Below are 50161 nucleotides of genomic sequence, written 5' to 3'. Positions count from 1 at the left end.
GGTTTCGCAACTCAAAATTAGAATTATACAGGCCTTTTTTGTATATTATTTGTTCGGACAGTTATGACTTGACGTGGAGTTAAGGTGGACTTATAGAAAATATACTGTTGATTTTTTAGGAGAGATTAGCTAGCTTTAAGCTTTACCAAATTTAAGAAAAATATGGCAGAACAAGAAGGGGTTTTACCCTATTCCGGAAAATTAGGAGATACCGTTGGCTACCGTAGAGGAAAGAAACATTTTAAAAGAGCCAAGCCGGCATCTTACCAACCAGGCGAAGAGAGCCAGAAAAGTAGTGCCGAATTTAGGACAGGCAGTAAAGCTTGTGCCATATTAAAGCAAGCCATCAAACCTCTAATACTTAAACATTTCAGATTAGAACTTCATAACCGGCTGTCGGCTAAGCTTCGTGAAATCATCAGGACTGGACCAATAGACAAAAAAGGTAAACGTGGGGTTCTTGATGGCGATTTGAAACTGCTCAAGGTTTTGAGCTCAATGCCAAAACAAGCTTTTATAAGCTCTTCACAGCGACTTTTAATATCCAAATTACCCCAACAGAAATACTCATCAGTCTTCCCGCTTTTGACTGGGCAAATAAGTTCAAAGCACCAGATCATGCAAAAAGGGCAAAACTTAATCTCTGCTTTGTTTTTGCGGATTTTAATGCTGCTACCGTCCAAAGCCTGAGTGCCAACCCAATTGTTATTGAAAGAAACCAAATTTTTACAGGTGGTTCTTTACAGATCAATATCCCCAAAAAGGAGGAAATCGCTGTATTTCTAGTGATGAATGTCTTTTTTGAAAGCGACAATAACACGCAGACTTATATCATAGAAAACCAAAACTATCAAGCCGGTATCATCTTGGATGTGGCACACATTAAAAATGGCGAATTGGTAGATTTTATTCCTGAAAAACCTTCTAAAAAACCAGAACAACCAACGATTCAGCCTGATGTTTTTTGGAAATTAAAAGAAAACAAATAATCATCAGTAAATTGATGAATTATAAAACCCACTAGCATAAATTTCCTTTTAGCTATCTTTGTGCTTATGTTAAGTCAAAAACAGCTTTTTTTATTAAATACAGCACAAACATCAAACTTTCCAAGGCTTTTAGAAATAGAAAAAGCTGAAGGTTGTTACTTACATAGTCCTGATGGAAAAAAATATTTAGATTTAGTATCGGGTTTTGCAGTTAGTAACATTGGGCATAGGCATCCAAACGTAATAAATGCCATACATCAACAATTAGAAAAATATTTACATGTTACCGTTTACGGCGAGTTTGTGCAAGCACCTCAAGTAAATTTTGCGAAAAAACTAGCTGAGGTTTTGCCCTCAAATTTATCATCAGTTTACTTTACAAATTCTGGCACTGAAGCCACAGAAGGCGCTTTAAAACTTGCTAAAAGACACACCAACCGTTCAGAAATATTATCTTTTAATGGCGCTTACCATGGCAGTACGCATGGTGCTTTAAGTGTAATGGGTAACGAATATTACAAACAAGCATATCGGCCATTATTACCTGATGTTAATTTCATCAACCTCAATAATTTTGATGATTTAAACTTGATCACCACAAAAACTGCCGCAGTAATTTTAGAAGCCATACAAGGTGAAGCAGGAGTTAGAGTTCCTAATTTAGATTATATAAAAGCACTAAGATTAAAATGTTTAGAAACTGGAACATTATTAATTTTTGATGAAATACAAACCGGTTTTGGCCGAACCGGAAAACTTTTTGCTTTTGAGCATTTTGATATTGTGCCTGATATTTTACTTTTAGCAAAAGGAATGGGAGGTGGAATGCCAATTGGGGCGTTTATATCATCAAAAGATATAATGGATAGCCTAAAAGGCAATCCAATTTTAGGGCATATTACTACTTTCGGAGGGCATCCTGTCAGTTGTGCAGCTGGTTTGGCCACTCTTAATACAATTTTAGATGAAGATTTAATAAAAGGTGTACCTAAAAAAGAGGTTTTATTCAAAAATTTATTAAATCATCCAAAAATTAAAGAGATTAGAGGTTTAGGCTTGATGCTTGCTATACAACTGTCTAATTTTAATGAAGTAGAATTAGTAAGTAAAAAATGTGTAGAACAAGGTGTAATTATAGACTGGTTTTTACATTGCGATTCGGCTCTTAGGATAGCGCCACCTTTAACCATTACCACCGAAGAAATTGAATTTGCTTGTAATGTTATTTTAAATGTAATCTCAGAACTTTAACCTCACTAAATTACTTACTAATTATACATAAACTTTACAAAAAAAAGATATGGAGTATTTAGAACAAGCAAAATTATTTTTAGTTACAAAAGGAGCAGATGTTGGTTTGGCTTTAATTAAAGCAACTTTAATAGCTTTAATAGGTTGGCAAATTGTTAAATTTTTATCAAAAACGTTTGGTAAAATAATGGAGAAAAGAGATTTTGATCCATCTTTAAGGGTTTTCCTAAAAAGCTTGGTTCATAATTTATTATTAATACTCTTAATATTAAGCACATTATCAACTTTAGGCATTGAGATAACTTCTTTTATTGCAATTTTAGGTGCAGCTGGTTTGGCAATTGGCTTAGCTTTACAAGGTAGTTTAGCAAATTTTGCAGGTGGCATTTTAATTCTACTTATTAAACCTTTTAAAGTTGGCGATGTTATTGAGGCACAAGGCGTAACGGCATCGGTCTCAGAAATACAAATTTTCCATACCGTTTTAAAAAGCTTCGATAACAAAACAATAATTGTCCCTAATGGCATTTTGTACAACGATATCATCATTAATTACAGTTCGGAGCCGGCAAGAAAAGTACAATGGATATTTGGCATAGGTTATAATGACGATATAGACCAAGCAAAAGAAATTATTAAAGAAGTTATTTTTTCTGATGAAAGAATAATTGATAGAGACCAACCCTACATTTATGTTGATAGTTTAGGAGATAGTTCTGTAAATATTAGGGTTAGGGCGCTGGTAGGTAATGATGACTATTGGGACGTTTACCTAACAAAATTAGAATTTGTAAAAAAAGCTTTTGATAAAGCAGGTGTGTCTATTCCTTTCCCACAAAGAGATGTACATGTTTACAAACATGTACAATAAAAAAATTAAAAACCCTGATAATAAATTGTCGGGGTTTAGTTTTTTACATCATTTTATTCCTTTTTAACAACCAAGCTTTTAAAATCGGATAAAAACCTTCCTCTAAATCAGCATTAATTAAATCAATTTTATATTGAGCGCATTTTAAAGCCAAGGTGCTTTTAAATTGAGTTACCTTGTTTAAATAGGTTTCTTTAAACTGGATTGGATTTATTTTAATAGCATCATTACTTTCTAAATCTATAAAATGATATGGCCTGTTCTCAAAATTAAAATCAAGTTCATGCTTACGTTCATTAATATTGAAAATTATCACCTCGTTTTTAGCGAATTTTAAATGTTGTAATGCAGCAAAAACATCATCCAAATAATTTTCAGAACTAACAGTATCAAACATATCTGTAAATAATACTACTAAAGAACGTTTATGAATTTGCTCGGCAATAAGATGCAAGCTTTCTATTAAATTTGTTTTAGTGTTTTTCTGTTGATTTTTTAAAAATTGCGTTAACTCATTTAATATAAATTTTTGATGACTGGTGGTTGATTTTGCAGGAGTATGCAATTCAATTTTTTCACCAAAAACGCTTAAACCAAAAGCATCTCTTTGTTTCTTTAATAAATTTATAAGCGCAGCCGCCGCTAAAGCACTAAACTCAAATTTATTTATGCCCGTTAATGGATAAAACATAGAAGAAGAGTTATCAATTAAAATATGACACCTCAAATTTGTTTCTTCCTCAAATCGCTTTACAAAAAGTTTTTCTGTGCGAGCAAATAACTTCCAATCAATATTTTTAATAGAGTTACCCGTATTATACAAACGATGTTCTGCAAACTCAACAGAAAAGCCATGAAACGGACTTTTATGAAGTCCAGTAATAAAACCTTCTACCACTTGTTGTGCTAAAAGTTCTAAATTACCAAAATCAATCTTCTCGTCTAAACCAAGGGATGCGCTAGCCATTTTTAAAATTAACTAAAATAAAGAATCAACAACAAAAAAGGGATGAAAATTTCATCCCTTTTTATAAATCATTATTATTTTAATTATTGCTTGGTAAATACTCCGCTATTATTTATCCAAGATAAACCATAAAATTTATCGTCAGAAGTGATGTCTAAATCACCATCGTTATCAACATCATGCACTCTTATCATATTAATCCATCTGTTGGCATTCTCATCAACATAGTTTGCTAAAACAGTTTTAGTAACATCCTCAAAAGTTTTTCCATTGTTTTTCAATAATTGTAAATAGTAACCTTTGTAATAACCTTGTTCTAATTTTCCGTCACCTGTTCTTGTAATCAAAACATCTGTTTTGCCGTCCTTATTGTAATCTATAAAATCAATATCAACCACAACTCCAAAACCACTCACAGCAGGAACTGTAAACATTAATGAAGTCATAAAATTACCACTAGCATTACCAAAAAGAACAATTGTACTTGCTCCGTTATGCTCATGACCCCCAGTTACCAAATCCAAATATCCATCATTATTTATATCATATAACTCAGAAGTGAAATACGCTTTTCCGTATAATGTACTTGGATAAATTGACAGTTCTGGTTTAAAATTACCCGCACCATCGTTTATCATAAATTTACTTATTGCTTTATTGTCGGTAACAAACAAATCAATATCTCCATCATTATCAATATCGCCAGCAGTTACAGACGCAAAGTAACCTAAACCAATACCTAAATCTTTTGTTGTGAACTTTCCGTTAACATTCATTAATACTTTTATTGTCTCGCCAGAAAACGGTGTTCTATCAAAACCAGAACCTGTAATTACTACATCTAACCAACCATTTTTATCTAAATCCGCCACTATCACTTTTCTAGCATTTAGCATTTTTGGCGTTCCGTTACTAAAAACTGTTTGGTCTTTTACAAACTGAAAAACATTATTTTTATAGTATTCTACATCAACAGCGTTGCTCCCAAAAGCATTACTGGCTACAGCTATCATATCTAAATCTCCATCCTTATCAAAATCTGCGTAAGCTCTTGCGTTATAGGCATCTTCAAAATAGTTTACATTAAAAGCTGTTTTGGTTATTGCTGTAGAAAAATCTATGTAAAGTTTATTATTTATATAAGTATTGTAAGATGTTTTACTGTTTGCTTGTAAATCTTGAGTTACACCTACCAACAAAACAGTAGGAAAATATTTGTTATTAGATTTATTTTGAGCCAATACGTTTATTACAGATGTTCCACTAACATCTATAGGTGTTTTTTCGTTTTCTACACCAACATTATTTATTAGTAAAGTAGCATTTTCAGAAACTTTAAATGTGGGTACTAAAGATTTTAAACTCACTCCTTTTGGTATTGCAATAGTTATTGCTTGTCCGTCAATAGTTGCTTTATAATCTTTATCCAATTCGGGATTGTTAACTTTAAGAAAACTTAATTCTATTAAATCTTTTTCTGACGAGAACGGCGAAACACCAGACATTTGCTCTTTATTACAAGCAGTAATAAAAAATGCTATTGTTAAAGTAAATAAGTAAAAGTTCTTTTTCATATCTTTTTGTTTTGGAATGCTAATTCTAAATCCCCACATTATGCACACATGTGTAATTTTATACGCAAGTTATTTTTTTGAGTTACATATTATGTTAAGCTGAACCTTAATTATTTAATTAAATAAAAAAAACAAGAACGCTTATATTCATGTACGCAAAATTTACTCCACAAATCACATAGCCACAGAATAGCCAAATAGGCGCTTAGATGAGATCAAATAAATTATTTCATCTCAAAAATACCCTTATTAGGCAAAAAATTACCCAAATAATTTTTAATTTCTATTAAAAAGAAAAATTAGTTATAAAGTTAAACTCTAAATAAAAGCACCTATCTATAATTCTCCAAATATTTAATATGATAGAGAAATGTTTGATTGTAATAATTTATCCACACAGTTTCGGATTACCATGCATAAAATGTATTTTTACGGGTATTGATTATAAATAAATAATGAGCGAAGAAAAGGAAGACAAATCAAATTATTCGGCCGATAATATTCAGGTTTTAGAAGGTTTAGAAGCGGTTCGTAAACGTCCGGCGATGTACATTGGTGATACAGGCTTTAAAGGTTTGCATCATTTGGTTTATGAAGTGGTAGATAACTCTATTGATGAGGCTTTAGCAGGTTACTGTACAGATATTTTTGTAACTATACTTAAGGATAATTCTATAAAAGTAAGTGATAATGGCCGGGGTATTCCTACCGCCATGCACACCAAAGAAAAAAGATCTGCATTAGAAGTTGTAATGACAGTATTACATGCTGGTGGTAAATTTGATAAAGATACCTATAAAGTTTCTGGAGGTTTACACGGTGTTGGGGTAAGTTGTGTTAATGCTTTATCTATCCATTTAAAAGCAGAGGTTCACCGAGAAGGAAAAATTTTCATGCAAGAATATTCTTGCGGGAAGCCTTTATATCCAGTAAAAGAAACTGGTGTATCATCAAGTAACGGTACTATTGTAACTTTCACTCCAGATGATACTATTTTTACTCAAACAACAGAGTATAAATTTGACACTTTAGCTGGAAGATTAAGAGAACTAGCTTATCTAAATAAAGGAATTCGTTTAACTTTAACAGACGAACGTGAAACCAACGACGATGGCACTTTTATATCAGAACACTTTTATAGTGAAGGTGGCTTAAGAGAATTTGTTAGGTATTTAGACGATACAAGAACACCATTAATTCCTGAACCTATTTATATAGAGGGCGAAAAAAATGGTATCCCAGTTGAATTGGCTTTTACCTACAACAACTCCTACAGTGAAAATGTGCATTCTTATGTAAATAATATTAACACCATTGAGGGAGGAACGCATATTGCTGGATTTAGACGTGGCTTAACTCGTACACTAAAATCTTACGCAGATAAATCTGGTTTATTAAAAAACTTAAAAATTGAAATTACTGGTGACGATTTTAGAGAAGGTTTAACCGCTGTAATTTCTGTAAAAGTTCAAGAACCACAGTTTGAAGGACAAACCAAAACTAAATTAGGTAATAATGAAGTAACTGGAGCTGTTGATATTGCTGTTGGTGAAGCTTTAGGTAATTTTTTAGAAGAAAACCCAAAAGAAGCCAGGTTAATAGTTAACAAAGTTATTATTGCTGCAACCGCCAGAGCTGCTGCCCGCAAGGCAAGAGAAATGGTACAGCGTAAAAACGTAATGGGTGGTTCTGGTTTACCTGGAAAACTTGCCGATTGTGCCAATAAAGATCCAATGGTTTGTGAGTTGTATTTAGTCGAGGGAGATTCGGCAGGTGGAACTGCAAAACAAGGTCGTAACCGTGATTTTCAAGCTATTTTGCCTTTGAAAGGTAAGATTTTGAACGTGGAGAAAGCCATGGAGCACAAGATTTACGAAAATGACGAGATAAAAAACATTTTTACGGCATTAGGCGTAAGTATTGGTACCCAAGAAGATGATAAAAAACTAAATATCGAGAAATTAAGATATCATAAAATCATCATCATGACGGATGCGGATATTGACGGTTCTCACATTACCACGCTTATATTAACTTTCTTTTTCCGTTATATGAAAGATTTAATTGAATTTGGTAATATCTACATTGCAGCTCCACCATTATACCAAGTTAAAAAAGGTAAAGATTTTGAATATTGCTGGAATGATGCACAACGTGATGTTGCAGTACAACGTTTAAAAGGTGCGGGTAAAGAAGAAAGCGTACACATACAACGCTATAAAGGTTTAGGAGAGATGAATGCAGAACAATTATGGGAAACCACTTTAAATCCTGCAACAAGAACTTTAAAACTGGTTACAATAGATAATGCTGTAGCAGCCGATCACATTTTTTCTATGCTAATGGGCGATGAAGTTGCCCCACGTAGAGAATTTATTGAGAAAAATGCTAAATATGCTAAAATTGATGCTTAATTAGCATTCAGCATTGCTAAAAAATAAAGGCTAAGATTTTAATAATCTTAGCCTTTATTTTTAAATAAAAATTTAAACTGATTAATTATTTCAGACAAAAAAAAAATTGGCTCAGTGTCTTTAGCAAATACCGGTTTCAAAATTTGTGCTTAATGGCATTAATTGGAAAACCCGTATTATACCGCACTGCATTAAATAATTAACGAAGAACCTAAGTTTAAACCACCATCAGCCATTTTTGTATTTGCTGTTATGTGTTGATGTGTTTTTTCAATTTTTTTTTAGGGTGTTTTAGGTTTATTCCAGTCGGCTAAATATTTATTAGTTTTCATAGTTGCCTGAATTATGTAATTGCAAAGTTTTTTTAGTTTTTCGGAATAAATTTAAAAGTCCATAGGCGATTAACCATATAATAATAAAAGCAATTGTCTCAAATATTAAAATATACAGAATTGGATTGGGTTCGGTAAACAAAATCATGATTGGAATAAATGCTACTGGAGCAAAAAAGTAAAACAAAACTTTACTCTCGCTCGGTAAGGCGATATTCACATTTGTCCAATATAAACAACTGTAAATCGCACCTAGTCCAACATAAATGCATGTAATTATTAATGCTAGCTTTTTGTTCGAGAAGTTCTTCATATAGCTCATTAAATAATTCAATTTTTCTTATCTTATTGGTTGAGAAATTTCGCTCGGGTAACATTCAAACATAATTAATTAATAAACGTAATAAAAGCATTCGGCTTTTATTGGCAAATTAGACCACATAAATATTTTCCGCAAACTTTTCACTTACAAAAGAAACTTCTCCATTTACCTCAATCTCCATTAAAGCATCATATTCTTGCCTTCCAACTACTTTCACAATACTGCTTAAACCTAAACCTACTTTTACCACATATTGTAAAAATGAAACGGAATTATCTTTAACAGCTGCAAGTTTACAAGTCTCGCCAACAGCTACTTCTGCTAAGGTTTTCCTGTATTTTACTTTTATTTCTCCTAACTCATTTGGTATTGGGTCTCCGTGAGGGTCAAACTGAGGAAAATCTAAAAAAGCGTCTAATTTATTAACCAACTTAGCACTTTTGATATGCTCCAATTGTTCTGCAATTTCATGCACTTCATCCCAATTAAAATCTAATTTTTCAAACAAAAAAGTTTCCCACAAGCGGTGTTTACGTAGAATCTCTAAGGCATATTTTCTGCCTTCTTCATTCAAACCTATTTTACCGTACTTCTCATACTTAATTAGTTGTTTTTCTTTCAACTTTTTAAGCATATCGGTTACAGTAGCTGGTTTAACATCCAATTGTTGCGCTAACTCATTGGTCCCCACTTCTTCCACCTCATTATCAATCGTGATTTTAAGCAATGCTTTCAGGTAATTTTCTTCTGTAAATGATAACATGTTATTCAAAGATATAAAAAGAAACAAAATAAATTTGTTAGATTAATCTAACTTTTATAGTTTTGTATTTGTAATCTATTAAATTAGGCTTTTAAAATGAACTCCGTTAGAACAACTATTATCTTTGCTTTACTCCTAAATTTCAATTTAGTTTTCGGGCAAAGCAGTGTCATCAGCGGAACAATTTCATCTAATGATAAACCTATAAATTACGCCACAATTTTATTAAATGGAAAACCAACTAATACAAACATTGATAGTTTGGGAAACTTCACATTAAACAACTTAAATGCTGGAAGTTATAGATTAGAGTTTTATTGTACAGGTTTTGATAAAACACAGCGCAACATCACATTAGCAGAAAACGACACTACATTATTAACAGTAGTTCTAAAGCAAATAAAAAACAGTTTGAATGAAGTTGTTATCTCTGGGACAATGAAAGAGGTTTCGAAATCTGATAGTCCCGTTCCTGTTGAAGTTTACACTTCCCAATTTTTTAGAGCAAACCCCACTCCTTCCCTTTTTGAATCTTTGCAAAATGTAAATGGTGTACGCCCTCAACTTAATTGTAATGTTTGCAATACTGGCGATATCCATATAAATGGTTTAGAAGGGCCATATACTATGATTTTAATAGACGGAATGCCAATAGTGAGTGGTTTATCAACGGTTTATGGGTTAACAGGTATTCCACAGTCATTAATAGAAAGGGTAGAAATAGTGAAGGGGCCAGCATCAACATTATATGGTTCTGAAGCGGTTGGTGGCTTGGTAAATATCATCACCAAAAAACCTAGCCAGGCACCTTTATTCTCGGCTGATATTTTCAGTTCTAACTGGGGAGATGTAAATACAGATTTAGGTTTAAAATTTAATGCTGGAAAAAATGTCCAATCTTTATTAGGAGTTAATTACTTCAATTATCAAAACAAAATAGATAATAATAACGATGGTTTTACAGATGTTACTTTGCAGAATAGAATTTCTGTATTTAACAAATGGGTAATTAAGCGGAAGGAAAACAGGTTGTTTTCAATAGCTGGTCGTTTTGTAAACGAAGACAGGTGGGGTGGCGATATGAGGTGGAATAAAAGTTTTAGAGGAGGCAGAGAAATTTACGGAGAAAGCATCTACACTAAAAGATGGGAAACCTTTGGCATATATCAATTACCTACCAAAGAGGATTTACAATTCCAGTTTAGTGCCAATGGGCATTACCAAAATTCTTTTTATGGCGATGTATCCTATAATGCAGAACAGCTCATAAGCTTTGGTCAACTAACTTGGAATAAAGCGATTGGCAATTCACATGATATACTTTTAGGTGCAAGTTATAGGCGAACCTACTACGACGATAACACCCCAGCGACAAATAATACTGTAAATAATATTGAAGTAAATACTCCCTCCATCATTAATTTACCGGGTTTATTTATACAAGACGAAATTAAGTTAACAGACCGCAAAAAGCTACTATTAGGGTTAAGGTATGATTATAACAGCATCCACGGTAATGTTTTTACTCCAAGGGCAAACTACAAATGGACTTCTCCCAATTTAAAAAATATCCTTCGCTTTAGTGTTGGCAATGGTTACCGAGTGGCAAATGTTTTTACTGAAGACCATGCTGCCTTAACAGGAGCAAGAACTGTAGAATTTACAGAATCTTTGAAACCAGAAACATCTTGGAATGGGAATATTAATTACGTGAAAAAGATATATACCAAAAGTAACGCAAGTATAAATTTAGATGCAAGTGCTTTTTATACTTATTTCAATAATAGAATTATACCCGATTATTTAACAGATCCTAATAAAATTATTTACAGTAATTTGGTAGGTTTTGCTACTTCAAAAGGTGTGAGTTTAAATGTAGATTTGGCTTTTCAAAATGGCCTAACCATTTTAGCAGGCACCACAATTATGGATGTCAATTTTACAGATGAAGGAATAAACAACCGACAATTATTAACGGAAAGGTTTACTGCTGTTTGGGGCGTAGGTTACAAAATTAACCCACTAAATTTAAAAATAGACTATACAGGCAATGTTTACGGGCCTATGCTTTTACCGTTATTAGGCAAATTAGACAATAGAGCCGCAAAATCTCCATTATGGAGTTTACAAAATATACAGCTCACCAAAACCTTAAACAATAAATTTGAACTTTACGGAGGTGTAAAAAATTTACTAAACTTTACTCCGCCTGCTAATAGCATTGCTCGTTCTTTTGATCCTTTTGATAAAGAAGTTAGTTTTGACCCAAACGGACAGGTGGTGACTACACCAAACAACCCAAATGCTTTATCTTTTGATCCAAGTTATGTTTTTGCCCCTAACCAAGGGATTAGAGGCTTCTTAGGTTTTAGATATACTTTAAATTAATTAAGCAAAATGAAACAGTTAGCACTTTTTCTTTTTTTCAGCATCTTGATTTTATCTGCAAAAGCACAGCTAAAAGTTTATGATATTAATCAGTTAGACAGTCTTCAAAATATTGAGCAAAAACAAGTAATGATATTTATTTATACAGATTGGTGTAGGTATTGCGAAAGCATGAAGCACACTTCTTTTAAAAATCAGAAACTAATTGATTTTCTTAATGACAATTACTACACTGTAATTCTTAATGGAGAAGCTAACCAAACAATAAATTACGGGGGCAAAACTTTTAAATTTTTACTTACTGGAAAAAACATTGGAGAGCATGAATTTGTAAAGGCTTTGACGTTAGGGAAACCAATTTCCTATCCTAATATTTATATATTCAATACCTCAAATGAAGTTTTATTTAATTATTCGGGCTATATAAGTGGAAATGAATTATTAAAAAAATTAGAATTTATTACTTTATGAAAAAAGTAAAATGTGTAAATCGTTTATTTAGAAACATCAATTTTTAAAAAAATATTAAGTCTTACATTCCTAATTAGTTGTTTTTTTTACACTACTAAATGATAAAAATAATTTAATTAATACATAAAACATATAAATAAAAATAAATATATTATTAAGTACATCTTTATTAAATAATGTTTTTTATTATCAATAAAAATTAAATATAAATTAATTAGTAAATGATAAACGTAATTATTTATTTGAAAAAACAACATAACGCAAAAGACTTGGTAAAACATCTTCTAATGCAAAAATTAGTTGCATCGGCTTCTATTGATGAAAACAATGTTTCCTATAAATATGTAGATGGTAAATTGGTTGAAGAGATTTTCAATGTGATAACTGCGCAATCTAAAGCGCTTTTATTTAATGTTGTTGTGGAAACCATTGAAAAAATGCTTGGTGAAGGAGTTGCAATAAATTCTACCCCTATAGTTGGGACAAGCATTATTTTTAATGATAGTGTAACTACAAAAACAATTCCGATATAAAATTATAAAATACCTATTCTATGTAACTCAAACGTATGGTCAATAATTTGAAATATAATTCTTTAAACATAAAAATCTATTGAAAGAGAATCATTGATTAAAGTATTTTAAAAATTATAAAACCATGAGCTCATGATTTTATAACAAAACTTACCATAAAAAAAGCCTTTTGCAAATTGCAAAAGGCTTATACTTTTAAAGTTGAAGTATTTTTATCCTTCTTGGTGCAACCAAGCTTTCTTTGCTAATAACTCTTCCTCTGTTTCTCTAACGTCTTCATCATCAATACAGCAATCAACTGGGCATACTGCTGCACATTGAGGTTCATCATGAAAACCTTTGCATTCTGTACACTTATCAGAAACTATATAGTAAACCTCATCAGAAATAGCTGCTTGTGCTGCATCAGCATCTAAAGTTTCGCCACCGCCAAAATCAATTATTCCTTTTAAGTTAGTTCCTTCAGAAAATTTCCAGGCTTGTCCTGCGTCATATATTGCGTTATTTGGACATTCTGGCTCACATGCTCCGCAGTTAATGCACTCGTCTGTAATTATAATTGCCATATCTTATTTTTTCTTACGTCTTTAAACGTATTTTTGTCGTTCTCTTAATTATTTGCAAATATAACATATTTTAAGGATTTGAATTTCAACAATGTCGAATTTTAGTAAAGAAAAAAAGATAATAGCGATAAATGAATTGGGTAATTTCTTGTCAAACCCAAATGATGCTTTACAAGCATTAATTGAAAGTGCCAGAAATAAGAATGCTTGGTTTACCACAGATGAAGTAAGTAAAGCAATAAAAGCTAACGCTCAAATGCTTAACGCTGATGATGTAAATAGATGGTTATCAAAGTATCAAATAAATGAAACCAACCCTAAAAAAATTGGATTAATATTAGCCGGAAACCTACCCATGGTTGGCTTTCACGATATTATTGCAGTATTATTAAGCGGAAATATTGCATTAATAAAGCTATCCTCTCAAGATGATAATTTGATTCCTTTTATACTAAACAAATTAATAGAAATTGAACCTTTATTTAAAAAACAAGTTGAATATGTAGAGCGATTAGAGAATTTTGATGCTGTTATAGCAACAGGAAGCAATAATTCTTCTCGGTATTTCGATTACTATTTTTCTAAAGTCCCTAACATTATCAGAAAAAACAGGAATAGCATTGCACTACTTACAGGTAAAGAAACCAGAGAAGAATTAGCACTTTTAGGAAAAGATATTTTTGATTATTATGGCTTAGGATGCAGAAATGTTTCAAAATTTTTAGTTCCAAAAGATTATAATTTCGTTCCTTTTTTTGAGTCTATTGAGCCTTTTAATCCAATTTTAAATCATCATAAATACCTAAATAATTACGATTATAATAAGTCTATTTACCTTATTAATAAAAACAAACATTTTGATAATGGCTTTTTATTGGTAACAGAAAGCGACCAATTAACATCTCCCCTTTCTGCGGTTTTTTATCAAGAATATGAAACAATTAATGAGGCTTTAGACTATATAAACACGCAAAAAGAAAATATACAGGTAGTAGTTACCAATGCAAACATTGATTTACCTACTGCAAAAGTTAGATTTGGAGATAGCCAAAACCCAAAACTTTGGGATTATGCAGATGGTGTTGATACCATGAGTTTCTTAACAGCGTTAAACTGATTTTAATTTATTAAAAATAGGCACTAAAAAATTTTACCTTTGTAAAAAGTTAATCCAAACGCACAATAATGTATATAATAAAAGTTAAAGGGGTGGCAAAAATTCCGGATTATGTACAATTAAGAGACGAACATTTTACACTATTAGCTTACTTTAGGGTTGATAGACCAGATAAATCACTCGAAAAAATTGGACTTGGCGACAAAGCTACTTATATAATGAATATCATAAAGGATTTACCTTTCGGACAAATATTAAAATTAGAAATCTAATGGTTAGTAACTCAGTAATTAAACTAAATAATATTGATATTTTTCAACAAAAACACCTGGTTTTATCTAATGTAAATTTACACGTAGATAACGGTGAATTTGTTTATTTGATAGGACAAACCGGATCTGGAAAAAGTAGTTTATTGAAAGTGATTTACGGAGATCTTCATGTTCATAACGGTGATGGACATGTTGTTGGCTATGAACTTAAAGATTTAAAGGAAAATGATGTTCCTTTTTTAAGAAGAAAATTAGGTATCGTATTTCAAGATTTTCAATTATTAACAGATAGAAGTATTGAAGAAAACTTAGCATTTGTGCTAAAATCCACTGGTTGGAAAGATAAAAACTTAATAGACGAACGTATAAAAGACGTTTTAGAAAAAGTTGGTTTACGTAGTAAAATGAAAAAAATGCCTCATGAAATTTCAGGAGGAGAACAACAAAGAGTTGTTGTTGCAAGAGCATTATTAAACGATCCTGAGTTAATATTAGCTGATGAGCCAACTGGAAACTTAGATCCTGAAACATCAGAAGAAATAATGATTTTATTGCGTCAAATTAGCCAATCCGGTACTGCTGTACTAATGGCTACTCATGATTACCACATTATCAGAACTTTCCCTTCTCGTATCATTAAATGCGAAAACGGAAGAGTGATTGAAGACGCTACTGTTTAAAAAAATCCATACATAAATTATCTATAACAGTCAATTTGTAAGTTTTTAAATATAAAAACTGACAGGTTGACTGTTTTTATGAAATGGCAGCATGTTTGGTATTTGGATACCGTTATCATATATAGCCATGTTTAAGAGAAAAAAGGTTTCAGAACCAGAAGAAAATAGCAAAATGACAGACCAAACGCAAGAAAATCAAAATCAAGAAGAAATTCGTGAGGAAATAGAAAACGTTAATGAAGCCAGAGTTAATGAGCCAGAAGAGATTCAGGAAATTAGCGAAACAGATAAGCTAAAAGCTGAAGTTGCAATGTTGAATGACAAATATGTGCGCATGTATGCCGAATTTGACAATTATAAACGCCGTACAACTAAAGAACGCGTTGAATTATTGCAAACTGCGGGAAAAGACGTGATTGTTTCTATGCTTTCTGTTTTAGATGATTTTGAAAGGGCAAACAAAGCAATGGAAAGTGCTGTCGATGTAAAACCTGTTAAAGAAGGTATTGAATTGGTACATCATAAATTATTATCGCTGTTAAGCCAAAAAGGTTTAAAACCTATGGAAAGCAAAGGTTTAGCTTTTGATGCCGATATACACGAAGCAATTACAAGTATTCCTTCACCAACACCAGATTTGAAAGGTAAAGTAATTGATGAAGTAGAAAAGGGATATTTATTGAACGATAAGGTAATTCGTTTTGCAAAAGTAATTGTAGGAGCATAAATTATTTGAAGATGAGTTGGTTTGAAGATTTGAAGATGTCTTGTTAAGATTATCAAATTTTTAAATTGAATTATTATAAATATTAAAAGATTGTTGAGAAATATTAATGATTAAGAGTTGACTAGTTTGATGTCATCTTCAAATCGTCTAATTTTCAAATCATCAAATCAAAAAACATGAGTAAAAGAGATTATTACGATATACTAGGTGTTTCTAAAAGCGCACCTGCAGACGAGATAAAAAAAGCTTATCGCAAAATGGCGATTAAATACCATCCAGATAAAAACCCGGATGATAAAAGTGCTGAAGATAAGTTTAAAGAAGCTGCTGAAGCTTACGAGATTTTAAGTAATCCGGAGAAAAAACAAAGATACGACCAGTTTGGACATGCAGGCTCACAAGGTGGTTACGGTGGTGGATATGGCGGTGGCGGCATGAATATGGAAGACATATTTAGTCAATTTGGAGATATTTTTGGTGGCGGTGGCGGCGGCGGAAGCCCTTTTGATAGTTTCTTTGGCGGCGGAGGTCAACAAAGAGGAGGTGGCGGACGTAGGGTTCAAAAAGGAACTAACCTACGTATAAAAGTTAAACTTACTTTAGAAGAAGTTGCCAATGGTGTAGAGAAAAAAATAAAAGTTAACAAACAAGTATTGTGTAATACTTGCGATGGTAGCGGTGCAAAAGATAAAAACTCTTTTTCTACTTGTAAAACTTGTGGTGGTGCTGGTGCAGTAAGACGCGTAACCAACACCATTTTAGGGCAAATGCAAACAACAAGTACCTGCCCTACTTGTAATGGCGAAGGAACAACTATTTCTGCAAAATGCGGTACTTGCCATGGTGATGGTGTTTCTAGAGGGGAAGAAACCATTAGCATAAACATTCCGGCAGGTGTAAGTGACGGTATGCAACTAAGCATGAGCGGCAAAGGTAATGCAGCACCAAGAGGCGGCGTACCAGGCGATTTAATTATCTTAATTGAAGAAACCCCACACGAAGCTTTAAAAAGAGAAGGTATTAACGTGATTTACGATTTACATGTAAGCTTTGTTGACGCTACTTTAGGTGCAAGTATTGAAGTGCCTACCATAGACGGTAAAGCTCGTATTAAATTAGAACCAGGCACACAAGGTGGTAAAATATTACGTTTAAAAGGTAAAGGTATCCCCGAAGTAAATTCTTACCATAAAGGAGACCAACTGATACAAGTAAACATTTGGACACCAAAAATTTTAAATAACGAAGAGCGTGAGCTTTTAGAAAAACTAAAAGAATCTCAAAACTTCAAACCTAGTCCGGGTAAAAACGAAAAAAGCTTTTTTGATAGAATGAAAGAATATTTTGAGTAAAAAATAATTGAAACTATAAATTAAAGGTAGGAATGAAAGTTTCTACCTTTTTTTGTTTGGAGCAATCAAAATCTGCAAAAACTGCTTTACGCTATAATCTTTTTAATCCTTACCCCAAAGCCCAAACCATAAAAAGGATTTCCATTACAATCAGGGCTAAAATATTAGGCAGTTCAAATCATTTTAAATAAAAATCTTAGTTACTTATCAATTTTTGAAATTAAAATCATTAATTTCAAAAATATTTAACCCAATTGCTATGCTTAATTTAAAAACTGCGGGAATTTTATCAATAATTTCCATAACTGCTTTACTATCATTCAATTTAAAAGAAAAACCAATTGAAAAAAATGGAATATCTGATACTCCAGAAGCTAATTATCAAGCAAATTGCTCTGGTTGCCACGGTGCAAAAATGAATGCCTTTGTAGATAGGAAATGGAAATATGGAAAAACGCCAGAGGATCTATTTAAGTCTATAAAAAATGGCTATAAAGAAGATGGAATGCCTGCATTTGCAGAAACTTTTAAAGATGAGGAAATAAAAGAATTAGCAAATTACATCATCAAAGGAATTGAAAACGTTGATAGATATAATGAGAACGAGAAACCAAAATCAGATATTTTTGAAACCGAAGAAGGCAAAATAAAATTGGTAAAAGTATTTGATAAAGTTAAAATACCTTGGGGCATTGCCTTTTTACCTAATAAAAAAATGCTAGTAACAGACAAATCTGGCGAGCTATATATAGTTAATGATGATAAATCTTCTGTAGAAGTAGAAAATGTTCCGGAAGTAAGATTTGCTGGACAAGGAGGCTTAATGGATGTTATTTTACACCCAAACTTTGCAAGCAACCAAATAATATATTTAAGCTATTCTAAACCCAACCCTACTGATGCTAGCTTACAAACTACAGCAATATTAAAAGCAAAGTTAGAAGGCAACAAATTAGTTGATGCCAAAGATATTTTTATAGCCTTACCATACAGCAAGACCAGACATCATTATGGTTCTCGGATGGTTTTTGGGAAAGATGGATTACTTTATTTTTCTGTTGGTGAAAGAGGTAACAATCAAGAAAATCCACAAGATACAAATAATGCTTTAGGCAAATTACATCGCATTACTGACAATGGAGAAATACCAAAAGACAACCCTTTTTACGGCAAAGCAAAAGCACAGGAAAGCATATTTTCCTACGGACATAGAAATCAGCAAGGCTTAGTTCTAAACCCATTTACTAATGAAATTTGGTCGCATGAACATGGTCCACGTGGCGGAGATGAGATTAACATCCATAAAAAAGGAGCTAATTATGGCTGGGCTGTAGTTTCTTACGGCATTAATTATAACGGTAAAATAATGACTCCTTTTACTCAAAAAGAAGGTATTACTGACCCTATTCATTATTGGATTCCTTCTATTGCACCCAGCGGAATGGCTTTTGTAAACAGCGATATTTACAAAGGTTGGAAAGGCAATTTAATGGTGGGCTCTTTAAGATTTCAATACCTAAACAGATGTGTAATTAAAGATGGAAAAGTGATTAAAGAAGAATTATTATTTAAGAATATTGGCAGGTTAAGAGAAGTAAGAATGGCACCAGATGGTTACATATATATTGGTGTTGAGGGAGAAGGAGTTTATAAACTGATGCCTATATAAAATCCCTAAAAGCTTAAGGCTTAAAGCCGAAAGCTGATTTTTGATTTGGTTAAAGTGGAATAAAGTAATTTCACAAATTTTAATCTGTAATAAATAAACTAAAAAGCCTCTAACAAAAAAAGATTGTACATGCTAAGTATCAGAAATATTGTAAAAGAATACGCTAAGCACCGGGCTTTAGACGATGTAAGTTTAGAGGTAGAAAAGGGAACTATTTTTGGGCTTTTGGGACCTAATGGCGCTGGTAAAACATCTCTAATTAGAATTATAAACCAAATTACTGGCCCAGATGCTGGTGAAATATTTTTTAACGGAGAAAAGTTAAACCAATCTCACATCGGTAAAATTGGTTATTTGCCAGAAGAACGAGGTCTTTATAAAAAGATGGAGATTGGCGACCAGATGCTTTATTTGGCGCAACTCAAAGGCTTAAGCAGAGCTGACGCCACCAAACGTATAAAATATTGGTTTGAAAAAATGGATATGCAGGATTGGTGGAAGAAAAAAGTAGAAGATTTATCAAAAGGGATGCAGCAAAAAGTACAATTTGTGGCTACCGTTTTACACGAGCCTGAGTTGATTATTTTAGACGAGCCTTTCTCGGGTTTTGACCCCGTAAATGCAGAAATCATTACCAATGAAATTTTAGAATTAAATCAAAAAGGTTCTACCATTATTTTCTCTACACACCGTATGGAATCTGTAGAACAATTGTGCAACCATATTGCACTTATCCATAAATCGCATAAAATTTTAGATGGCAGCGTAAAAGACATTAAAAACTCTTACCGAAATAACACTTACAAGGTTGGGTTAAATAAAGAATTAAGTCAGGCTGATTTTCAAACTGCCGAATTAATAAGCACAAACGCTAACGATGAAAACTATAATCATACATTAAAACTAAGAGAAGGTTTTAGCACAAACAATTTGTTACAAGAAATTATTCCTTTGGCAAATTTGAACCATCTAGAAGAGATTGTCCCAACAATCAATGAAATTTTTATTCAAAAAGTAAAAAACTAAACCATGAACAAAGTATTTTTAATTATCCAGAGAGAATACCTAAGCAGGGTTAAAAAGAAATCGTTTTTAATACTTACTTTTTTAGTACCATCATTGTTTATTGGGATGATGTTTTTAGTAGGCTATTTAACTGTTAAAGGAGATGATACTGCCAAAAAGTTTAAAGTTTTAGATGAAACCGGCATATTTGAAAATCAATTAAAAAATACCGAAAACCTCAATTTCACTTATGTAAAAGGCGATTATGAGGAAGTAAAAAAAGAAGTAAGGAAAGAGAAAGAGGGTTTTCTTTTATTTATTGCTGCTGATTATGCAACATCTGGAAAAACAGAAATTATCTCTGAAAAAAAACCTGGAATCGCTTTAGTTCGTGATGTTGAATCGCAGATGGAAACCATTTTACGAAATAAAAAGCTGGTGGACGCTGGTATTGACACAGCAATTCTTAATAGCTCAAAGGCTAATGTATCAATTAGTGCCAAACAACTTACAGAAGAAGGCGAAAAAGATGCAAGCATTGGCGCAACTTTTATTGTAGGTTTTTTAAGTGCTTTTCTAATTTATCTTTCGCTTTTTATTTACGGTACACAAGTTATGCGTGGTGTAATTGAAGAAAAAACCAGTAGAATTATTGAAGTTATTGTTTCTTCTGTTAAACCTTTTCAGTTAATGCTTGGTAAAATTTTAGGTATTGGCGCAGTAGGTTTAACACAGTTTTTATTATGGATTATTTTAAGCACCGGTTTATCCACTTTAGCTGCAGGATATTTTACAAGTTCTAAAAGCGCTCAAATTGAAGGGGTTTCTAAAGAAAATCAGGAGATTGTTAAAGTAGCAAGTGAGACCAATAAAGTAGAAGCTTTTTTAAAGGCAGCAGATACTATTAACTTCCCTTACATTTTAAGCACATTTGGTTTTTACTTTTTAGGCGGTTATTTGTTGTATAGTGCATTGTTTGCAGCGGTTGGTTCTGCTGTTGATAGCGAAACTGAAACGCAACAATTTATGTTACCCATTACTTTACCGCTCATTTTCACCTTTATTTTAGGAATGAATGTGATAGTAAATAATCCTGACAGTAGTTTGTCTTTTTGGCTGTCTATTATTCCTTTAACCTCCCCTATCGCCATGATGATTCGTATTCCGTTTGGAGTACCTGGATGGCAGTTAGCGCTTTCGATGGTTTTACTGGTTGCTGGTTTTATATTTACAACTTGGGTTGCTTCAAGAATTTACCGTGTTGGTATTTTAATGTATGGCAAAAAAATAACGTATAAAGAACTGGCTAAATGGTTTAGTTATAAGGAGTAGGTTTGTTTAAGGAGTGAATTATTGAAGAATAGAATGAATGAATGAGAGAATGATTGAATGATTTTACTTTGTTTTTCGATATTTCAAGGATAAGAAGTTTTTTTTGAACGAAGGATTAAATAACGAAGCTTTAATTAACTAAAGTATTAGATTTACTTTTAATAACGACATGTTGCCAATAGAAAACGTCAATTTCAACTTCCTATGTTCTAAGGATATTAACAATATGCCTGATTGTAACTCCGGAAAATTTTGTAAAAGTTGCAACAAAACTGTTATTGATTTTAGAAAAAGTGATTCATTTGAACTCTTAAACATTTTAAAGAAAGAACAAGAGGTTTGTGGTATGTTTTCTAATGAGCAAGTAAACTTAGTTCAAGATATTCCTAAGCAAACAATAAATAGTTATAAAAGGTACGTTATTGGTATATTGGTTTCTCTTGGACTTACCTTTTTTTGTAAAGAATCAGTCGCTCAAATTTCAATTCCAGACACATGCGATACAACTGTAAAGTCAAAAATTGACCAAAATCTTTATTTCGGTGGTATTAATGAAATAATGCCCCAATATAAAAAAGGTGGTGAGGCAATGGTAAAGTTTATTAAAAATAGCATCAACTATCCTAAAGATGCCAAAGCAGGCAGAGTTTATGTTCAATTCATAATTGACGAATTAGGCAATGTGACAGAACCTAAAATTGTTAGAGGATTATCTGAAATTGCAGACAAAGAAGCATTAAGGATTGTGAAACTTTTAGAATTTACTCCGGGATTGCAAAACGGGAAATTAAAAAACTATTCTTATACTTTACCCGTATTTTTTAATACCGAGATAAAATAAATTTCATTAAAAATTAGGCTAATAATTCTATTCAGCTAATAAAAATCTTTTCAACAAAATGACCAAACAAAAAGCAGTAATTGATATAGGCACCAATACATTTCATTTGTTAATTGCAAATGTAGATGAGCAACAAAACATCGATATCATTCACAAAAACACCATTGCTGTAAAACTTGGCGAAGGTGGTGTAAACAAAGGACACATTGCTGATGCTGCTTATAAAAGAGGTATTGATGCGCTTGTTTTATTTAGGAAAGAACTTTCTAAACATAACATTAAAGAAGTAAAAGCTACTGCAACTGCTGCTGTTAGAGATGCAAGTAACGGAAAAGAATTTATTGCCGAAGCGCTAGAAAAAGCTCAAATTCAAATTACAATAATTGATGGATTAAAAGAAGCAGAATATATTTACAATGGAGCAAAAGGCGCAGGAGTTTTAAATGATAAAACTTCTTTAATAATGGATATTGGTGGTGGTAGTGTTGAATTTATCATCTGCAATCAAAACCAAATATTTTGGAAACAAAGCTATCAATTGGGTGCAGCAAGGTTATTGGCAGATTATTATCAGCATGAAAATGCGATAGAAAAGAGCACTTTAGAAAACATTCATCAACATTTTTCAAATACTTTAATCAATCTTTTTGAAGCAGTAAAAACACAACATCCAAAAAAATTAATTGGTACAGCAGGTTCTTTCGATTCTTTTGCCACCATCATTGCATTAAAGCAGCAAGTTTTATTTAACCCAGAAACTATGAAGAGTTTTGAGTTAAACTATCCTGAAATAATGAATTTACTTGATGAAATTATAGAAAGTACGCACCAACAACGTTTGGCAATGCAAGGTTTAATTCCTTTACGCACAGATATGATTTTAATGGCTGCTATTCTCACTCAATTTATAATTAAACGAACTCATATAGAAGAGGTTATTACTTGCACTTATTCTTTAAAAGAAGGCTTAATTTTGAGTGATCATTAAAAATTAGCTAATTCTCTATATAACCTTTCAGTTGGTAAGCCCATAACATTGGTGTAAGAACCATTAATCTCTTTTACACCAACCATTCCTATCCAATCCTGAATACCATAAGACCCAGCTTTATCAAAAGGTTGATGATTATCAATATAATACCACAATTGTTCATCAGTTAACTGACTAAAAGTAACCTCTGTAGTTTCAGAAAATGAAATATTTTTAGTTTCTGTTCTTAAATTTACACCGGTAACCACTTTGTGAGTTTTTCCGTTCAATTTGCTTAACATTTCAAAAGCATGATTGTTATTTTCTGGCTTACCCAGAAGCTCATTGTTCAAAATCACAACGGTATCAGAAGTAATTAAAATCCCATTTTCAGGTATTTCAAATGCATCAGCTTTCTTTTTAGAAATATAAACAGCTACTTCTTCTAAAATTAAACTGCTTGGGTAGCTCTCGTCAACGTCTTTTAATAATAACTGATAAGAAAAACCCATTAAAGTTAATAATTCTTGTCTTCTTGGAGATTTTGATGCTAAGTATATTATTTTATCCACTGTTTACTTTTTATTACAACGCAAAAATGCAATAATTATCCTTTAATGATAAAAAAGATATGCGATGGTAAAAAAATGTCAGTGAAATTTATTTAGGAATATTTATTAACGAATTAAGTTTTTGGTATTGTATATGTATTTACTTCTTTGTAAAACATTATTAATTAGCCCAATATGAGGGTTGTTTTTTAATTCACTACAAAATTTTATAAATTAAAAACAGAATATCATGAAAAATCAAGAAGAAATTGTATCAGATTTAAAAGGTTTAATTAACATTTTAAATGATGGTAAAACAGGCTACAAAGAAGCAATTAACAACGTGAAGTCAGAAAATTTAAAATCTACTTTTTTACAGTTTAGTAACCAGAGATATGCTTACGCAGAAGAATTAAAAGCACATATTGCACAACACGGCGGTAAATCAGATAATGAAGAAGGCGGGGTTTTAGGTGCACTACACAGAGCATGGTTAGATATTAAAGATGCTTTTACCGGAAACGATGATAGCGCAATTTTAGAAGCTATTACTACTGGCGAAAAAGCTGCATTAGAAAAATATGATGAGGTTTTGGAAGATTATAGAGACCACGCAGACCACTATGCTATACTTACTAAACAAAGAGAAGGCATTGCAAGCGCATTAAGTACTATTGAAAGTTACAGCTTAAGCTTGTAATTTTTGAATTTAACCTTTGAAAGACAACATTAAAGTTTTAAGATTATTTACAATTATCTACCGTAAATAGTCTTAAAACTTTTTTATTTAATAGCGCCGTCATCTGCATTAGGTTTTTCTACAAACCAATTATTTTGCACTTTCAAAACTTTTTCAATAATATCCCTGGCAACGCCAGCGCCACCATTAAATGGAGATATGTAATTACAAATATCCTTTATTTCTTGAACACCATCTGAAGGGCAAACCGCAATAGCAACTTGCTCCATAATTTCTTGGTCGGGTAAATCATCACCACAGTAAACTATTTCTGATTTTTGTTTACCAGTTTTTTCTAAAAAATCTAAAAACAAAGGCATTTTATAGGATGCATTTAGGTAAATATGCTTTACGCCTAAACCTTTTAACCTTAAATTAACGGCTTCTGTTTTCGCACCTGTAATTACCGCAACTTCATAGCCTTTTTTAATAGCTAATTGTATTGCATAACCATCCTTAATATTATACTGACGTAATTGTTCACCGTTTTCAGCGACTAAAATATTACCATTGGTAAGCACCCCATCAACATCAAAAACAAAAGTGGTAATGTCTTTTAATTTATCCAGCATATTTTTATACCTAACCTCTAAACTTATCTAATAAATTACTTAAAGTTTGCGCTTCTTCTTCTGTAATATTGCTTTGAAAACTTTTAGTCATCGCTTCTTCTAATTTAATATTTTCTAAAAGCTTTAGACCGTTTTCATTAATAACAATATCAACTGCTCTCCTATCTTTTTCGCAAATGCTGCGTTTTACCAAATCTTTTTGAACTAACCTATCCACAATTCTTGAAGCGTCAGACATTTTATCTAACATTCTCTCTCTAATGGTATTTATGGTAGTCGGTTTTGGATGTTGGCCTCTTAAAATTCTTAAAATATTAAACTGTTGGTTGGTGATATTTGATTTATCTAACTCCTTTTTTATAAAACCATTTAACCAATTATAAGTATAAATAATATTTACAGATGCCTTTTGAAAATTGTTACTAAACTTTTGGTTATGAATTTCTTTTTCTATTTCCATATATCTAATTTCACCTTAAAGGCTTATTTTTATTTTTATCATCCACTTTTTTAAATTTCCAAGGGCAGTGCTTGCATCCGCTTTTACAGCAAAAACCACGATTTAAATGGTATTTTTCTGTAAACACAAAATTCCCATCCTCGTTTACATAATAATCTATTTTCTCTTTTAACATTAAAGAATTTTAACCTGTAAAGAATTACTAAAGTAACTCTTCAAATTATTACCATCGCCATGTACTGTCCAAACTTGTTTTGGTTTTACTTCTTCAATCGTTTTTAAAATATCATCCCAATCCGCGTGGTCAGATATGTAAAGTTTACCATCGTTTCCATGTTGTAAATTTTCCCAACCAGAAGCAAAAACACGAGTTACGCCAATAGCATTATTGTAACTATTAAAAGTTAAAGGCGGCACCAAATAAACTTGATTTTGGTGTTTTTGTTTCATCTCTTTCCTATCGTAATGTTTGTATTTGCCCAAATTTATTCCATTTTTTTCATACAATTGATGAATAGGGAAAATAGAATAATGTAAATGAATGTTTTTTTGCGGGCAATAATCATTAATTAATGATGTTAAACGTTGCGCTTTGCCTAAACCGTACACACCCAACAATATATTTGTAGAAATTTGATTTAAACTTTTGATCTCAGTTATAGGATCTGGATGTTTAGTATCAGGATTTGCGAACGTAGTTTCTGTAATTAAAACATCAGCATTGCAAAATTCTATAGGTTCACAAGTTCTATCTGCTTGTAATTTAAAATCTCCAGTAAATAAATAAACAGTATTTAAATATTCCATTTTAACCATTGCAGAACCTAAAATATGCCCAGCTGGCAAAAAACTGATATTTACATCGTTTAAACTGAAAGTTTGATTGTAACCATGTAAATTAAAATTTGCACCCGCGTTTTTTTTCAAGCGCAACTTCATTATTTCTTTGGTAAAAGGGGTGCAAAAAATTTCTTGGTTTCCAGGTTTTGCATGGTCGCCGTGGGCGTGAGATATTACTGCATACTTTACCGGTAATTGTGGATCTAAATAAAAATCTCCATACTTACAATACAACCCACTAGCAGTTTTAACCAAAAAATCTTCCTTAATACTCATCTCTAGCTATCATCTGATTAATCTTTTTTTAACGCCTTTTCAGTAAAAATATGGTGTAATTTTAATACTTGCATTATTAAAAACTCTTGCTCGTTATTATTGATAAAAAAATCGGCTTTGGCTAATTTCTCTTCCTCGCTCATTTGGCTTTTTATCCTTTCTAAAACCTTTTCTTCACTTATATTATCTCTTTGCATTACCCTTGCAATTCGAGCTTTTTCTGGCGCACTTACCAGTACATTATAGTTGTTTTGCAAATATGAACCACTCTCAAAAAGTAGAGCAGCCTCTTTTAATACATACAAACTGTTTTGTTTTTTTACCCAACTATCCATTGCTCTAAAAACCGCAGGATGCACAAAAGAATTTAGTTTTTGGAGTTTTTGCGATTCTGAAAATACAATAGATGAAATGTGTTTTCTGTTTAAAGAACCATCTTCTAAATAAGCTGCTGAACCAAACTCTAATTTAATTTGATCTATTAATATTTCATCTGTAACCATTAAATGTTTGGCAACATCATCAGCATAAAAAACAGGAATACCAAGTAATTCAAAAATTTTGCAAACAGTTGTTTTACCACTGCCTATACCACCTGTAATTCCAATAGTTAACATCATTATTTTTTTATCATAAAATTAACTTGCAGCGGCTCAATTTTCCTAATTCTTGTAAATGGTCTTTTCTTTACAATTTGTACTGGTAACATTTTTGCAGCATCATTTTTCCAAATATCTAAATCAACTATAGCTTCATAATCATCCTCTTTCACTTTTGCATAATCAGATAAAGAAACCATGAACGTAATTTTCACCCTTTCGGGGATTAGTTTAATATTATAATACTGTTGATTATTAATTACTTTAATTGGTATGGATAATTCTGCCTCAGTAAACTCTTCAACTGGGATTTTAAGTTCTGTTAATGGCGGATAAATGGTAATATTAGGTGCCTCTGATGATTTTAAGGAAATTTTATCTGTTATGGTATTGCTAATATTTTCTCTTTTAAAAGTATCAGTTTCCCAAACTTTAATAGTAGCTAATTTCTCTAGAGGACCTGTAACTGTAATAAAACTTGGCTTAATTTCTATATCAGCAGATTGACCAAACTGCTTCACAAAGCTTAGTTTGGTAACTAATTTAACAGGTACTTTTTTAACCCTTCTTGTTGTAAAATCAAAATAAAGTGTATCTGGATTTACGCTAATTATTTTTTGTTCTGAAGAGTAATAATTGTTAATTGTACGCATTTGGTCGGTAAAGGTGACGTAATTACGTTTTTCTAATGTTTTTAAATCAACTTTTACATCTCGTGGATATATTCTTAACCGTGTAAACAGGAGTTGCCAGCCAGTACCTTGTACGGTTAGTAAAACGGTATCAGACTGTAAAGGGTTAAAAGCTTTATTTACAGGTAAATTTTTAAAGTTTACTACTGTTTTAACCTCGTATTCGTATTTATTTGATAAAGAAAAAAACAACCAAGCCAAAACAGCCAAAATAGTACAAGTAAAAAATATACTTAGTTTTCTTCTTTCAACTGCTGTTAACTTTATTAAAGCCATAATTAAATATATTTATGCTTTTGATGTAAAGTAAAATTAAAAAAAAATGCCGTTTTAAATTAAAACGGCATTTTAATATTTCATTTAAAGTTTTTTAAGCATTTAAAGTTTTAGACGAATCTAAAGAAACTGCTGCTTTATCAAATCTGATTTTGCCGCCACCTTCTGTTTCTACCAAAATAGTAGTATCATTCATGTCAGCAATTTTTCCATGTATTCCTGCTGTAGTGATAATTTTATCACCTTTTTTTAATTCGGCAATAAATTTTTTGTGATCTTTTGCCTTTTTCATTTGTGGTCTTATCATAAAAAAATAAAAAACAACCACAATTAAAATCATTGGTAAAAAATTCATGATTTCACTTGGCACTTGTAATAAAACGTAATTTAACATATTGGTCTATTTATAATTATTTAACAACTTCTCCTATTAGGTGTATCAATGTTTGTGCGGGTATGGTATTAGCGGTAATTGTTACCACTTTATCTTGTAATCCTACTTTACCTGCACTATTGAAAACCACTTTTACTACTCCTGTTTTTCCAGGTGCAATTGGCTCTTTTGGTATTTCTGGCACTGTGCAACCACAGGTAACAGCGGCGTCTTTTACTATTAGAGGTGTTTTACCAGTATTAGTAAATTTAAAATCGTAAGAAACACTTTGCCCTTCTTTTATCTTATCAAACTCATAAACATCAGTTTCAAATTTCATTACCGGTGCGCCATCTGCACTAGTATTTTCCTCAGTGCTTGTTTCTTTTTGACTTATATTATTACAAGCCGCAAAAGACAACAATACGCAAAATGCTAAAATATTAATCTTCATATTAATTTATAATAAACCTCTACCGTATTTTCTAATTTTACCTTGTTCTTTTAAATCTTCTAAAATTTTATCTAAAATACCATTAATAAATGTGTTGCTTTTTGGAGTACTAAATTCTTTGGCTATCTCTAAATACTCGTTTATGGTAACTTTAACAGGAATACTTGTAAAGTAAATTAATTCTGCTAAAGCCATTTTCATTAAAATAACATCCATCATTGCTATTCTATCTGCTTCCCAGTTTTTAGTTTTAGTAACAATCATTTCTTGGTAAGCGCTATTGTTAGCAATTGTTTTTTGGAACAAATCCAAGATAAACTCTCGGTCTTCTACCCAATTTGCACTTACCTGAGCTAACTTTTGTTCACCAACTTCCGACGAGAAATTTTTTAAAGTTTTGGCAATCATGGCTTGTAAAACGTCTTGATCTACTTGCCAGTTAATATGTTGTTCTTCTAAAGCTTGCTGTGCTAAAGTAGATTTTAAAATAACTTTTTTAAAGATGAATTTGATAATATCTTTATCAGAATGTAAATCATCATCTGTTTTTAACAAATAAGCCTTATACTCTTCACTATTTTTTAGTGTAACAAATAAAGATCTTGCTAACTCAGGGTCAAAACTCCAAGAAGTTTTATATTTTTTTAAAGACGTTATATATTCATTGTTATCTAACAATAACTTAATAAAACGGTTATCTAAAATTTTTAAACTTGCATTCTTATCTTCATCAGAAGGAAGGTGTTTGTTAGCTCTGTCAATAGCATCAATCTCTGCATATTGTACAACATCAACAATTAAAGCTAATAAACCGATGTACATTTCAAAAACTTTATCAACGCTTGCCAATAAGCTTTTTTCTTGTTGTTTAGTATCTTTTACTGATGCTTGTTGAAATGCATAAATAACCTGCATTACCTTTACTCTTAGATGCCTTCTGTTTAACATATTTAAAGAACGATTTGGCTTTACAGCCTTTTATATTTATTTTATTTATTAAAAGTCCGAGGTTTTGTGTCCGCTGTCCGCAGGCTGAAACCTTGTATTGTTGTTTATTTGTCAGAGTTTTGTGTCTGCTATCGGAAGACCAAACTTCTAAATTTTTTTAATTATAGTTTTTGTTGCCATTTATACCGCAGACTCTAGACTGCGGTCATCTGACATTAAAAACTTCCTCTTATCTTTTTAATGTCTGCAATTCTCTTTTCTGCAATTTTATTAGCAGCAATATTTGTTGGAATATTTTCTGTTTTTGATTTCTTTAAAACTTCACGAGTTGCTTCGTAAATATTTTCTGCCAACTGCATGGTTCTTTTTTTACTATAGCCATAAAGTTCTGAATAAGAATTAATTAAACCGCCAGCACTAATTAAATAATCTGGTGCAAACAAAATTCCTTTTTCTAACAACAACTGTCCATCTGCTTTTTCGTCTGCCAATTGGTTATTTGCAGAACCTGCAATAATTCCACATTTCATTTTTGTAATGGTCTCCGCATTAACAGTTGCACCTAAAGCACATGGAGCGTAAATATCAAATTCTAAATCAAACAAACTACTATTACTTACAACCTCAGCTCCGTATAATTTAGCAACTTTTCTAAGTCTGTCTTCATTTATATCACTAACATAAACTTTTGCATTTTCTTGTCTCAGCAAACTTACCAAATGCTCGCCTACATGGCCAGTTCCTTGTACTGCAACCGTTCTACCTGCTAAGCTATCTGTGCCAAAAAGTTCTTTTACACATGCTTTTATACCCATAAAAACTCCTTTAGCTGTAACCGGAGAATTTTCTCCGCTACCACCCATAGATTCTGGCACACCTGTTACAAACTTAGTTTCCATACGTATGTATTCCATATCTTTTGGACCTGTACCAACTTCTTCAGTAGTTATAAAAGAACCATTTAGGTTTTCTATAAATCTACCGTACCTGCGCATTAAAGCTTCTGATTTATCGGTTCTACTATCGCCAATAATTACACCTTTACCACCACCTAAATTTAAGCCAGTAATTGCAGCTTTATAAGTCATGGCTTGTGATAATCTTAATACGTCGTTTAGTGCTTCGGCTTCTGTAGTGTAAGACCACATTCTTGTACCGCCAACCGCAGGGCCTAAAGTAGTATCATGAATAGCAATAATTGCCCTTAAACCAGTATCATCATCTTTACAAAAAACAACCTTTTGATGTCCAAAAACACCAAGCTGATTAAATATTGAATTTTCTTCTAATTGAATTGACGACATAAAAATTGAAGCAAATTTTAATGATGCTTTTCTGCGCAAAAGTAGCTGTTTTTTTCTTAATTAAGACATCTTTATTGTAAAAGATTACAAGATTTTGTGTGCTTATATTGAAGTTTTTTCTTTTTGAATAATATTTGAAACCACGCATTCATTAAAAGTTTATAAAACTTAATCTATTGGTAGCTGTTGTAAAAAAACAAAATCATATCCTACCTTTGTACGGCAGATGAAAGAATTAGCATATTTAAATAAATTTTTTTTAAAATATAAATGGCAATTATTACCAGGGGTTGTATTTGTAATTATCTCTAATTTCTTTGCCGTTATTCCAGCTCAAATTATAAGAATTGCTTTTGATTTAGTAAATGAGAACATTGCAATCTACCGTCTTTTTAATGGTTTTGATAAGCAAGATTTAATACTTGATATTTTTGGATCTAGCTTATTGCTTTTTGGTGGGTTGGTTATTTTATTAGCAATTATAAGAGGTTTATTTTTGTTTTTTATGAGACAAACTATTATTCTCACCTCAAGGCACATAGAATTTGATTTAAAGAATGAAATTTACCAGCATTATCAAAAACTTTCTTTAGCTTTTTACAGAAGAAATAATACTGGCGATTTAATGAACCGCGTTACTGAGGATGTGAGCAGAGTAAGAATGTACGTTGGCCCAGCCATTATGTACACCATTAATACTGCTGTATTATTTATACTCATAATTATAGCTATGGTTAATGTTAATTTAAAACTAGCCATTTATAGCCTTTTACCATTACCACTTTTAGCAATAACTATATATTATGTAAACAGTATTATTAACCATAAAAGTGAAAAAATACAAAGACGTTTAAGTACGCTATCATCTTTTGTGCAAGAAACCTTTTCGGGTATAAGAGTAATAAAATCTTATGTTAAAGAAGAAACACTTAAAAAAGGTTTTGAGGTAGAAAGTGAAGATTATAAAACTGAGTCTTTAGCTTTAGTAAAAGTACAGGCATTCTTTTATCCAATTATGTTGTTAATGGTTGGTTTAAGTACAATTATTACCATTTATATTGGTGGCCTACAAGTAATGGATGGTAAAATAAGCGCTGGTAATATTGCCGAATTTATAGTTTACGTTAATCAGCTAACATTCCCAGTTACATCTTTAGGTTGGGTAACTTCACTAATACAAAGAGCGGCGGCATCGCAAAAAAGAATTAATGAATTTTTAAAAACAGAACCAGAAATAACAAATCCTAATCCAAACCCGATTGATATTAAAGGTGCTATAAAATTTAAGAATGTAAGTTTTATTTATCCTGACACAGGAATTAAAGCAATAAAAAACATTTCGTTTGAAATAAATAAAGGCGAATTATTGGCCATAATTGGAAGAACAGGCTCGGGAAAATCAACCATTGCCAATTTAATTATGCGTATGTATGATGTTGATAAAGGCGAAATAAGTATAGACAATCAAAATATAAAACATATAAATTTAGAAGCATACCGAAGTAAAACAGGCTTTGTACCTCAAGAGGTGTTTTTATTTTCTGATACAATAGGTAGAAATATAGCTTTCGGATTAGATGAATTAGACCATTTGAAAGTTGAAGAAGCTGCAAAAAATGCCGCAGTTTATAAAAACATTATGGCTTTTGATAAAAAGTTTGAAACCTATATTGGAGAAAGAGGCATTACACTTTCTGGCGGACAAAAACAACGTATATCTATTGCAAGAGCTATTATTAAAGAACCAGAAATACTAATATTTGACGATTGCTTATCGGCAGTTGACACAAAAACTGAAGAAGAGATTTTAAATAATTTAGGCAAGGTGATGAAAGGAAAAACAAGTATTATAATTGCTCACAGGGTTTCAACCATTAAAAATGCTGATAAAATTTTAGTTTTAGATAACGGAGAAATTGCTGAACAAGGAAATCATGATGAGTTGATGAACAAAAAAGGACTATATTTTGATCTTTATGAGAAACAATTGTTAGAAGAACAACAATTATCTTAAACTTTGGTGGTAATATTTGGAACTTTAATATTTTCTTTCTTTATTTATCCTGTCAAATATAAAACAACAACACATCAATGGGAGATTACGATAACAAAGAAAGAGAAGAAGTTTTTTCGAAAAAGGTTAGAGCGGGTAAAAGAACTTACTTTTTTGATGTAAAAGCTACAAGATCTAATGATTACTACGTTACAATTACGGAAAGTAAAAAAAGATTAGAGGACGGTGTATTTATTAAACACAAAATTTTTCTTTACAAAGAAGATTTTGAGAAATTTGCAGAAGGTTTAACCGAAACTGTAGATTATATTAAGTCTCAACAAGAAGTAGTAGAAAAAAGATACGAATATAATCCTGACCATGTTTCTAATAAGTCTGATGATGAATTTTCTTTTGATGTTTAAAAACATGATTTAAACAATATTTGAAGAGCTAATTTCTTAATTGAGATTAGCTCTTTTTAATTTTAAAGCTATGATTATCAAAAAATTAAAATAATGTGGATTTTTAAAAAATTATTATTTACATTTGTTTTAAATAATAAATAGAATATAATGAATAATGGAACAGTAAAGTTCTTTAATTCAACCAAAGGATTTGGTTTTATTAAAGAAGACGGAACAAACAAAGAATATTTTGTACATGTTTCGGGTCTGGTTGACGAAATCAGAGAAAATGACGAAGTAACTTTTGACCTACAAGACGGTAAAAAAGGATTAAATGCAGTAAATGTTAAACTTGCTTAATCAGCAGGTCTCTTAATATAGATCACATTTAAAGTCATCAAAGCCATTGCTACTAAGCGATGGCTTTTTTGTTTTTTAGCATTTGTTGTTTTATCACAAAGGGCGCAAAGTTTTCACAAAGGAAACAGAGTTATATTTCTTTTTTGTTCTCACTTTCGAGTAATTATTAATAATACAAATATTGTAAACTATTAAAAGCATGCTCATAATTAAGACTAAATTTTAAGAATTTCCTTTGTATAATTGTGCAATCCTCGTTTAACTCTGTGGTTAAACAAAATGTTAAATATCAATAAAACACCTCTCCTATCACAAAAAAAACATCAAATTTGCTTATCTTAATTTCCAATTAAAAAAATTAAAATGTTAAAGAAAATAATCATCGGTATTGTAGCATTTATTGTAGTAATTTTAATTGCTGTAGCAAGCATCCCTCTCCTATTTAAAGACACAATTGTTTCTAAATCAAAAACCGCTATTAATAACAATGTTAACGCTAAAGTTAATTTTAAAGATGTTGATTTAAGTGTAATCAGTACTTTTCCTAATTTGGGTATAGAACTGAGTGATTTAGTTGTAATTGGCATTGATAGTTTTGCAACCGATACTTTAGCAAACATTAAAACATTAGAACTTAACCTCAATTTAATGAGTGTTATTAAAGGCGAAACCTATCAAATAAATTCGGTTAACCTTTTTGAACCAACTATTTACGCTAAAGTTTTGAAAAGCGGAAAAACGAACTGGGATATTGTAAAAGCAGATAGCACAATAACAACAGATACCTCTAAAACAAACTTTAAAGCAAGCTTACAAGAATACAGTATAGAAAAAGGAAACATTACTTATGATGATGCTTTATTGGGTTTCTATATGAACCTTAAAGATGTTAATCATACTGGTACAGGAGATTTTACGCAAGATTTATTTCAGTTAAAAACAGCATCGGATATTCAGCACCTTACGGTAAAGTATGCAGCAATCCCTTACCTAAACGATGTTAAGCTAGTAGCTGATTTGCCAATTGATATTGACATGAAAAACATGAAATTTAGTTTTGGTGATAATAAAATTAAACTGAATGAACTGCTTTTAGCGGTAACAGGAAGTTTGGCAATTCCTAATGAAACAGATATGCTAATTGATTTTAAGTTTGATGCACAACAATCAGATTTGAAGAATTTTCTGTCTTTAATTCCTGGAGTTTATGCTAGTAACTTTAAAGATATGGATGCCAGCGGACAGTTTGCTTTTAATGGTTTTGCAAAGGGAACTTATAACGAAACTTCATTACCTGCTTTTGATGTGAATTTGAGTATTAAGGATGGTAAAATGAAGTATGCTGGATTACCTGCCGCAGTAAATGATATCCAAGTAAATGCAAACATTAAAAACCCTGATGGTGTAATTGACCATACAGAAGTAAACATTCCTTCTTTTCATTTAGTTTTTGATAAAGCACCAATTGATGGCAGATTGTTTGTAAAAACCCCAACTTCTGACCCCTATGTTGATATGGCCCTGAAAGGAAAGTTAGATTTAAAACAATTGACCACAATTTTCCCGATGAAGGATATGACTCTAAGTGGTATATTAGATGCTGATGTGCAAGCAAAAGGAAATAAATCATCAATAGACAAGCAACAATACCAAAACTTTTACGCTACTGGGCAAATGTTAGCTACTAATTTTGTTTATACTGGTGCTGCAGTTGCAAAACCTGTAAGTATTAGTTCTGCTAAAATGACTTTTAACCCTCAAAATATCACTTTAGCAAATTTGAGCGCAAAAATTGGCAAAAGTGATTTTGCTGCAAATGGAAGTATAACTAACTACTTAGCCTATATTTTTAATAAAAACCAATCTTTAGGCGGCACATTTAATCTTAATTCTAATTTATTAGATATAAACGAATTAATGGGCCCAGAAAACACTGCTACTGCAAAAGTAGATACCTCAAAACTTACACTCATTAAAGTACCTGCAAACATAAATTTCTTAGCGTCTGTAAATGCAAAACAAATTTTATACGACAACTACAATATAACCAATGCAATTGGCGCTTTACAGGTTAAAGATGAAAGCGTTTATTTTAAAAATATGGCTTTACAAATGTTAGATGGCACTGTTAAAATGAATGGAATGTACACCACAAAAGACCCTAAAAAACCATTTGTAGATATAGATTTTGGGATTGAAAAAATGAGTATCCAAAAAGCATTTGCCACGTTTAATACCTTTAAATTATTAGCACCCATTGCAAAATATACAAAAGGAGAATTTACTACTAATTTGAAGTTTAACTCGCTTTTAAAGCAAGACATGATGCCAATTTATTCCAGCATAAATGCATCTGGTTTAACCAATATAATACAAGCAGTAATTGATGGTTTTGAACCTTTAAACAAATTAGCCGTCGGCTTAAATAGCGATAGATTGAAGCATTTAGAAGTTAATAATTTACTAACCAAATTTAATATAACAGATGGCAGGTTAAATGTAGCACCTTTTAATATTAAAAAAGGAGATATATTAATGAACATACAAGGTTCTAACGGAATAGACCAAACAATGGATTATATATTAGCTATTAATTTACCAAGAGCAATGTTGGGCAAAGCAAACGAAACTGCAAACAACCTATTAGCAAGTTTAAACAATAAAGTAGGGAGTAATGTAGCTGTTAACGATATGGTTAAAATTAATGCCTTATTAGGAGGAACCATTACAAAACCTACGTTAAAATTAGATTTAGCTGGCGGTTTAAAATCGGAAGCTAAAAGCATTGTGAACCAACTTGTAGAAGACAAAAAAGCAGAATTTGAAAATAAAGCGAAAGAAGAAGTTACTAAATTAACAGACAAGGCAAAAGACCAAATTCAGCAAAAAACAGATACACTAAAAAAACAAGTAGATCAAAAAGTGAAAAACGAGGTGAAAAATCAGTTAAATAACTTTTTCAAGAAGAAAGCAACGCCGGTTGATACTACTAAAAAATAAAGATTTTAAACTCAAGTTTCAAGTTAGCGGCAAGTCTTAGACAGCCCACATTACTATGACAGAAATAATTATAAAAGAAGAAGCATTAGAGCAGATAATTCAAAAACTGCAAAGTTTTAATTGGACAGGTCAAACCAAACAAGAAATAGAATTAATTCGACAAGACTTTGCACAGACTTATGATAAAGCAAAATTAAACAGCTTAACGAAAGAAGATTATTTTATTGGGCTTGGTAGACAGAAAGGTTGTATTTCATACGACCTTGAATGGGGAACATTATCGCTTGGAAGTATTAAAGGAGGTTCAAAATATAAATATGGCTACGAAACAGACTTTCCGAAAATAAAATATCTACTACAAAAAGTTATTTCGGTTGACGCATCAAATCCATACAAAGCAAACGGAAAACTTTCAACAGACTTAGAAAATATTGTAAGTCTGTCAAAAGAAATTAATGGCTTTAAAACAGGCAGGACTGTTATTCCAAAACTTTTGAGCATTTACTTTCCTGATATTTTCCTTCCTATTTTTAACGATCAAAACCGCTTTCTAAATTTCTTTTTAGTAAGCGGCATTGACACAGAAAATACAGGACTTGCTTTGTATTTTGAATACAATTACAAACTTCTAAAAATAAAAAGCAGAGTTGAAGAAATTACAAACAGAATTTTCGGAAACTTTGAATTTGCAACATTTCTCTACCATACGTTTCCAAAAGAACAAGAAATTGTTATTGACGGCCAACCAATAATTTTACCAGTAGTTCAAGAGGAACAAAAATTTGAGGCATTAGAAGTACAGCATTATCAAACTTTACTTCACAGAAATATGCCAAGACTTTTTCCTAAGCTCAAATATTTTGACGAAGAACAACAAATGCAAAAGAATGGACAGTACGACACACAAGTTGTTGGAATTATGGATATGCTGACCATTGACGAAAACGGAGATTTTGTAATTATAGAAATAAAACGAAAAGCAAAGGATTTAAGCATTGGGCAAATTTTGCGTTATATGGGTTGGACAAAAGAAGAGTTATGCAAAAAAGGACAATCAGTCCGTGGATTAATTGTTGCTGAAAGCAAAGACATCAATTTGGATTTTGCATTAAAAATTGTTCCAGACGTAAAATTTCTTAAACTCGGGCTAAGCATTACTCTTGTTGAACAATAGCGTATGCAACTAACATCAGTTTAAGAATATAACGTCAGAAGTCCCCCCATAAAACATTTACACATGATTCAAAACAAGGCATTCTTAAGAACTTTTTTTCTAAAAATTAGCAACATTACAAAGCCAAAAATCGTTATAAATCTTTGGTTTTTATGAATTTCCTGAGTAATTTAAATTGCATTTTAACTGCCCAGCAACATTTTAAAAAACTTGTTGAATTCTTTTGGTTATAAAATCACCAATCTTGGTTTAACATTAAAGTAAATCTTGCTATAATTTTATTTTTTCCTACTTTTGCCCAAACCACACAAGCTGATGCAAAATTTAACACTTCTTGACGGCCAGAAATTTCAAATCACTTTACAGCGGCTTTGCCATCAATTAATAGAAAACCATAACGACTTTTCTAACTCGGTAATTTTAGGAATACAACCTCGGGGAATTTATTTATCGCAAAGAATTGCTAAAGAATTAAAGCAAATAATCCCCAACTCTCATATAAAAAACGGGATTTTGGATATCACTTTTTACCGTGATGATTTTAGACGTGGAGATAGCCCCTTAGTGCCAAGCAGTACAGAAATTGATTTTATTATTGAAGGTAAAAAAGTAATATTAATTGATGATGTTTTATGGACAGGACGAACCATAAGAGCCGCAATGGATGCCATTTTAGCTTTTGGCCGACCAGAAAAAGTTGAACTTTTAGTACTAGTTGACAGACGTTACAGCAGGCATTTACCAATAGAGCCTAATTATATAGGTATAAAAGTTGACTCTATGTCATCGCAAAAAGTTGTGGTAAGTTGGAAAGAGACAGACCAAGAAGATAAAGTTGTTTTAGTATCTGAAAGCGTATAATATAACATGGCAGAAATAGCACAAAAACTGAGCAGTAAACACCTTTTAGGAATTAAGGATTTAACTACACAGGATATTCAACTGATTTTAGAAACCGCAGATACTTTTAAAGATGTTATTAATAGACCCATTAAAAAGGTTCCATCTTTAAGAGATATTACCATTGCAAATATATTTTTCGAGAACTCTACCCGTACTAAATTATCGTTTGAGCTAGCTCAAAAACGTCTTTCTGCAGATACCATCAACTTTGCAGCATCAAGTTCATCGGTTAGTAAAGGAGAAACTTTAATTGATACGGTAAATAATATTTTAGCCATGAAGGTTGATATGGTGGTAATGAGACACCCTTACCCTGGCGCTGGCATATTTTTAAGTAAACATATTGATGCGCAAATTATTAACGCTGGCGATGGCGCACACGAACACCCAACGCAAGCTTTATTAGATGCTTTTTCTATAAGAGAAAAATTAGGTGAAGTAGCTGGAAAAAAAGTAGTGATTGTTGGAGATGTTTTACATTCGAGAGTGGCACTTTCTAATATATTATGTTTGCAAAAATTAGGTGCAGAGGTTATGGTATGTGGCCCAACAACATTAATTCCAAAATACATACATACTTTAGGTGTAAAAGTTGAACATAATTTAAGAAAAGCACTTAACTGGTGCGATGTTGCAAACATGCTACGAATACAACTAGAAAGACAGGATATTAAATATTTCCCATCTTTAAGAGAATATTCTATGATGTATGGTTTAAATAAAGAAATTTTAGATTCTTTGGATAAAGAAATAATTGTAATGCACCCAGGCCCTATAAACCGTGGGGTAGAAATAAGTAGCGATGTAGCTGACAGTAAGCAATCTATCATACTTAATCAAGTAGAAAATGGTGTTGCTGTACGTATGGCAGTACTTTATCTTTTAGCAAGTCAAAAACAGAACTAAAACTTCAAATAAACCTAAAACTCATAATTCCTATATTATTCATTTATAAATTGCGTTCTATCTACTTTATTAACACGTGTTAGTTAATAAGTAACTCATTAGAAAATGCAAGTATTATATTAGACTACCCACTTTAGATAAATTATGCGCAAAATCACCTCATTTTTCAGTTGTTTTTTGTTTTTTTCAGGAACAATTTTCGCTCAAATACCGGCTTACTTTGATATAAATGCTCAATATAAAATTGCTACCGAATTACTTTCTCAAGAAAAATATGCGGCCGCCTCGTCTATATTTTACGAAGTAGAAAAAAGTAAAATTATTAAAACACCACAATCACTAAATAATGTTGAAATAAGTAATCTAAAAATTAACAGCGAATATTACAGAGCCTATTGTGCACTAGCATTAGATAATGAGGATGCAGAACAACTTTTTAAACGCTTTATTAAAAACCATCCAGAAAGTCCTAAATCTAAACAAGCTTATTTTCAAGTTGGTAAATATTATTTTGGACAAAAAAATTATGCTGAAGCGTTAAATTGGTTTACTAAAGTAAGTTCGATAGATTTAACAGGTAAAGAAGATACTGAGTATAAGTTTAAAACTGCTTACTCTTATTTTGAAACAAAAGAATTTGCAAATGCCAAACCATTATTTGGCATAGTTAAAGATGAAAACTCAACATTCTCTGAGCAAGCAACTTATTATTACGCTTACATTGCTTACGCAGATAAGGAATATCCTATAGCACTAAAAAACTTTGAAAAACTTAAAAATTCAAAAAATTATCAGGCAAGTTATCCTTATTATATATCAGCAATTTATTTTTTAGATGAAAGGTATGATGATGTTTTAGCTTACGCTGTGCCTATTGTTGAAAATACAAAGCAATTAAACGAAACAGAAATGCTAAGGATAATTGCTGCATCTTATTTTGCTAAAGTTGATTACCCAAATGCGCTTGCTTATTATGAGCGTTTTATGAAGCAAGATTTAGGTAAAACTCAAAATAATCAAGATAGTTACCAAATTGGCTACACCTATTATAAACTTAAAAAATACAACCAAGCTATAGAGCAATTAGGTAAATTAATTAACGATAAAACGGCTTACAGCCAAGCAGGCTTATACACTTTAGGAGATTCATACTTAACCACAAAAAACAAACAAAGCTCAAGAAATGCTTTTCAGGTAAGTTCTAAACTTAACTTTGATAAATTAATTGAAGAAGATGCCTTGTTCAACTTCGCAAAACTTTCTTACGAATTACAGTTTCATGCTGTAGCATTAGATGCAACTCAAGAATACTTGAAAAAATATCCTCGTTCTAAAAACTTAAACGAAGCTAAAACCTTATTAGCAAAGGTTTTATTAAGTACAAAAAACTACCGTGATGCGATTGACATTTTAGAAGGTATCGAAAACAAAACTCCTGATGCCAAAGAGGCTTATCAAAAAGTAACTTATTACAGAGCTTTAGAGTTTTATAATGAAAGAGCATTTGAAAATTCGATTGGCCTATTTTTACGCTCTAACAATTATCCTTTAGATGCCGAAATATTTGCATTATCAACTTATTGGTGTGCTGAGGCAATGTATGAAGTTAGAAAATATAGCGAATCTGTTTCTTATTTTGAGAACTTTTTGGGCATGAGTGCCGCCAAAAAAACCGATTTATACAATTACGCAAACTATGCTTTAGGTTATGCAGCCTTAGAGGGAGAAAGCTATGCTAAAGCCGCTACTTATTTAGCTAGATTTTTAAACGGAAACGAAAAAGATGCTAAGACAGTTAAAGATGCTACTTTAAGATTAGCTGATGCTTATTTCGGTGCTAAAAATTACGGTAGTGCCTTAGGTTATTACAATAGAGTAATTGCACAAGGAGGAAGCAGCGAAGATTATGCTTTGTTTCAAAGAGGGATTATACAAGGTTTACAAAATCAGCCGGAAGTTAAAATTGCCACCTTACAATCATTACTTTCAAAATTTCCTAATTCTAATTACGCAGATGACGCTGGTTTTGAAATTCCTTACACCTATTTTTTAATTGGCCAAGGTGAAAAAGCTAAAACAGATTTAACTTTGTTTGCACAAAAATATCCTCGTAGCTCATACATACCAAGGGCATTGGTTACCATTGGTTTGGTTAATTATGAACAAAAGAATGACCAAGTTGCAATCGATATATTTAAGAGAGTAATTAGCGAATATAAATCAACAGATGAAGCGCAACAATCTTTAAAGCTTATCCAAAAAATTTATACAGATATGGGTAATGCTACAGATTTTATTAACTATGCTAACACTACTTCTATCGGTAATTTTAGTACTTCAGAACAAGATAATATTATGTTTCAAGCTGCTAACACTCAATATTTAAGAGGAAATTGGAACGGTGCGGTAGAATCTGTTAATGCATATTTTGATAAATTCCCTAAAGCTATTCAAGATAAACAAGCTAAATTTATTAGAGCAGAGAGCTTTAAAAACTTAGGTAAATTTGCACCTGCAATAATTGATTATGAATATATATTAAATGACTGGACCAGTGAATATACTGAAAGAGCTTTAATAAGTATCTCTAAAATATATTTAAGCAACAAACAATATAATGAAGCTATTGTGCACCTTAAAAAATTAGAAATAGCATCGGAATATAAAGCCAACTATACCTTCGCTATTAATAATTTAATGGTTTCTTATGCAGGTATTAAAGTGCCAGACCAAACTTTACAGTATGTTGATTTGGTAAAGAATTACGAAAAATCATCAGAAGAAGATAGAAACAAAGCTGGCCTGTATGCTGGTAAAGCTTATTTATTGTTAGCCGATACTACAAAAGCAAGAAAAGAATTTGAAGGCGTTGTTAAAGCCACAAAATCTGTTGCTGGTGCAGAAGCTTTGTATAATGTAGCCGAAATTCAATACTTTAAAAAAGATTATAAAACATCGCAAAAAACTTGTTTTCAGTTGATAAATGATATGCCAAGTTACGATTATTGGGGTGCTAAAAGCTTCTTACTATTAGCAGATAATTACATGGCTTTAAAAGATAAAGTGCAAGCAATTGCAACTTTAAAAAGCATTATAGACAATTACGAAGGGGATGATGAGATTTTAGAAACGGCAAAGAAAAAATTGGAAACCTTCAATAGCAAATAACATCATGAATAAAAGAACTTATATAAGCACTTACGTTTTCTTTAGTTTATTTGCAATTACTCTTGTAACTAACGCACAAGATAAACCTAAAGAACCTGTTAAACAGGATACAAAAGAAACTGTTAAACAAGATACCAGCAAAAGAAATGCAGTTACTGAAGAAATTGAGGTGGTACGGTCTTACAAACCTGTATTAGCTGATGCAGTAAAAATAAGAAGAAGTCCAAATTTAAACGATATTAAGCCATTTAACCCAAAAGTTAGTTATAATTTATTAGATAAAAGGTTAGAGCTTAATAGTGGAATTAGAGAATTAGAAGCTCAAAAACTACAAGCAAAAATTGAAGCTCAACCCAAAAATAATTTCGCAAAATTAGGCTTAGGTAATTTGGGTACTAATTTGGCACAAGTAAATATTGCTACAGGGCAAGATCCTGCTTTGCAAGCAGGTTTTAACTTTAACCATTTAGGAATGAGTGGTAAAGAAAATCAGCAAAAAATAAGTAAACAAAGCTTAAGTGGTTATGGCAGAAGCATTGGTGATGCTTTGGTTTTAGAAGGTAAATTGGGTTATGATAGAACTGGGACTTATTTCTATGGTACTGACCCATTAAATACTTTTATTAATTTAGATCCGCAAAAACAAAGATTTAATTACTTTAATGCAGAAGGGCTGTTATTTAACCGTACAGATGCAGATGATGAAAACAGTTTTAGTTATGCCGCAAAAGTACAGGGTTATATTTTCAATAACGCATTTAAAGCAAAGGAAAATGGTGTTGTTTTATCTGGTGGTTTAGGTAAAAATTTAAATAAATTTCATTTAGGTGCAAATGCTGCGGTAGATATTACTACCAGTAAAGATTCTGCTTATACTTTTAACAATAATTTATTTAAGTTAAACCCTTACATTCAAATACAAACAGATTTATTTAGGTTCACTGGAGGAATAAATTATGTTAATGAGTTTGGTGCCAACCAAAGGATACACATTTTCCCAGCTATTAGTTTAGATTTTATGTTGATTAAAAACTACCTCACCATATTTGGTAATTTTGGTGGCGATGTGGAGAAAAACACTTTAAAAGGTTTATCAGATTTGAACCCCTACCTAAACCAAAATGTTAATTTAAAAAACACAGTTAACAAATTTGATATAGCAGGTGGTATTAGAGGGACATTTGCTCCAAATGTGGGCTACAAAGCAACTATAAGCTATAAAGACATTAGCGATTTAACTTATTTTACAAATAGCATTTCTGAAAAACAGAAATTTGATGTAGATTATTTTGTAGGCAACACTAACGTTTTGGGTTTTAGTGGTGAAGTAAATATTAGTTTTTCTGAAGCTTTTAACTTAGATAGTAAAGTTGATATTAGACAATTTGATAATAACAACGAGGATTTTATTTGGTTAAGACCAGGTTTCACTTTACAATCTACTGCATCGTTCAAAATTGTGGATAAGGTAAAACTATCTGGCGATTTATTATTTCAAGGAGAGACAAAAGCAAAAGTTTATGATGCAGTAAATGTTTTACCCGTACCAATTAATCCAGCCTTCACTGCAAAAACAATTAAAGCCTTTGCAGATATTAGCGTAGGTGCAGATTATCAATACAATAAACAAATTTCTGCATTTTTTAGAGTGAACAATATTTTAGGTAACGATTATGAAAGGTTGCCTTATTATAGAAATTACGGAATAAATATATTGGGCGGAGTTAGTTATGGCTTTTAGATTTTTTTAGGTAGCTAATATTAAAAAAACTATTTTTACAAATAATGGATATTTCAGCCTATTTAGTAGAACTTATTGTAGAAAAAGACCACGTAACTGTACCTGGTTTGGGGAAGTTTTTAAAAAAACGAACCAATGGCTACTATGATAGTGAGGCTAAAATATTTTACCCACCAAGTGGCGAAATTGTTTTTAGTACAGATTACATGCATGATGATAAATTGGTGCATTTAATTAGTCAAAAAACAGCTTCATCGCTCACAAATGCTTATGCAATTTTAGACGAATATATTAGAGAAATTAAAGTAGCATTAAAAACCAGTTCAGTTGTTTTAAAAGGTATTGGCGAATTAAAGCATGATGATGGTAAATTATTGTTTCAATCTGAAAAAGAAACAAATGTGAGTAAAGCTTACTTTGGCCTCCCTCCTGTTGATACACAATCTGAAAGATTAATTGGAAAAGATAGTGAAACTTATAGCCTAGCTCAACAAGCTTTAAATACCTCGTTCCCGGATGAATATTTAGAAGATGAACAAAAAAGAGGATGGGTTGCAATAACCATGGGAATAATTGCAGTAGCTGCTTTAACTGCTATTATTGGTTTGTATTTTGCTAAGCCAAATTTCTATAAAGATTTAATTAATCAAATACAAACAACTACGGTTAAACCAAGTACAACACCAGTTTTACCGCTCAATAAACAATTACCAAATGTAGAAGCGGTAAAAATAGCCGATTCTATTTACAACAGTACAGATGTAGAAGGTAATTTAAAAGCACAAGGCTTTGAAGTTGAAAAAGTTAAAGACTCTACCAATATATCTATAAATAAAAAAGTTGTACCTGCTAAAGGAAAATTTAAGTACGAAATCATCATTGGTTTATACCCAAGAAGAGAAGATGCCGTTAAAAGAGTAAGTCAGTTAAAAGCTAATGGCATTGACGCTCATATTGTAGATGATGAAGGAGCTGGAGTTACCATGATGACAAAAATAAGCGGTGCAACTTTATATAATGATGCCGATGCAGAGAAAGAATTACAAAGAATACTACAAGAATTAAATCCACAAGCTTATAAATTACCGATTTTAATATTAAAATAACATGTTTTTACAAGACACTTTACAGCCATTAACAGATACGGCCACAAATGCGGTATCTGCTTTACAAGCTAATACCACAGAAGAATTAAGTTTATTTGATTTACTAACCAAAGGTGGCTGGGTAATGATACCCTTAACAATTTTGGCCTTAATAGGATTAATTATATTTTTTGAACGTTATTTAACCATCAGAAAAGCTAATAAAGATGAATCGCAGTTAACCATGCAAGTACGCTCAAGTATTAAAACTGGCAATTTAGATTCGGCAATTGCAATTTGTAAAAGTAGCAATACACCGCTTGGCCGTATGTTGCAAAAAGGTTTATTAAGAATTGGCCGCCCTATAAAAGATATTGAAGGTGCTATTGAAAATGTTGGAAAACTGGAAGTTTCTAAACTGGAAAAAAACATTAGCATTTTAGGTGTAATTGCTGGTATTGCCCCAATGCTTGGTTTTGTGGGTACTATTATAGGTGTAATTACTATTTTTCATGATGTATCTGTAAAAGGAGTAATTGAAATTGGAACCATATCTGGTGGTTTATATGTGAAAATGATTTCATCAGCAACTGGATTAATTATTGGTATTATAGCTTATATTTTATATAATATCTTAAACGCAATGGTGGATAGAGTGATTTTGAAAATGGAAACAGATTCTATTGAGTTTATTGATTTATTAGAAGAGCCAGGACGATGAATTTAAGAAAAAGACAAAGACCACATGTTGAAGTACATACTTCTGCATTAAATGATATCATGTTTTTTTTATTACTGTTTTTCCTTTTGGCCTCTGCAGTGGTAAATCCAAACGTGGTGAAACTATTTTTACCAAGGTCAAGTTCTGGACAGGCATCTCCACAGAAAACTATTAATGTTTCTATCACAAAAGATTTAACTTATTTTGTGGAGAAAGAACAAGTGCCTTTTAATGCATTAGAACAAAAAATAGCTTCATACCAACAAGCAAATCCGGATTTAACCGTTATACTTTACGCTGATAACACCATTGCTATACAAAATGTAGTGAGTTTAACAGATATCGCAAATAAGCTGAAAATTAAATTGGTTTTAGCAACCGAACCTCAAAAATGATTGGACTATTAAAGAACAATACTGAAAATAATTACCCAAAAGCAATTGGTATTTCTTTGGCTTTGCTTGCTGGTTTTTTATTATTGAGCTTTTTTTATATTGTTAGTCAGGCTGAATTGCCAGAAGAAGTTGGTATTGGCGGTATTATAGTAAATTACGGGACTGCCGACGAAGGGATGGGTAACGATTATATGAGTGTTGAAGAACCATCTGTAGATCCTAATGCTAATGGTAAAGCACCAGACAAAATTACCCCAAACGAAGAAGTTACGCAAAACACCCAAGCTACAAACGCTGATAATAATATTGTAACAGATGATAATTCTGATGCGGTTAGTTTGAACACTAAACCTAACAATACCAATAGTGCCCCAACTCAAAAAACTGAGGACAAACCGGCTAAGCCTGTTATTAATCAAAATGCTTTGTATAAAGGCAACAAAAACAAAGGTACTGGCACTGGGGATGGAAACGGTGCAGTAGCTGGTAACCAAGGAAAACCAGAAGGCGACCCTTTAGCTAGTAATTATGATGGTACAGGTTCTGGTAACGGAGGTGTAGCGCTATCTTTAACTAGTAGAAAGTTTGTAAACCTCCCAAGTATAAAAGACGATGGACAAAAATCTGGTAAAATTGTGGTTGAAATTAGGGTTGATAAGAATGGAATTGTTACCAGTGCAAAAGCTGGTGCAAGGGGAACTACTTTAACAGATGCAACACTTTGGGATAAATGTGAAGACGCGGCTTTAGGTTCGAGATTCAACACTTTAGTTAGTGCACCTGATACACAAATTGGAACTATCGTTTTTAATTTTAAGGTGAAGTAAAGTTTAAAAGTCCTGAGACCGATGTCCGAAGTCTTAAACATTTTGAATTACGTTCCAATCACTCCTACAACCAAATAAACAAAATGAATTACCAGCAAACACTGGATTATCTTTACGCTCAACTCCCTATGTTTACCAGAGTTGGGGCAATTGCTTTTAAAAAAGACCTTACCAATACCATAAAATTTTGCACCCATTTAAATAATCCCGAAAAAAAATTTAAAACCATACATGTGGGTGGTACAAATGGCAAAGGTTCTACATCGCATATGTTGGCGGCTATTTTTCAAAAAGCAGGCTATAAAACTGGTTTATATACATCACCACATTTAAAAGATTTTAGGGAACGCATAAAAATTAATGGCGAAATGATGGCTGAAATAGAAGTTATTGACTTTGTTTCGGAAAATAAACGTTTTATTGAAGAAATTGAACCCTCATTTTTTGAAGCAACTGTTGCCATGGCATTTCAACATTTTGCCAAACATAAAGTTGATATTGCGATAATTGAAGTTGGTTTAGGTGGACGTTTAGATTCAACAAATGTAATTTCGCCAGAGGTCTCTGTAATCACAAACATTGGTTACGACCACATGAATATGTTGGGAAATACATTGACTGAGATTGCAGGCGAAAAAGCGGGAATTATAAAACCCAACACCCCAGTGATTATTGGAGAATACCAAGAAGAAATTGCTTCAATTTTCCAAAATAAAGCATTAGAAAATGAATCGGAAATTACGTTTGCTACAAATGAATGGTGTTACAATGAAAGCCAGATTGTTAATGATAAAAGACAAATCTCCATACATGGTAAAACCAAAAAATACAATCTCACTTTAGACCTTACCGGTACTTATCAAATAAAAAATGTAAAAACTGTTTTATCTGCAATTGAAGCTATAAACAAAAAAGGGTTTCATATTTCTGATATTGCTATTTTATCAGCTTTAAGCGAAGTGAAAAAATTAACAGGCTTAATGGGTAGGTGGCAAACTTTAGAAAGCAGCCCTTTAGTAATTTGCGATACCGGCCATAACGAAGATGGAATAAAAGAGGTATTGCATAATATCGGAATTACTCCGCATCACAAATTATTAATGGTTATAGGTATGGTAAAAGACAAAGACATTACTAAAATACTAAAGGCTTTGCCAAAAGCGGCTACCTATTATTTTTGTGCGCCAAATTTAGAAAGGGCTAAAGATGTTGAAGAATTACAACAAGAAGCTTTAGCTTTAAGTTTAAATGGCAAAGCTTATCCAACTGTTAAAGACGCTTTAGAAGCTGCTAAAAAAGACGCTAAAGACGGTGATTTAATATTTGTAGGAGGAAGTACTTTTGTTGTTGCTGAGGTAGTTTAGAACTATTAAACAAAAAACCCGATATTTAATTACATCGGGTTTCTTAATCAAATAATCTTTTTCTATAATTTAGTTAGCTGGTACAAACTTAATTTTTGTTTCAAGTTCGTTAAGCTCAGAGTTATATTTTTCATTCTTGCGCTTCAATTTAGATATATGCTTTTGTTTTGAAGCTATTCTACTCTGGTATTTTGCTACATCTTTTGACGCACTATTTGCGTCGCTATAAGCCCTTTTAGCCTTCTTAGCTAACTTTTCATCTCTACTGTTCTTTCTAACATTTTCAGAAGCCTCAGCAGCCTTATTTGCTTTTGATTTTGAATCTTTTAAATAATTTTCTAACTTTTCCTGATAAGAAACAATATCATTTTCATCATCAGCAATATCTTGGTTATTAGCGTTTATTTTTTCACTTAAAGACAAAATTTTCTCTCTTAATTTTAAAGTTTCAATAGAGTCTTTTGATACGCCTTGTGCATAAGAAAAAGACATCAATATTGAACATATAAAAGTTATTATTAATATTCTCATTATTTTGTTTGTTTGTTTGTTTGTTTATATTCATATCTGTCCGAACAATTTCCGATTTCGTAAAACGGAATTATTAACTAATTGATTTACAGTTAT

At 31.7% G+C, this 50161-nt stretch carries 49 protein-coding genes; 33 read left to right on the top strand and 16 right to left on the bottom strand.

Going from position 1 to position 50161, the window contains the following annotated elements:
* Positions 1-162 precede the first annotated feature (162 nt).
* The 4 genes from ACFSSE_RS14390 (at position 163) to ACFSSE_RS14375 (ending at position 3111) form a co-directional block, all read left to right on the top strand.
* On the top strand, positions 163-690 hold the full coding sequence (locus ACFSSE_RS14390) for a hypothetical protein (RefSeq protein WP_379046444.1): 528 nt from the start codon (positions 163-165) through the stop codon (positions 688-690).
* Positions 691-788: 98 nt separating this feature from the next.
* Complete coding sequence (locus ACFSSE_RS14385; RefSeq protein WP_379046447.1) at positions 789-989, top strand: hypothetical protein; 201 nt, start codon at positions 789-791, stop codon at positions 987-989.
* Between the two features lie 66 nt (positions 990-1055).
* Positions 1056-2240, top strand: coding sequence for an aspartate aminotransferase family protein (locus ACFSSE_RS14380; protein ID WP_379046450.1), 1185 nt, complete (start codon positions 1056-1058; stop codon positions 2238-2240).
* 49 nt (positions 2241-2289) lie between these two features.
* Positions 2290-3111, top strand: coding sequence for a mechanosensitive ion channel family protein (locus ACFSSE_RS14375; protein ID WP_379046453.1), 822 nt, complete (start codon positions 2290-2292; stop codon positions 3109-3111).
* Between the two features lie 43 nt (positions 3112-3154).
* Here ACFSSE_RS14375 and ACFSSE_RS14370 read toward each other — a convergent pair whose 3' ends face one another.
* Positions 3155-4078, bottom strand: a complete 924-nt coding sequence (locus tag ACFSSE_RS14370; protein ID WP_379046456.1) for a DUF58 domain-containing protein — start codon at positions 4076-4078, stop codon at positions 3155-3157.
* Between the two features lie 83 nt (positions 4079-4161).
* A complete protein-coding gene (locus tag ACFSSE_RS14365; RefSeq protein WP_379046459.1) occupies positions 4162-5652 on the bottom strand; it encodes an FG-GAP repeat domain-containing protein in 1491 nt (496 codons plus the stop codon).
* A 455-nt stretch (positions 5653-6107) separates the two neighbouring features.
* On the opposite strand from ACFSSE_RS14365, the gene gyrB reads away from it, so the two are divergent.
* Entirely contained in the window at positions 6108-8066 is a 1959-nt protein-coding gene (gene gyrB / locus ACFSSE_RS14360) for a DNA topoisomerase (ATP-hydrolyzing) subunit B (protein WP_379046462.1), read from the top strand.
* Positions 8067-8829: 763 nt separating this feature from the next.
* On the opposite strand, the gene ACFSSE_RS14355 is transcribed toward gyrB, so the two are convergent.
* Positions 8830-9483 (bottom strand): metal-dependent transcriptional regulator, encoded by a 654-nt coding sequence (locus ACFSSE_RS14355; protein WP_379046465.1) that lies wholly within the window; start codon positions 9481-9483, stop codon positions 8830-8832.
* A 96-nt stretch (positions 9484-9579) separates the two neighbouring features.
* Here ACFSSE_RS14355 and ACFSSE_RS14350 point away from each other — a divergent pair, with 96 nt between their 5' ends.
* The 3 genes from ACFSSE_RS14350 to ACFSSE_RS14340 all read left to right on the top strand — a co-directional run bounded on the left by ACFSSE_RS14350 (position 9580) and on the right by ACFSSE_RS14340 (position 12875).
* Positions 9580-11871, top strand: a complete 2292-nt coding sequence (locus ACFSSE_RS14350; protein WP_379046468.1) for a TonB-dependent receptor — start codon at positions 9580-9582, stop codon at positions 11869-11871.
* A gap of 9 nt (positions 11872-11880) precedes the next feature.
* Positions 11881-12342 carry a thioredoxin family protein gene (locus ACFSSE_RS14345; protein ID WP_379046470.1) on the top strand — a complete coding sequence of 154 codons (462 nt, stop codon included), beginning with the start codon at positions 11881-11883 and terminating at the stop codon, positions 12340-12342.
* A 287-nt stretch (positions 12343-12629) separates the two neighbouring features.
* Positions 12630-12875, top strand: coding sequence for a hypothetical protein (locus tag ACFSSE_RS14340; protein ID WP_379100995.1), 246 nt, complete (start codon positions 12630-12632; stop codon positions 12873-12875).
* A 212-nt stretch (positions 12876-13087) separates the two neighbouring features.
* Here ACFSSE_RS14340 and ACFSSE_RS14335 read toward each other — a convergent pair whose 3' ends face one another.
* Positions 13088-13441 (bottom strand): 4Fe-4S dicluster domain-containing protein, encoded by a 354-nt coding sequence (locus ACFSSE_RS14335; RefSeq protein WP_379046476.1) that lies wholly within the window; start codon positions 13439-13441, stop codon positions 13088-13090.
* 91 nt (positions 13442-13532) lie between these two features.
* Between ACFSSE_RS14335 and ACFSSE_RS14330 the strand changes: the two genes are divergently transcribed.
* From ACFSSE_RS14330 to ACFSSE_RS14285, 10 genes are all read left to right on the top strand, one after another.
* Positions 13533-14558 carry an acyl-CoA reductase gene (locus tag ACFSSE_RS14330; protein WP_379046479.1) on the top strand — a complete coding sequence of 342 codons (1026 nt, stop codon included), beginning with the start codon at positions 13533-13535 and terminating at the stop codon, positions 14556-14558.
* 68 nt (positions 14559-14626) lie between these two features.
* Positions 14627-14830, top strand: a complete 204-nt coding sequence (locus ACFSSE_RS14325; protein ID WP_379046482.1) for a fructose-6-phosphate aldolase — start codon at positions 14627-14629, stop codon at positions 14828-14830.
* Positions 14830-15510, top strand: coding sequence for a cell division ATP-binding protein FtsE (locus tag ACFSSE_RS14320; RefSeq protein WP_379046485.1), 681 nt, complete (start codon positions 14830-14832; stop codon positions 15508-15510). The genes ACFSSE_RS14325 and ACFSSE_RS14320 overlap by 1 nt, the downstream gene beginning before the upstream one ends.
* Positions 15511-15637: 127 nt before the next feature.
* The gene (locus ACFSSE_RS14315) at positions 15638-16237 is read left to right on the top strand and encodes a nucleotide exchange factor GrpE (protein WP_379046488.1); all 600 of its coding nucleotides are present in this window, start codon (positions 15638-15640) and stop codon (positions 16235-16237) included.
* Positions 16238-16413: 176 nt separating this feature from the next.
* Positions 16414-17589: a molecular chaperone DnaJ gene (gene dnaJ, locus ACFSSE_RS14310; RefSeq protein ID WP_379046491.1), complete on the top strand. Its 1176-nt coding sequence runs from the start codon at positions 16414-16416 to the stop codon at positions 17587-17589.
* 259 nt (positions 17590-17848) lie between these two features.
* Positions 17849-19258 (top strand): PQQ-dependent sugar dehydrogenase, encoded by a 1410-nt coding sequence (locus ACFSSE_RS14305; RefSeq protein WP_379046493.1) that lies wholly within the window; start codon positions 17849-17851, stop codon positions 19256-19258.
* Positions 19259-19387: 129 nt separating this feature from the next.
* Entirely contained in the window at positions 19388-20284 is an 897-nt protein-coding gene (locus ACFSSE_RS14300; RefSeq protein ID WP_379046496.1) for an ABC transporter ATP-binding protein, read from the top strand.
* Positions 20285-20287: 3 nt separating this feature from the next.
* Complete coding sequence (locus ACFSSE_RS14295) at positions 20288-21595, top strand: ABC transporter permease (protein ID WP_379046499.1); 1308 nt, start codon at positions 20288-20290, stop codon at positions 21593-21595.
* A gap of 226 nt (positions 21596-21821) precedes the next feature.
* Positions 21822-22436: an energy transducer TonB gene (locus ACFSSE_RS14290; protein WP_379100992.1), complete on the top strand. Its 615-nt coding sequence runs from the start codon at positions 21822-21824 to the stop codon at positions 22434-22436.
* A 58-nt stretch (positions 22437-22494) separates the two neighbouring features.
* A complete protein-coding gene (locus tag ACFSSE_RS14285) occupies positions 22495-23424 on the top strand; it encodes a Ppx/GppA phosphatase family protein (protein ID WP_379046505.1) in 930 nt (309 codons plus the stop codon).
* On the opposite strand, the gene ACFSSE_RS14280 is transcribed toward ACFSSE_RS14285, so the two are convergent.
* Entirely contained in the window at positions 23421-23978 is a 558-nt protein-coding gene (locus ACFSSE_RS14280) for a Maf family nucleotide pyrophosphatase (RefSeq protein WP_379046508.1), read from the bottom strand. The genes ACFSSE_RS14285 and ACFSSE_RS14280 overlap by 4 nt on opposite strands.
* 229 nt (positions 23979-24207) lie before the next feature.
* Here ACFSSE_RS14280 and ACFSSE_RS14275 point away from each other — a divergent pair, with 229 nt between their 5' ends.
* The gene (locus ACFSSE_RS14275) at positions 24208-24657 is read left to right on the top strand and encodes a ferritin-like domain-containing protein (RefSeq protein ID WP_379046511.1); all 450 of its coding nucleotides are present in this window, start codon (positions 24208-24210) and stop codon (positions 24655-24657) included.
* Positions 24658-24740: 83 nt separating this feature from the next.
* On the opposite strand, the gene ACFSSE_RS14270 is transcribed toward ACFSSE_RS14275, so the two are convergent.
* From ACFSSE_RS14270 to ACFSSE_RS14225, 10 genes are all read right to left on the bottom strand, one after another.
* Positions 24741-25268, bottom strand: a complete 528-nt coding sequence (locus tag ACFSSE_RS14270) for a KdsC family phosphatase (RefSeq protein WP_379046514.1) — start codon at positions 25266-25268, stop codon at positions 24741-24743.
* 10 nt (positions 25269-25278) lie between these two features.
* Positions 25279-25728, bottom strand: a complete 450-nt coding sequence (locus ACFSSE_RS14265) for a MarR family winged helix-turn-helix transcriptional regulator (RefSeq protein WP_379046517.1) — start codon at positions 25726-25728, stop codon at positions 25279-25281.
* A gap of 10 nt (positions 25729-25738) precedes the next feature.
* On the bottom strand, positions 25739-25903 hold the full coding sequence (locus ACFSSE_RS14260; protein WP_379046520.1) for a DUF5522 domain-containing protein: 165 nt from the start codon (positions 25901-25903) through the stop codon (positions 25739-25741).
* Entirely contained in the window at positions 25903-26844 is a 942-nt protein-coding gene (locus ACFSSE_RS14255; RefSeq protein WP_379046523.1) for an MBL fold metallo-hydrolase RNA specificity domain-containing protein, read from the bottom strand. The genes ACFSSE_RS14260 and ACFSSE_RS14255 overlap by 1 nt, the downstream gene beginning before the upstream one ends.
* Positions 26845-26861: 17 nt before the next feature.
* Positions 26862-27464, bottom strand: a complete 603-nt coding sequence (gene coaE / locus ACFSSE_RS14250) for a dephospho-CoA kinase (protein ID WP_379046526.1) — start codon at positions 27462-27464, stop codon at positions 26862-26864.
* Entirely contained in the window at positions 27464-28411 is a 948-nt protein-coding gene (locus ACFSSE_RS14245) for a YbbR-like domain-containing protein (protein WP_379046529.1), read from the bottom strand. Before ACFSSE_RS14245 ends, coaE begins: the two co-directional genes overlap by 1 nt.
* Positions 28412-28505: 94 nt before the next feature.
* A complete protein-coding gene (yajC, locus tag ACFSSE_RS14240; RefSeq protein WP_379046531.1) occupies positions 28506-28805 on the bottom strand; it encodes a preprotein translocase subunit YajC in 300 nt (99 codons plus the stop codon).
* Between the two features lie 16 nt (positions 28806-28821).
* Positions 28822-29238, bottom strand: coding sequence for a DUF1573 domain-containing protein (locus tag ACFSSE_RS14235; protein WP_379046534.1), 417 nt, complete (start codon positions 29236-29238; stop codon positions 28822-28824).
* Between the two features lie 6 nt (positions 29239-29244).
* Positions 29245-30186 carry a transcription antitermination factor NusB gene (gene nusB, locus ACFSSE_RS14230; protein WP_379046537.1) on the bottom strand — a complete coding sequence of 314 codons (942 nt, stop codon included), beginning with the start codon at positions 30184-30186 and terminating at the stop codon, positions 29245-29247.
* A gap of 215 nt (positions 30187-30401) precedes the next feature.
* Positions 30402-31490 (bottom strand): Glu/Leu/Phe/Val family dehydrogenase, encoded by a 1089-nt coding sequence (locus tag ACFSSE_RS14225; protein WP_379046539.1) that lies wholly within the window; start codon positions 31488-31490, stop codon positions 30402-30404.
* A 226-nt stretch (positions 31491-31716) separates the two neighbouring features.
* On the opposite strand from ACFSSE_RS14225, the gene ACFSSE_RS14220 reads away from it, so the two are divergent.
* The 14 genes from ACFSSE_RS14220 (at position 31717) to ACFSSE_RS14155 (ending at position 49534) form a co-directional block, all read left to right on the top strand.
* Positions 31717-33504, top strand: a complete 1788-nt coding sequence (locus tag ACFSSE_RS14220; RefSeq protein ID WP_379046542.1) for an ABC transporter ATP-binding protein — start codon at positions 31717-31719, stop codon at positions 33502-33504.
* A gap of 77 nt (positions 33505-33581) precedes the next feature.
* The gene (locus ACFSSE_RS14215; RefSeq protein ID WP_379046545.1) at positions 33582-33908 is read left to right on the top strand and encodes a DUF3276 family protein; all 327 of its coding nucleotides are present in this window, start codon (positions 33582-33584) and stop codon (positions 33906-33908) included.
* Between the two features lie 150 nt (positions 33909-34058).
* Positions 34059-34250 carry a cold-shock protein gene (locus ACFSSE_RS14210; RefSeq protein ID WP_017259446.1) on the top strand — a complete coding sequence of 64 codons (192 nt, stop codon included), beginning with the start codon at positions 34059-34061 and terminating at the stop codon, positions 34248-34250.
* A gap of 363 nt (positions 34251-34613) precedes the next feature.
* Complete coding sequence (locus ACFSSE_RS14205; RefSeq protein WP_379046549.1) at positions 34614-37250, top strand: AsmA-like C-terminal region-containing protein; 2637 nt, start codon at positions 34614-34616, stop codon at positions 37248-37250.
* 55 nt (positions 37251-37305) lie between these two features.
* Positions 37306-38424, top strand: coding sequence for an endonuclease NucS domain-containing protein (locus ACFSSE_RS14200; protein ID WP_379046552.1), 1119 nt, complete (start codon positions 37306-37308; stop codon positions 38422-38424).
* Between the two features lie 315 nt (positions 38425-38739).
* Positions 38740-39285 carry a bifunctional pyr operon transcriptional regulator/uracil phosphoribosyltransferase PyrR gene (pyrR, locus tag ACFSSE_RS14195; RefSeq protein WP_379046554.1) on the top strand — a complete coding sequence of 182 codons (546 nt, stop codon included), beginning with the start codon at positions 38740-38742 and terminating at the stop codon, positions 39283-39285.
* A gap of 6 nt (positions 39286-39291) precedes the next feature.
* Entirely contained in the window at positions 39292-40233 is a 942-nt protein-coding gene (locus ACFSSE_RS14190; protein ID WP_379046557.1) for an aspartate carbamoyltransferase catalytic subunit, read from the top strand.
* Positions 40234-40377: 144 nt separating this feature from the next.
* The gene (locus tag ACFSSE_RS14185; protein ID WP_379046560.1) at positions 40378-43401 is read left to right on the top strand and encodes a tetratricopeptide repeat protein; all 3024 of its coding nucleotides are present in this window, start codon (positions 40378-40380) and stop codon (positions 43399-43401) included.
* A gap of 4 nt (positions 43402-43405) precedes the next feature.
* A complete protein-coding gene (locus ACFSSE_RS14180; RefSeq protein ID WP_379046563.1) occupies positions 43406-45142 on the top strand; it encodes a TonB-dependent receptor in 1737 nt (578 codons plus the stop codon).
* Between the two features lie 44 nt (positions 45143-45186).
* Positions 45187-46248 carry an HU domain-containing protein gene (locus ACFSSE_RS14175; RefSeq protein ID WP_379046566.1) on the top strand — a complete coding sequence of 354 codons (1062 nt, stop codon included), beginning with the start codon at positions 45187-45189 and terminating at the stop codon, positions 46246-46248.
* A gap of 1 nt (position 46249) precedes the next feature.
* Positions 46250-46948: a MotA/TolQ/ExbB proton channel family protein gene (locus tag ACFSSE_RS14170; protein WP_379046569.1), complete on the top strand. Its 699-nt coding sequence runs from the start codon at positions 46250-46252 to the stop codon at positions 46946-46948.
* Positions 46945-47343, top strand: a complete 399-nt coding sequence (locus ACFSSE_RS14165) for an ExbD/TolR family protein (RefSeq protein ID WP_379046572.1) — start codon at positions 46945-46947, stop codon at positions 47341-47343. The genes ACFSSE_RS14170 and ACFSSE_RS14165 overlap by 4 nt, the downstream gene beginning before the upstream one ends.
* Entirely contained in the window at positions 47340-48170 is an 831-nt protein-coding gene (locus ACFSSE_RS14160; protein WP_379046574.1) for an energy transducer TonB, read from the top strand. Before ACFSSE_RS14165 ends, ACFSSE_RS14160 begins: the two co-directional genes overlap by 4 nt.
* Before the next feature lie 83 nt (positions 48171-48253).
* Positions 48254-49534 (top strand): bifunctional folylpolyglutamate synthase/dihydrofolate synthase, encoded by a 1281-nt coding sequence (locus ACFSSE_RS14155; protein WP_379046577.1) that lies wholly within the window; start codon positions 48254-48256, stop codon positions 49532-49534.
* A gap of 69 nt (positions 49535-49603) precedes the next feature.
* On the opposite strand, the gene ACFSSE_RS14150 is transcribed toward ACFSSE_RS14155, so the two are convergent.
* Positions 49604-50065 carry a hypothetical protein gene (locus ACFSSE_RS14150; protein ID WP_379046580.1) on the bottom strand — a complete coding sequence of 154 codons (462 nt, stop codon included), beginning with the start codon at positions 50063-50065 and terminating at the stop codon, positions 49604-49606.
* Positions 50066-50161 lie beyond the last annotated feature (96 nt).

The organism is Pedobacter alpinus, from assembly GCF_042684645.1.
Classification (GTDB): domain Bacteria; phylum Bacteroidota; class Bacteroidia; order Sphingobacteriales; family Sphingobacteriaceae; genus Pseudopedobacter; species Pseudopedobacter alpinus.
This window is presented reverse-complemented; position numbering and strand designations above follow the sequence as displayed.

Bases quoted from the DNA above. Each gene is read 5' to 3' on its own strand.
- ACFSSE_RS14300 (WP_379046496.1), top strand. From the start codon at position 19,388: ATGCTAAGTATCAGAAATATTGTAAAAGAATACGCTAAGCACCGGGCT.
- ACFSSE_RS14345 (WP_379046470.1), top strand. From the start codon at position 11,881: ATGAAACAGTTAGCACTTTTTCTTTTTTTCAGCATCTTGATTTTATCT.
- dnaJ (WP_379046491.1), top strand. From the start codon at position 16,414: ATGAGTAAAAGAGATTATTACGATATACTAGGTGTTTCTAAAAGCGCA.
- ACFSSE_RS14305 (WP_379046493.1), top strand. From the start codon at position 17,849: ATGCTTAATTTAAAAACTGCGGGAATTTTATCAATAATTTCCATAACT.
- ACFSSE_RS14225 (WP_379046539.1), bottom strand. From the start codon at position 31,490: ATGTCGTCAATTCAATTAGAAGAAAATTCAATATTTAATCAGCTTGGT.
- ACFSSE_RS14320 (WP_379046485.1), top strand. From the start codon at position 14,830: ATGGTTAGTAACTCAGTAATTAAACTAAATAATATTGATATTTTTCAA.
- ACFSSE_RS14155 (WP_379046577.1), top strand. From the start codon at position 48,254: ATGAATTACCAGCAAACACTGGATTATCTTTACGCTCAACTCCCTATG.
- ACFSSE_RS14260 (WP_379046520.1), bottom strand. From the start codon at position 25,903: ATGTTAAAAGAGAAAATAGATTATTATGTAAACGAGGATGGGAATTTT.
- ACFSSE_RS14370 (WP_379046456.1), bottom strand. From the start codon at position 4,078: ATGGCTAGCGCATCCCTTGGTTTAGACGAGAAGATTGATTTTGGTAAT.
- ACFSSE_RS14210 (WP_017259446.1), top strand. From the start codon at position 34,059: ATGAATAATGGAACAGTAAAGTTCTTTAATTCAACCAAAGGATTTGGT.
- ACFSSE_RS14160 (WP_379046574.1), top strand. From the start codon at position 47,340: ATGATTGGACTATTAAAGAACAATACTGAAAATAATTACCCAAAAGCA.
- coaE (WP_379046526.1), bottom strand. From the start codon at position 27,464: ATGATGTTAACTATTGGAATTACAGGTGGTATAGGCAGTGGTAAAACA.
- ACFSSE_RS14295 (WP_379046499.1), top strand. From the start codon at position 20,288: ATGAACAAAGTATTTTTAATTATCCAGAGAGAATACCTAAGCAGGGTT.
- ACFSSE_RS14215 (WP_379046545.1), top strand. From the start codon at position 33,582: ATGGGAGATTACGATAACAAAGAAAGAGAAGAAGTTTTTTCGAAAAAG.
- ACFSSE_RS14165 (WP_379046572.1), top strand. From the start codon at position 46,945: ATGAATTTAAGAAAAAGACAAAGACCACATGTTGAAGTACATACTTCT.
- ACFSSE_RS14265 (WP_379046517.1), bottom strand. From the start codon at position 25,728: ATGGAAATAGAAAAAGAAATTCATAACCAAAAGTTTAGTAACAATTTT.
- ACFSSE_RS14235 (WP_379046534.1), bottom strand. From the start codon at position 29,238: ATGAAGATTAATATTTTAGCATTTTGCGTATTGTTGTCTTTTGCGGCT.
- ACFSSE_RS14190 (WP_379046557.1), top strand. From the start codon at position 39,292: ATGGCAGAAATAGCACAAAAACTGAGCAGTAAACACCTTTTAGGAATT.
- ACFSSE_RS14315 (WP_379046488.1), top strand. From the start codon at position 15,638: ATGTTTAAGAGAAAAAAGGTTTCAGAACCAGAAGAAAATAGCAAAATG.
- yajC (WP_379046531.1), bottom strand. From the start codon at position 28,805: ATGTTAAATTACGTTTTATTACAAGTGCCAAGTGAAATCATGAATTTT.
- ACFSSE_RS14185 (WP_379046560.1), top strand. From the start codon at position 40,378: ATGCGCAAAATCACCTCATTTTTCAGTTGTTTTTTGTTTTTTTCAGGA.
- ACFSSE_RS14385 (WP_379046447.1), top strand. From the start codon at position 789: ATGAATGTCTTTTTTGAAAGCGACAATAACACGCAGACTTATATCATA.
- ACFSSE_RS14390 (WP_379046444.1), top strand. From the start codon at position 163: ATGGCAGAACAAGAAGGGGTTTTACCCTATTCCGGAAAATTAGGAGAT.
- ACFSSE_RS14170 (WP_379046569.1), top strand. From the start codon at position 46,250: ATGTTTTTACAAGACACTTTACAGCCATTAACAGATACGGCCACAAAT.
- ACFSSE_RS14245 (WP_379046529.1), bottom strand. From the start codon at position 28,411: ATGGCTTTAATAAAGTTAACAGCAGTTGAAAGAAGAAAACTAAGTATA.
- ACFSSE_RS14220 (WP_379046542.1), top strand. From the start codon at position 31,717: ATGAAAGAATTAGCATATTTAAATAAATTTTTTTTAAAATATAAATGG.
- ACFSSE_RS14365 (WP_379046459.1), bottom strand. From the start codon at position 5,652: ATGAAAAAGAACTTTTACTTATTTACTTTAACAATAGCATTTTTTATT.
- ACFSSE_RS14150 (WP_379046580.1), bottom strand. From the start codon at position 50,065: ATGAGAATATTAATAATAACTTTTATATGTTCAATATTGATGTCTTTT.
- ACFSSE_RS14180 (WP_379046563.1), top strand. From the start codon at position 43,406: ATGAATAAAAGAACTTATATAAGCACTTACGTTTTCTTTAGTTTATTT.
- ACFSSE_RS14290 (WP_379100992.1), top strand. From the start codon at position 21,822: ATGCCTGATTGTAACTCCGGAAAATTTTGTAAAAGTTGCAACAAAACT.
- ACFSSE_RS14325 (WP_379046482.1), top strand. From the start codon at position 14,627: ATGTATATAATAAAAGTTAAAGGGGTGGCAAAAATTCCGGATTATGTA.
- nusB (WP_379046537.1), bottom strand. From the start codon at position 30,186: ATGTTAAACAGAAGGCATCTAAGAGTAAAGGTAATGCAGGTTATTTAT.
- ACFSSE_RS14270 (WP_379046514.1), bottom strand. From the start codon at position 25,268: ATGCTGGATAAATTAAAAGACATTACCACTTTTGTTTTTGATGTTGAT.
- ACFSSE_RS14355 (WP_379046465.1), bottom strand. From the start codon at position 9,483: ATGTTATCATTTACAGAAGAAAATTACCTGAAAGCATTGCTTAAAATC.
- ACFSSE_RS14330 (WP_379046479.1), top strand. From the start codon at position 13,533: ATGTCGAATTTTAGTAAAGAAAAAAAGATAATAGCGATAAATGAATTG.
- ACFSSE_RS14205 (WP_379046549.1), top strand. From the start codon at position 34,614: ATGTTAAAGAAAATAATCATCGGTATTGTAGCATTTATTGTAGTAATT.
- ACFSSE_RS14335 (WP_379046476.1), bottom strand. From the start codon at position 13,441: ATGGCAATTATAATTACAGACGAGTGCATTAACTGCGGAGCATGTGAG.
- gyrB (WP_379046462.1), top strand. From the start codon at position 6,108: ATGAGCGAAGAAAAGGAAGACAAATCAAATTATTCGGCCGATAATATT.
- ACFSSE_RS14255 (WP_379046523.1), bottom strand. From the start codon at position 26,844: ATGAGTATTAAGGAAGATTTTTTGGTTAAAACTGCTAGTGGGTTGTAT.
- ACFSSE_RS14380 (WP_379046450.1), top strand. From the start codon at position 1,056: ATGTTAAGTCAAAAACAGCTTTTTTTATTAAATACAGCACAAACATCA.
- ACFSSE_RS14350 (WP_379046468.1), top strand. From the start codon at position 9,580: ATGAACTCCGTTAGAACAACTATTATCTTTGCTTTACTCCTAAATTTC.
- ACFSSE_RS14275 (WP_379046511.1), top strand. From the start codon at position 24,208: ATGAAAAATCAAGAAGAAATTGTATCAGATTTAAAAGGTTTAATTAAC.
- ACFSSE_RS14340 (WP_379100995.1), top strand. From the start codon at position 12,630: ATGCAAAAATTAGTTGCATCGGCTTCTATTGATGAAAACAATGTTTCC.
- ACFSSE_RS14375 (WP_379046453.1), top strand. From the start codon at position 2,290: ATGGAGTATTTAGAACAAGCAAAATTATTTTTAGTTACAAAAGGAGCA.
- pyrR (WP_379046554.1), top strand. From the start codon at position 38,740: ATGCAAAATTTAACACTTCTTGACGGCCAGAAATTTCAAATCACTTTA.
- ACFSSE_RS14200 (WP_379046552.1), top strand. From the start codon at position 37,306: ATGACAGAAATAATTATAAAAGAAGAAGCATTAGAGCAGATAATTCAA.
- ACFSSE_RS14175 (WP_379046566.1), top strand. From the start codon at position 45,187: ATGGATATTTCAGCCTATTTAGTAGAACTTATTGTAGAAAAAGACCAC.
- ACFSSE_RS14285 (WP_379046505.1), top strand. From the start codon at position 22,495: ATGACCAAACAAAAAGCAGTAATTGATATAGGCACCAATACATTTCAT.